Source organism: Limnobacter sp. G6BE5S (assembly GCF_058448965.1).
On the sequence record NZ_JBZFLM010000004.1, the window covers coordinates 228327 to 285745 of the forward strand.

Sequence of the window (57419 nt, forward strand, 5' to 3'; positions counted from 1 at the left end):
GTGATCAAGAAAGATCGCTTTTTTGTGGGTTTTCACGAGAAAGCTTCCTCGTATGTGGCCGACATGCAGCAATGCCATGTGTTGCCCAAGCATGTCTCCAACATGATTGTGCCGCTTGGCAATATGTTGGTTACGCTCAGCATTTACATGCGTGTGCCCCAAATTGAGTTGGCCGTGGGCGATGGCGTTACCGCAATGGTGTTGCGCCATCTCGAACCTTTTAGTGACTCCGATTTGGACACACTTCGTGCCTTCGGCCTTGAGTGGGGAATCGACTGGTGGTTGCAACCTGGTGGCCCGGCCACTGCGCATCGTCTGGAAGCAGACAAACCAGTGGACCTGACCTATCGAATTCCCAGTTTTGGAATTCGTATGCGCTTTCGGCCCACCGACTTCACGCAAGTGAACCACCTGATCAACGACGCCATGATTAGCCGTGCGGTGTCATTGCTCGATTTGAAGCCTGAAGACCGCGTGCTTGACCTGTTTTGCGGTTTGGGCAATTTTTCTTTGCCTTTGGCTACAAAAAGCAGTTACGTGAAAGGCTTTGAAGGTTCGCAAGACCTGGTTGACCGGGCTGGTGAAAACGCGCAGTTCAATGGCCTGGCAGACAAAACAGAGTTTCATGTACGCAATCTGTTCGAAGTGGAAACACCCGAGTGGGAAAGCTGGGGGCAGTACGACAAAGTGTTGGTCGATCCACCGCGTGATGGCGCTTTGGAAATTTGTAAGGCCATTGTGGGGGCGCGTGCTGAATTTCAGCCCAAACGTATTGTGTATGTGAGTTGTAATCCTGGCACCTTGGCGCGTGACGCTGCCGTGTTGTGCAATCTAGGTTCATACAAACTCATGAAAGCAGGGGTGGTCAACATGTTTCCACACACGGCGCATGTTGAATCAATTGCGGTGTTTGAGCGGTTGGCCTACAGCGATTATTTGTGATTACTTTACTGAGCGTATAAATAACAAACGGGGCCGTTGCGGCCCCGTTTTCGTTGGTGCGTTTGCCTCACCAACTCGGCGGTCAGTATAGATACCGACCCACTGAAACTTCATACTGCGCTTTTGAAATTCACTTTGCAACAACTTTCGATGCTGCAAAGTGTCAAAAAAACTGCTTAAAAATCAGTTACTTCGCAGTAACTTTTTCCAGGGTTCGCGTATTTACTCGCGGCTGCCACCTGCAAACACCATGAGCAGCTGCAGCAAATTAACAAACAAATTGTACAAACTCAGGTAAATGCTCAGCGCTGCGGAAATGTAGTTGGTTTCGCCACCGCGCATTACACGTTGCAGGTCATACAGAATAAACAGCGAGAACAGGCCCACACAAATGGTGGAAATGGTCAGCGACAGTGCTGGCATTTGCAGGAAAATGTTGGCCACAGAAGCCACAATCACCATGACCAAGCCAATCAACAGACCTTTGCCCATGTTGGTGAAATCACGTTTGGTGACCGCAGCGTAACTGGCCAGGCCGAAGAAAATACCGGCTGTACCCAGCGCAGCCATCATGATGATGGAACTACCGTTCGACAGGCTCAGGGCGACCGATAGAATGCCCGACAGCATGAGACCCATGAAAAAGGTGAAGCCCAGCATGAGCACCACACCAAACGAGTTGTTGCGGTTTCGCTGGATACCCCAGATAAAACCGAACATGGCGGCAAGCATGACCACGAATGAAAGAATAGGGCTGCCAGCAAACAAACGGAAGAAGCCGAATTGAATACCTGCAAAAGCGCCCAAGGCTGTCGGAATCATCGACAGGGCCAGCAAGAAGTAGGTGTTTCGCAGAACACGGTTGGTTTCTACGGTAGATACACCACCGGCCGTGCGGCCAAATTGTGCGGTTCTGAATTCAGACATGTGTACTCGCTCCTTTGTAAAACGCGAATTTGTATGGATTTAGAGTAATGGTAATGGCGAAAAGTTTCAATTCAATGGGTGGGTCAGTCCTGTGATTGGGTTTTTTACATAAACCAGCTATAATCGCGGGTTAATTTTCACGCTTTTCTAATTTTTTCGGAGTGGTTACACCATGGCAATCGAGCGCACCCTGTCCATCATCAAGCCTGATGCTGTTGCAAAAAACGTAATTGGTCAAATTTACAGCCGCTTTGAAGCTGCTGGCCTGAAGGTAGTTGCTGCACGCATGGCGCACCTGTCACGCGCTGAAGCTGAAGGCTTCTATGCTGTACACAAAGCACGCCCGTTCTTCAATGACCTGGTTGAGTTCATGATTTCCGGCCCAGTCATGATTCAAGCCCTGGAAGGCGAGAACGCCATTGCCACGAATCGTGAATTGATGGGTGCCACAAACCCCAAGGAAGCTGCCGCCGGTACCATTCGTGCTGATTTCGCTGAAAGCATTGATGCCAACGCCGTTCACGGCTCTGATGCTCCTGAAACTGCTGCGAACGAAATCGCCTATTTCTTCCCAGCGTCACAAGTATTTTCACGTTAATCTGAATCGGTTGCGTTGAATTCCGGGGGCGCACGTGCGTCCCCGTTTGTTTTGAAAGGACACACCATGAGTGAACAACTCGACAATTTGCTGGACTACTCGGTGCCCGAGTTGATTCAGTGGTGTGGCAATTTGGGTGAAAAACCATTTCGTGCCAAACAATTGGCCAAGTGGATTCACCAGTCTGGCATGGACAATTTTGAGTCCATGACTGATCTTGCGAAGTCATTTCGCCAGAATTTGAATAGCCGTGCCTGTATCAAGGCCCCCAACATCATTTCCGACAATGTCTCCAAAGACGGCACACGCAAGTGGCTCTTTGATGTTGGCAATGGCGATGCGGTTGAAACTGTATTTATTCCCGAAGAGCGCCGCGGAACGTTGTGCGTCAGTTCGCAGGCTGGTTGTGCGGTCAATTGCCGCTTTTGCTCCACAGGCAAACAAGGCTTTTCGCGCAATTTGAGCACGGCTGAAATCGTCGCCCAGTTGTGGAAAGCCAATGTGTTGCTTCGCGAGGCTGGCGATCGCGTTTACGCCCAAGAACGCCCGGTTACCAATGTGGTCATGATGGGCATGGGCGAACCTTTGTTGAACTACGATGCCTTGGTGCCCGCTTTGCAATTGATGCTGGATGACACAGCCTATGGCCTGTCGCGCCGCAGGGTTACAGTGTCAACTTCGGGTGTGGTGCCATTCATGGACAGGCTTTCTCAAGACTGTCCTGTGGCCTTGGCCGTTTCGCTTCATGCACCCAACGACGCGCTTCGCGATCAACTGGTGCCACTGAATAAAAAATATCCGTTGCGCGAGTTGCTGGACGCCTGCCTGCGTTACCTGAAATTTGCCCCCCGCGACTTCATTACCTTTGAGTATGTGATGCTCGATGGCGTCAATGACAAACCAGAGCATGCTCAACAACTGCTCGAAATTGCCAAAATTGTGCCTTGCAAATTCAATCTGATTCCATTTAATCCTTTTCCGGAATCGGGTTTGTTCAAGTCAACCACCCCTGCGATTAAAACGTTTGTTGATGTGTTGGCTGGTGCAGGTGTAGTGACCACAGTTCGCAAAACTCGCGGAGACGATATTGACGCAGCGTGTGGTCAATTGGCTGGCGAAGTTCGGGATCGGACAAAAGTCCGGGAAAGATCGGTTAGCACGGTTTCGCTTGAAGAACTGAGGGGTTCCTCCAAACGTAGGAGCTAGGCAAACACCCTGCACGCTTTGTCATACAATGAAAACAGGATTGTCTGTGTTGTGGCGGTGTAGGTTTGTATTGATTGATTTATGAAAATCATATTTTGTTGCCAAACTTGTGGCAATTTCTCAAAAAACTCCTCAACACATTGAATTTTCATACAAATCGCTTGAATCCATCTGCCAGCATCGATTATGCTGCAAAGGTGGTGGCGGTAAAGAACTACAATTAATAATCGGGGCCAGTTGTGCCTGCCGACGCTTGGAAAGACCAAATGAATGAAAATCGTGCGATGAGCAAAACTGAATCATCAGATGCCAGTGCAGGTCAAGATGTTAAATCGGAGCAGAACATGGGCTCCGTGGCCGAAAAGCACCCCAATTTGACTCTGCTGGAATCTGGTCAAAACCCAGGTGAAATTCTGCGCGCTGCCCGCGAGAAGGCCGGCTATACCTTGAGCGACATCAGCGCTCAAACCAAAATCAACGAGCGCCAACTTGAAGCCATTGAAAGCGGAGACGTGGGTCGTTTGCCGCCTGAAACCTTTGCCAAGGCTTTCATCAAGAGCTATTGCAAAGCCCTGAAGATGGATGCTGCCCCGGTTATCCTGTCTTTCGGGTTTTCCGAGGGCAGTGTTCAGATGAAGGCCACAAGGCCAGGGCAAGCCGAAGGCGGTCGCCCAGAGCCGTTTGAACCTAAAATGCCCAACAGCTCCAAGCGCTTGTCCACATTGAACTTTGACCGCAAAACTGGCAAGAAATCGCTGAGCTACGGCATTGTGCTTGCAGCAGTGGTTGTCATGGCTGTGTTTTACATTCCGGTGTTCATGTCGAGTCAAGAAGTTGCTGTGGGCGATGCCGAGGTCATTGAGCCCAACGAGGCACCTGTTGCGCTTGCACCAGCGCCTGACAGTGCGGTGCAGGCCGATGGTTCACTGCCATTGGCTCTGGAAGCACCGGCAGCCGCAGGTGGCACTGCGGTGTTCCCTGCGCTTCAACAGCCATCAGCCCCTGAAAGTCAAACTGCAGCGCCTGCGGTAGCTGCGCCCGCAGCTCCTGCACCCGCCGTCTCTGCGCCAGCGGCTGAAGCTGCCGCGTCTGCCGCTGTGGTGCCACCGGTGGCCAGCGGTTCGGAAGGTGTGTTGCGCTTTAATTTCCAGGAACAATCCTGGGTTACCGTGCGCGATGCAAACGACAAGGTGTTGATTTCCCAGCTTAACGATGGTGGCAGCAACCTGGAAGTGAAGGGCTTGGCTCCATTCAAGCTGATTGTTGGCAATGCCACGGCAGTGAATGTGTCAAGCAACGGAAAACCAGTTGATCTAACTTCGTCCATTCGCGGTGAAGTTGCGCGGATTACTGTTCAGTAAAATCATTTGGGGGTAGTGCCCCCATTTTGTCAGCAACCTGTTTTTATCTCGCCAGAAGTTCATCGTGATTCCAAATACCCCCTTGAAGCGACACAAAACCCATCAAGTGGATGTCCGCTGGAAAGAACACGTCGTGTCCATTGGCGGCGGCGCGCCCGTGTTGGTGCAGTCGATGACCAACACTGACACGGCAGATGCTTTGAACACTGCCTTGCAGATCAAGGCCCTTTATCTTGCCGGCAGCGAGATGGTTCGAATTACAGTGAACAACGATGCCTCTGCACAAGCCGTGCCTTACATTCGTGAGCAGTTGGACAAAATGCGGATCCCTGTACCTTTGGTGGGTGATTTCCATTACAACGGCCATTTGTTGTTGCAAAAGTATCCAGATTGCGCAAAGGCCTTGTCGAAGTACCGAATTAACCCTGGCAACGTGGGCTCATCCCGTTCGCGAGACGACAATTTTGCCGCCATGATTGCGATTGCGGCCGAGCACGACAAGCCAGTGCGCATTGGCGTGAACTGGGGCAGCCTGGACCAAAACCTGTTGGCCCGGATGATGGATGAAAACGGTAAAAAAACCGATCCACTGCCAGCGCAACAGCTGATGTACCAGGCCCTGATTGAGTCGGCTGTGAGTAGTGCCCACAAAGCCGTTGAGCTTGGTTTGCCAGCCAATAAAATTATATTGTCGTGCAAGGTAAGTCAGGTGCAAGACCTGATTGCTGTGTACCGTGAATTGGCTGGTCGAAGCGAGTTTCCCTTGCACCTTGGTTTGACCGAGGCGGGTATGGGCACCAAAGGAATTGTGGCGTCGACCTCGGCTTTGTCTGTGTTGTTGCAAGAGGGAATTGGCGACACCATTCGAGTGTCGCTAACCCCTGAGCCCAATGGCGACCGCTGCAAGGAAGTCCTGGTTGGTCAGGAAATTTTGCAGTCCCTTGGCTTGCGTGCCTTTACGCCACAAGTTATTGCCTGCCCGGGCTGCGGCCGCACCACCAGTACTGTATTTCAAGAGTTGGCCGATCAAATTCAAACCTATCTTCGTGACCAAATGCCCATTTGGAAAAATCAATACGTGGGTGTTGAAGAAATGAAAGTTGCTGTGATGGGTTGCGTGGTGAATGGCCCCGGTGAAAGCAAGCATGCCGACATTGGTATTTCCTTGCCTGGTACCGGCGAAGCACCATCAGCACCTGTGTTTTTGGACGGAAAGCGCACGGTGACACTGAAGGGTGAGAATATTGCCCAGGAATTTCAGGCAATTGTGCAGCGTTATGTTGAGCAAAGGTACGCTGGCGGCAACAAGTAGCCCAAGAATAGGCGACAATACCGGGTTGAGAAATTAAGTTGAATGCGTCAATGAGTCATCCTGAGTCGCCGGAACAATCCAAAGCCAAGAAGCAACCCCGTATTCAATCCGTTAAGGGCATGAACGATGTATTGCCTGTAGAGGGCATTCACTGGGAAAACCTTGAGGTCATGCTGCGCGAATGGTTGACTTCCTATGGCTACCGTTTGATTAAAACGCCTGTACTGGAACCTACGTCGCTGTTTCGCCGTGGCATTGGTGAAGTCACCGACATTGTTGAAAAAGAGATGTTCAGCTTTGTGGATCGCTTGAATGGCGATGAACTCACGCTGAGGCCAGAATTCACGGCCGGTATTGCACGCGCCACCATCCAGCACAATTTGACCTATGCAGCGCCCCAGCGTGTGTACTCCATGGGGCCAGTGTTCCGCCATGAGCGCCCCCAGCGCGGGCGTTATCGTCAATTTCACCAGCTTGATGTCGAAGCCTTGGGCTTCGCTGGTCCCGATATTGATGCAGAACTGATCGTCATGCTTTCACGCCTGTGGCGTGAAATGGGCCTTGAAGACGTGCGGCTTGAAATTAACTGCCTGGGCGAAGCGCCAGAACGTTTGGCTCATCGCCAGGCTTTGATTACTTATTTTGAAGCACACACTGAATTGCTCGATGAAGATGCCAAACGGCGCCTGCACAGCAATCCATTGCGCATTCTGGATACCAAAAATCCAGCCATGCAAGACATGGTTAACGGAGCGCCGCGCCTGTCCGAGTTTCTGGGCGCAGAATCGCTGGTGCACTATCAGGGTGTGAAACGTCTGCTCGACGACGCAGGTGTGCAGTACATCGAGAATCCGCGTTTGGTTCGTGGTCTGGATTACTACAACCTCACCGTGTTCGAGTGGATCACCGACGCATTGGGAACACAGGGTACTATCTGTGGCGGTGGCCGATACGATGGTTTGATCGAAGTTCTGGGTGGAAAACCCACGCCTGCCATTGGATTTGCAATTGGCCTGGAACGTTTGCTCGAGTTGTACCTCGAAGTGAATCAGCCCGATGACACTGCAGATCTGGATGTGTACGTTGTTCACCAGGGTGAGGGCACCTCCCGCCGCGCATTTACTCTGGCTGAAGAGCTTCGGGATGCTGGTTTTGCGGTGGTATTGCACGCAGGCGGTGGCGGATTTAAAAGCCAGATGAAGCGTGCCGATATCAGCGGCGCAGCTGTGGCGGTTATTCTGGGTGAGAACGAATTGAATGCAGGCACTGCGGCAGTCAAATTGCTGCGTGGTGAAAGCAAACAGGAAGAATTCAAACAAGAGGGATTGGCCGAAGCCATTTTCGGTCTGCTTTACGGAGAAGGAGAGGAGTCTTGAGTCGATACAGCCTTGAAGAACAAGAACAACTGGCCAGTTTGAAGGCATTCTGGTCCAAATACGGCAGTTTTATTCTGACCGTGTTGATTCTTGTGTTCGGTGCCTTTGCCTTGAACAACGGTTGGAAATGGTGGCAAACGCGCCAGTCCACAGAAGCGGTTGTGGTCTACGAACGTTTGGAGGCGGCCTCGCGAGAGGGCAATATCGACCTGGTGGGGCAAACTCAGAAAACCTTGATCGAGGATCATGCGGGTTCACCTTACGCACAACGCGGTGCCCTGATTGCAGCCAAGGCTTTTTTTGACGAAGGTAAGCTCGACGAGGCCAAAGAATCACTGAAGTGGGCTTCTGAAGAAGCCAAGCTGGATGAATATGCGGCCACTGCCCGACTGATGCTGGCTGGCATTTTGATCGAACAATCTGATTTCGACGGTGCCAAAGCCGCTTTAAGTGACAATTACCCTGGTTTTGAAGGCCTGTTTCATGATCGCTTGGGCGATCTGGCCCTGGCCCAGAAAGATGTGGCAACAGCTCGCAAGGAGTATGAGTTGGCGCTTGCTACCATTCAGGCAGACAGCCCATGGAAGCAAGTAATCGAGCGCAAAATTAGCGCCTTGCCCAAACTGGAGACCAAATAATGAGTATGCCAATGAAGCAAGCCATCAAAGTCTCATCCCTTGTAACGGTTCTGGCCTTGCTGGGCGGTTGTGCTGCAATCAGTTCGACCATGAGCAGCCTGAACCCATTTGGTAACAGCGCCGTAAAGCCTGCTGAATTGCAGCCCTTTACTTCACAACTGAAAGTTGCAAATGCCTGGTCTGTGGATGTTGGTGATTCTGAGCAGGGCAGTTTTACACCGGTGTTGCTCGACTCCACTGTGTATGCCGCGTCGGAAGAAGGTCAGTTGGTGGCCATTGACAAGGCCACGGGCAAAACAAAATGGAAAGTGAAAGTAGGCACGAAGCTGAAAGCGGGTGTTGCCGCGACGCTTGACACCATTGCTGTGATCGACGCGAACAATAACCTGGTTGCGTTTGATGCCAACGGCAAACAAAAATGGCAGGTCGGTGTGGGTGCCGATGTAAGCAGTGTGCCCGTGGGTGCTGCCGGCACTATCCTGGTTCGCGGCATTGATTTCTCTGTGATTGCTTATTCTGCGTCGAACGGTGCACAACGCTGGAAGTACACACGCCAATTGCCACCGCTGACCCTGCGCGTCAATACGCCTGTGGATGTGAACAATGCACGCGTGTATGCCGGTTTCCCGGGTGGTCGTTTGGTTGCACTTGACCTGAGCACGGGCACCGTGGTTTGGGAAGGTACTTTGGCCACGCCCAGCGGCACCACTGAAATTGAACGCATTACTGATGTGACCGGCACGCCAATCTACAACTTCCGCGAAGTGTGTGCGGCTGCGTTTCAAGGCAAGGTAGGTTGCCTGGATTCCGTGAGTGCACGCCCTATCTGGACAAGCGATTTTTCCGCACCCAGCGGTGCCTCCGTAGACGACCGTTACCTGATCGCCCCCAATGAACTGGGCGATTTATTCGCATTCTCCCGCAGTGGCGGCAAGCAGGTTTGGAAAATTGAAAATTTCCAGCGCCGCCAGCCCACCACGCCGACCGTCATTGGCCGTGCCGTGGCCGTGGGTGACTACGAAGGTTATATTCATTTCATTGATCGAGACACCGGCAAAACCATTGCGCGAACAAGAGTGGGTTCAACCGCCTTGACCAGCCAGCCGGTGGCTGCTGAAACCGATGCGCTGATTGCGCAATCGCGTGGCGGCAGTGTGGCCCTGATATCTGTCCAGTAAAGTAAAACATGAAACCTGTCATTGCCCTGGTTGGGCGCCCAAACGTGGGTAAGTCCACATTGTTCAATCGCTTGACTCGAACAAGAGACGCCCTTGTGGCCAACCAGCCGGGCCTAACCCGTGATCGCCACTATGGCCTGGGGCGTATTGGTCCGCGTGAATACCTTGTAGTCGACACAGGTGGTCTTGAGCCTGTCGCCAAAGAGGGCATTTACGCTGAAATGGCCAAGCAAAGCAGGCAGGCCATTGTTGAGTCTGATCTGGTGTTGTTTCTTGTGGATGGTCGCCAGGGTGTAACCCCTCATGACCACGTGATTGCTGCAGAGCTGCGCAAAGCCAAGCGAGAAGTGATTTTGGTGGTCAATAAAACCGAGGGCTACACGCACTCGATGGCTGCCGCCGATTTCTTCGAGCTGGGTCTGGGCGAGCCGGAAACCATTTCTGCCAGTCACGGGGATGGCGTTCGTCAATTGATGGACATTGCCTGCGAAAAATTGCCGGTGTTGCCAGAAGATGATGAGGGCGGGCGACGAATCAAAGTTGCAATTGCCGGTCGTCCCAATGTGGGCAAGTCGACGATGGTAAACACTTTGCTGGGTGAAGAGCGCGTGATTGCCTTCGATTTGCCTGGCACCACCCGAGACAGCATTTACATTGATTTCGAACGCAACGACAAGCCTTACACCCTGATTGACACTGCTGGTTTGCGCAAACGTGGCAAGGTGTTTGAATCGGTTGAAAAGTTTTCTGTGATCAAAACCCTGCAGGCGATCGAGGACGCGAACGTGGTCATTCTGATGCTGGATGCGCAGCAGGATATTTCTGATCAGGATGCGTCAATTGCAGGCTTTATTGTAGAAGCAGGGCGTTCACTGGTGCTGGCTGTCAATAAGTGGGACAGTCTGGACGACTATCGCAAAGAGCGTATCAAGGCAGAAGTGGGCCGCAAGTTGACCTTTTTGAACTATGCCAAGTTTCACTATGTATCGGCGACCAAGCCTTTCGGCATCGCCGCCATGATGAAGTCAGTGGACGAGGCGCACGCAGCAGCTTTCGCAAAACTGTCTACACCGAAGTTGACACGCCTGATTCAAGAGTGTGTTGAGCACCAGCAACCCCCGCGCAAGGGTATTTTCCGGCCGAAATTGCGTTATGCGCACCAGGGCGGCCAAAATCCACCCATTGTTATTGTGCATGGCACAGCGCTGGATGCCATTCCAGACAATTACAAACGTTACCTGGAAACCCGCATTCGTGAGCGTTTCAAACTCGATGGCACGCCGCTTCGGGTTGAATTCCGAAGCAACGTGAACCCGTTTGACAAGAAGGATTAAAACGGAATTTTGCGGGTCAGAATGTCTTTGTACATGACCCAGTCACCCATCAAGCTATACAACGGATATTTGAATGTGGCGGGGCGGTTCTTCTCGAAAAAGAAGTGCCCCACCCATGCAAATGCATATCCGGTCAACAAACCATACAGCAGCCACATTGGTTGGCCGGTGGTGATCAGTTTGAACAAACACACCAGTGCCAGTGTTGAGCCCACAAAATGCAGTCTGCGGCAGATCAGGTTGTTGTGCTCGGCCAGGTAAAACGGGTAAAAATCAGCAAAAGTTTGAAATCTGTTTCCGGTTTTTGGCATGCCCATGTCTCCATTTATTTATTTTTAATCGTTGTAGTTTACATCCCTTGCCGCTTCAGGCCTGTATTTGCCCAGAAATTTGGACTTGAAAGCTGTGGCATTTCGGGTAGGATGAATAAAACGACCATAAGAATATTCTAGGAGGTTTGTGATGCAAGTTAAAGAAGTCCTGCGCGTGAAGGGCAACACGCTTTTTACGGTCACTCCCGAAACCAATTTATCGGATTGTGTTGTCACCATGGCTGATCATGACGTGGGCTCTTTGGTGGTCATGGACAAAGGCGTGCTGGCTGGCATCGTAACCTTCCGTGAAGTAATTCGCGTGTTGGCCAAGCGGCAAAAAGAGCACCGCACAGGCCCCACACCGCCAGTGGCGGAAATCGTGGTTCGTGAAGTGATGAACACAGAACCCACAGTGGCCACGCTGGATATGGAAGTGGACAGTCTTCGAAAATTGATGCTTGAGAACCACCAGCGTTATTTGCCGGTGATGGATGGAAACACCCTGTGTGGCGTAATTTCTTTCCACGATGTGGCCAAGGCCGTACTCGAAGAGCAAGGGTTCGAGAACAAAATGCTGAAAGGCTATATTCGCGATTGGCCAATGGAAGAAAGCAGTAACTGAGTTGAAATCCAAGCAGTACAGGTGGTGTTAAATTGAAGAAGAGAGTTGCGATTATCGGTTCGGGTGTGTCGGGTTTGGCATGCGCAAGAGAATTGGTTCAGCAGGGCCACGAAGTTACTTTATTTGAAAAAAGTCGTGGTCCGGGCGGGCGCATGCCCACGCGCTGGTTGAACCGTGATGTCGAACCCCCCTTGGGTTTTGATCACGGAACCCAATATTTTCAGGCATCGACCCCAGCCTTTGTTCAGTTGGTTGAGCAGGCTCAAAAAGCGCAAGCGGTTGCGCCTTGGGCCGGTACGGTCGTCAATCTCGGTTATGGGTTTTCTTCTCCACACAACAGCACCACAACACGATGGGTTGGCACGCCGGGCATGGCTAGCCTGGGGCGTTTTATGGCTCACGGGTTGGATATTCGCCTGCAATGCAGAGTGGCTGGAATGGCCCGCATGGATGGTGCCTATCAACTGACTATTCACCTTGGTGATGGCACAGTGCGGGTTGAATCCGGTTTTGATGCTGTGGTGTGCGCGGTGCCTGCAGAACAGGTTGTTCCCCTGTTCGATGAAATTCACAAGCCTTTGGCAAGCCTGGCTTCCGGTGTTCAGTCCAATGTAACGTGGTCGGTTATGCTGACTCCTCGCGAAGCGGTCAAAGTCGATTTCGATGGGGCTTTTGTGGTTGACAGTCCTTTGGGCTGGATTTGTCGCGATTCATCCAAACCGGGCAGGGCGGTGGGTGATCGCTGGATGTTGCAGGCCACCGCAGACTGGTCCCGTTTGCACCAAGATTATGCAGCCGATGAGGTGGGCAAAATGCTGCTGGATGTGTTTTGCAATGTGACAGGTCAATTGATTGAAGAACCCTTGACCTTGACTGCACACCGTTGGCTGTATTCATTGCCCAGCAATCCGGTGGGCATGCCCTGTTATTTCAGCGAGGAATCCATGTTGGGTGCTTGCGGTGACTGGCTCAATGGTGCGCGTGTTGAAGACGCGTTTTTGAGTGGTCACACCCTTGGTCATCAGCTGTCGAATGCATTTGACAGCACTTTGATTCAGTAGCAACTTGGTTGCAATTGAGCAAGCTCAACGCCCGCGCCGTTCAGGTGCGGGATAATCCGATAAAATAACGTTTTGCCTATTCGAGTAAACGCGCATGTCTGGAAGCAGCTTGGGTCGCCTTTTTGTGGTCAGTAATTTTGGAGAAAGCCATGGGCCTGCCATTGGTTGCGTGGTTGACGGCTGCCCACCCGGTTTGCCACTGACCGAAGCAGATCTGCAGGCCGACCTGGATCGACGCAAGCCGGGGACTTCCCGCCATGTGACGCAACGCCAGGAAGCTGACCAAGTCGAAATTTTGTCCGGTGTGTTTGAAGGCCTTACCACGGGCGCACCAATTGGCTTGCTGATTCGCAATCAGGACCAACGCAGCAAAGACTACGGCAACATCATGGACACCTTTCGCCCAGGCCATGCTGATTACACCTACTGGCACAAATACGGCATTCGCGATTTTCGCGGAGGCGGTCGCTCTTCTGCCCGCATGACCGCGCCCATGGTGGCTGCGGGTGCCATCGCAAAAAAATGGTTGGCCGGTAAGCTGGGTATCGAGATTCGCGGTTGCATGACTCAAATTGGTGAGGTGGACATTCCATTTTCCACTTGGGACGATGTGCACACCAACCCGTTCTTCGCGCCAAACAATGGAAAAATTGCTGAGCTTGAGGCTTACATGGATGCCTTGAGAAAGTCGGGCGATTCGTGTGGTGCAGGGCTGCGTGTACAAGCCACCGGCGTACCCGTGGGTTTGGGTTCTCCTTTGTATGACAAGCTGGATGCCGACATTGCCCATGCCATGATGAGTATCAATGCCGTGAAGGGCGTTGAGATTGGTGCTGGTTTTGCCTGTATTTCACAAAAAGGCTCGGTGCATGGCGATGAAATGACCCCCGAGGGTTTTGGCTCCAACCATGCGGGCGGTGTTCTGGGCGGCATTTCCACCGGGCAAGATATTGAAGTTCGAATGGCAATCAAGCCAACATCGAGCATTCGACTGCCGAGAAAGTCGATAGACAAATCAGGCAATCCGATCGAAGTCGAAACTTACGGTCGTCATGACCCCTGCGTTGGAATTCGCGCAACTCCGATTGCTGAAGCCATGCTGGCATTGGTCATCATGGATCATTTGCTGATGCACCGTGCGCAGTGTGCGGATGTGCAGGTGGATACGCCACAGATTCCACCAGGTATTTCAAACTATTAAATCGTCAATCTCGAAACGGGCAGGCATTTGCAACTGGGCTGGTTAGCGCTTTTTTACGCAGCGTATTTCGCATTTGTTGGCCTGTATTCGCCTTTCCTGGGGCCGTACTTAAAGTCCATTGGCCACAGCCTGGATGTGATTGCCCTGTCCTTGGGCATGATGCAACTGATGCGAATCGTAGGGCCCTTTGCGTGGGGCTGGATCGCGGATCACACCGGTAACAGGGTTCGCTGGATTCGGCTGGGTACTTTTGCGGGCTTTTGCTTTGCAGCCCTGGCATTTTGGTATCAGCAAACGCCCTCGTATCTGATCGTGCTGATCCTTCTGTTGAATTTGAGCATTTCGGGGTTGGTTCCCATGTCCGACTCCTACGCCATGGAGCGTTGTGCCGGCTGTACGGGCCGGTACGGCCAGGTGCGTTTGTATGGTTCCTTGGGCTTTGTGGCAGCTGTATTGGTTTTTGGCGCAGTGGCCGATCGTTTCGGTTTTGCTTCTTATCCGGTGTGGGCCTGTGCCATGTTGTTGCTCGGGTTTGTTGCTGCGCTGAAGTTTGCGCCGGATTCCGCCCGCGTGCCCGCAACTGAAAGCTCAATTGCCTTCACAGGCAGCGGATTCAAACGCCTTTTATTGCCCGGTCCAATGCCGCTGTTCTGGCTGGCTGCGTTCTTCATGATTTTTGCCCACGGGGTTTTTTACGCCTTCTTTTCGCTTTATTTGCTTGAATTCAATTATTCAGAAATGAGCATTGGCGGCTTGTGGGCTTTTGGCGTGATGTGTGAGGTGGTGTTTTTTGCCCTTCAAACACGATTTTTTAAACGTTTCTCTCTCAACACCTGGCTTTGCGTCAGTTTTGCAGCTTGTGCATTCCGTTTTGCACTCACCGCGGCATTTCCCGAATACGGTTGGATCATGTTGTCTGCCCAAGGCTTGCACGCTTTAACATTTGCGGCGCACCACACCGCCACCATTTCCTGGTTGCGCGAGAATTTGCCGGTAAAACTTGTGGTTCGTGGCCAGGCGATGTATGCCACCATTGCCTATGGGCTTGGTGGATCAGCGGGTACGTTTCTGGGCCGTTTTGCCTGGGAACTGGGCGGGCCCTCCAGCGCTTTTGCGATGGCGTCGTTAAGCGGATTGATCGCTTTGCTTTTGGGGTGGCGTTTTACGATTGCCAGCAAGCTGGCACCTTCGGCACTTTTGTCGCGATAAACTGTCTCATGTCGGTAGTTGATGTCAACTTTGCAGCATTGTGTGCCGTTTTTAAGAAACGGTTTTACTGAAAATTACAGGTGAAAAATAATGGTATTTTCTGGACTCAAGCGACGCACAGCCCTGGCACTAAGCCTTGCGTTTTCAACCGGTGTGTTGACTGCGTGTTTAACTACTCAAACCACCTCAGGTGGGGCGGTTGGGGTTGATCGTTCCCAGTTTGTGCTTGTTTCTTCGGCAGAAGTCGATGCGGCTGCTGCCAAAGGCTACGCCGATGTGATCGCCAAAGCCCAGAAAGAAGGCAAATTGAATAAGGACGCCAAGCAGGTGGCCAGAATTCGGGCAATCGCCAATCGATTGATTCCCCAGACAGCGGCCTTTCGAACCGATGCGCCGCAGTGGAAATGGGAAGTCAATGTGATCGAATCAGACCAGCTCAATGCGTGGTGTATGGCCGGTGGAAAGATTGCGTTTTATTCGGCCCTGATCGAAAAACTCGCCCTGACTGATGATGAAATCGCAGCCATCATGGGGCATGAAATTGCCCATGCTTTGCGGGAACACAGTCGCGAGCGAATTTCGCAGCAGTTGGCCACATCGGTGGGGCTTGATTTGATCTCTGCAGGTTTGGGTTTGTCCCGCGGCGCATCAGACTTGGCGGGTATGGCAGCGAATGTGGCTATTTCTCTGCCGTATGGCCGTTCTCATGAGGTGGAGTCGGATCGAATTGGCGTGGAGTTGGCGGCGCGTGCGGGTTATAACCCCCGTGCTGCGATCAGTGTTTGGCAAAAGATGAGCCGGGCTGGTGGTGGTTCACCTCCCGAGTTGTTGTCTACGCATCCTTCGCCTGAGAATCGAATTCAGGATCTCGAAGTTTACTCAGCCCGAGTTCAACCCTTGTATGAGCAAGCCAAGAAGCGTTAAAGGCCTTGATTTGAGGTGCCGCCTTGTCGGCTGCGCTGTAAGCCCAAGGCTGGCTGTGGCATAATAAGGGGTTATTTTTTACGCAATTTGCTGGTCAATTCAGATCGACGAATCTGAATGATTCAGCCCGAAGCAGGTCCTTGAAAATGGCAAAAACTCTTTACGACAAACTCTGGGAAAGTCACGTGGTGCGTACCGAAGAAGACGGTACCTCACTGATTTACATTGACCGCCATTTGCTGCATGAAGTCACCAGTCCCCAGGCATTCGAAGGCCTGGAGTTGGCTGGCCGCGACTTGTGGCGCAACAGTGCCAACCTGGCGGTGGTGGATCACAACGTACCAACTACCGATCGCTCCAAGGGCATTGCCGACCCCACTTCGCGTTTGCAGGTTGAAACCCTGGACAAAAATGCAAAAGCCCATGGCCTGACCTACTTTGACATCAAAGACCTGCGCCAAGGCATTGTGCATGTGATTGGACCTGAGCAGGGCGCAACCTTGCCTGGCATGACCGTGGTTTGTGGCGATTCGCACACCAGTACCCATGGAGCCATTGGTGCGCTGGCGTTTGGCATTGGTACCTCAGAAGTTGAGCATGTCATGGCCACTCAGTGTTTGCTGATGAAGAAGGCCAAAAACATGCTGGTGCGTGTTGAGGGCACCTTGGGCAAAGGCGTGTCTGCCAAAGATGTCATCTTGGCCATCATTGGAAAAATTGGTACGGCTGGTGGTACCGGCTACGCGATTGAATTCGCCGGTTCGGCAATTCGTGGCTTGTCCGTCGAAGGTCGCATGACGATGTGCAATATGGCCATCGAGGGTGGGGCGCGTTCCGGCATGGTGGCTGTGGATGACAAAACCATTGAATACGTGAAAGGGCGTCCGTTCAGCCCGAAAGGCGAAATGTGGGACCCAGCAGTCGCTTACTGGAAAACCTTGAATACGGATGATGGCGCACATTTTGACCAGGTGGTTGAACTACGCGCCGAAGATATTCAGCCGCAAGTGAGTTGGGGTACTTCACCCGAGATGGTGACTGATGTGCACGGCGTGGTGCCAGATCCAGCTTCTGTAGCAGACCCTGTGAAACGTCAGGGCTACGAGCGCGCCTTGCAATACATGGGCCTGAAACCCTTGCAGAAAATCGAAGAAATTAATGTAGACACCGTGTTTATCGGTTCTTGCACGAATTCACGCATCGAGGATTTGCGCGACGCCGCAGCGGTGGTGAAGGGCAAGAAAAAAGCCGAGTCAGTCAAGTTGGCCATGGTGGTGCCAGGCTCTGGCCTGGTGAAGGCGCAGGCTGAGAAAGAAGGTCTGGACAAAATTTTCCTGGATGCCGGATTTGAATGGCGTGAGCCCGGTTGTTCCATGTGTTTGGCCATGAACGCCGACCGCCTGGGCAGTGGTGAGCGTTGTGCATCTACCAGCAACCGGAACTTTGAAGGACGTCAAGGTGCGGGCGGCCGTACACACCTTGTTAGCCCGGCCATGGCGGCCGCGGCGGCGATTGCAGGCCATTTCACTGATTCCAGAACTTTTTAAAACAAAGGAGTGTTTGATATGAAAATCGTTTCCGCACTTTTGCTCGCTTTGTCAGCTTTGTCATTGTCTGCCTGTAACACCATTGAAGGCATGGGCAAAGACATCAAAGCCGGTGGTGAAGCCATTGAGCGCACTGCCGATGAAAACAAGAAGTAATTTTTAACTTGCATTCTGAAGTGGCGCTGGCAATGTTGTTTTTCCAGCGCGGCTTGAACTCCGGTAAATCCGGAATATTCACGGATTAATTATGGACAAATTTGTAACCCACACTGGTATCGCCGTTGCGTTGAACCGCGCCAATGTGGACACCGACGCCATCATTCCCAAACAGTTTTTGAAAAGCATCAAGCGAACAGGTTTTGGGGAGCATTTGTTTGATGGCTGGCGTTATCTCGACGAAGGTGAGCCTGGCATGGATTGCACCACACGCCCCTTGAATCCTGATTTCGAGTTGAATAAACCCGAGTTTCAAGGTGGCACCGTGTTGGTGGCTGGCCCCAACTTTGGTTGTGGTTCATCGCGCGAACACGCGCCTTGGGCACTTCAGCAATATGGTTTCAAGGCTGTTATTTCCAGTAGTTTTGCCGATATTTTCTTCAACAATTGCTTTAAGAATGGTTTCTTACCCATTGTTTTAAAAGAACAAGAGGTGAAAGAGATTTTGACGGCAATTGACTCAAAGCCTGGCATTGAAATCACAGTCAGCCTTGAGCACCAAACCGTGAGTATTGCTGGCAAAAGCTATGGTTTTAACGTGGATGCATTCCGCAAGCATTGCCTGGTGAATGGTTTCGATGACATTGGCCTGACTTTGCAGCACCGTGACGAAATTGTTGCGTTCGAGAAAAACCGCCTGGCAAACCAGCCTTGGCTTGCAAACACCATCTAAATAAAAACAAGCAGAGAATCAGAATGACATTGAAAATCGCCGTAATGCCCGGTGACGGCATTGGCCAAGAGATTACAGCGCAGGCCGTTAAGGTGCTTGAAGCACTGAAAACTGACGGTTTGAACATCGAGTTCGAGCATGCCTTGATCGGAGGTGTGGCTTATCGCGAGAAAGGTGTGCCGCTACCAGAGGAAACTGTGGCTTTGGCCAAGGCGTCCGACGCTGTGTTGTTTGGTGCCGTTGGCGATTTTTCGCTGGATACACTGCCGCGCCACCTGCGCCCCGAGCAGGCCATTCTGGGAATTCGCAAGGCTTTGAACCTGTTTGCCAATTTCCGCCCGGCCATGGTGTACGACGAGCTGGCCGATGCGTCGACCTTGCGCCCGGAAGTGGTGGCTGGTCTGGATATTCTGATTGTTCGTGAATTGACTGGCGACATTTACTTTGGCACCCCGCGTGGCAACAGAATTGCCGAAGATGGTCCATTCAAGGGCGAACGTGAGGCATTCGACACCATGCGTTACGCCGAAACCGAGATTCGCAGAATTGCACATGTGGCCTTTCAGGCCGCGCAAAAGCGCGGTGGCAAGCTGTGTTCTGTCGACAAGGCCAATGTGCTGGAAACAACCCAGTTTTGGCGCGATATCGTGACCGAAGTGGGCAAGGAATACAACGATGTCGAACTGAGCCACATGTATGTGGACAATGCCGCCATGCAGTTGCTGAAAAACCCCAAGCAGTTTGACGTGATCGTGACCGGTAATCTGTTCGGTGATATTTTGTCAGATGAAGCGTCCATGTTGACCGGTTCTATTGGCATGTTGCCCTCGGCCTCGCTGAACGAATCGAACTTTGGTCTTTACGAGCCAATTCATGGCTCAGCACCCGACATTGCGGGCAAGGATTTGGCCAACCCCATGGCCACGGTGCTTTCAGCGGCCATGATGCTGCGTTACACCTTTGGTCTTGAGGACTATGCAATCCGTATTGAGAATGCGGTGAAAACCGTGCTGGCCACGGGGCCGCGTACCGGCGATATCTGGCGCGATGGGAAGGTGCGTACCGGCACTGTGGGCATGGGCGATGCGATTGTGGCTGCGCTGGCCAAACAGCGCTAAAGCGAAATCGCAATTCAAGAATTTAAAAGTACTGGAGTTTTTTATGTTGAAAGTTGGTTTGGTTGGATGGCGTGGCATGGTGGGTTCCGTGCTCATGCAACGCATGCAGGAAGAGAATGATTTCGCGCATTTCGAGCCGATTTTCTTCTCGACTTCCAATGCGGGTGGCAAGGCACCGGCTTTCGCCGGCAATGCGGGCCCCTTGCAAGATGCAAACAGTATCGACGCCCTGAAACAAATGGACGTGGTGTTGACTTGCCAGGGTGGTGATTACACCAACGAGGTGTTCCCCAAGCTGCGCGAAGCGGGTTGGAATGGTTACTGGATTGATGCGGCCTCCAGCCTGCGCATGAAAGACGACGCCATTATCATTCTTGACCCCGTGAACATGAACGTGATCAAAGACGGCCTGACCAAAGGCGTCAAGAATTACGTGGGTGGTAACTGCACCGTGTCACTGATGCTGATGGCTTTGGGCGGCCTGTTCCAGAATGACAAGATCGAGTGGGTCACTTCCATGACTTACCAGGCGGCTTCGGGTGCTGGCGCACAAAACATGCGTGAACTGATTTCGCAAATGGGCAGCATTCATGGTTCGGTCCAAGACCTCTTGGCTGACCCCGCGTCTGCCATTCTGGAAATTGATCGCAAGGTTGCTCAGCACATCAATTCCGATGCCTACCCTAGCGATAATTTTGGCGTGCCACTGGGTGGAAGCCTGATTCCATGGATCGACAAAGACCTGGGCAACGGCCAGTCCAAAGAAGAATGGAAGGGCGGTGCCGAGACCAATAAAATTTTGGGCAAACCTGCCATGGGCGCGCCCGGTTGCGTGCCTGTAGACGGTCTGTGCGTGCGTGTGGGCGCCATGCGTTGCCACTCGCAGGCGTTGACGATCAAGTTGAAGCAAGACATTCCGTTGAATGAGATCAATGACATGCTTGCCAAGGCCAATGATTGGGTTAAAGTGATTCCCAATGAACGCGATGCTTCCATGCGCGATTTGACTCCAGCCGCGGTAACAGGTCGCATGCACGTGCCTGTGGGGCGTTTGAGAAAAATGGCCATGGGTGGTAGTTATTTGAGCGCATTCACGGTGGGCGATCAGTTGTTGTGGGGTGCGGCCGAGCCATTGCGTCGTATGTTGCGCATTCTGATCGAACGCTAAGCAGCACCAATATTGATCACAATAAGCTGCCGAAGGTGGCTTGAACATTCATGGAGTAAACGGGTGAGGCATACCAAAAAGAAGATTCTGCCCTTTGTTTTTGCATCAGGTTTGTTGGCAAGTTCCTTCGCGCAAGCGGCACAGCTCGGTAAGCTCGAGGTTTTGTCGGGTGCAGGTGAGCCTTTCTTGGCGGAAATCCTGGTTGATTTGGTGTTGCCAGAGGAACGCGCTTCCTTGCAGGCCAAGCTTGCTTCTGCCGAGGCATTCAAGGCGGCTCGCCTGACGATGGATCCAAACCTGAAGAACCTTCAGTTTGCCGTGAAGGATGGTCCAAAGCCCGGTACGGCCACGGTGAAGATTACGTCTGCCCAGCCCTTGCCGGCAGGGTTTATCGACACCTTGGTTGAATTGACCTGGGCGGGCGGTCGCGTTGCCCGTGAATACACTTTGACCGTGCCTGTTGGCGTGGCTCAGGCTGCTGAACCCGCAACGAGTCTTCCTGAAATTCGCCCACCCATGACACCTCCGCCAGTGGCGGCGCTACCCAAGTCCCCCGCTGTTTCTGCACCAGCCCCGGCCCCGGCCGTGACGCCGCCGGCAGCGCCGGAAGGCACCTTGAATGTTCAGCGCGGTGACACCTTGTCCGAGCTTGCTTTGCAGCTTGTGGGCGACGGAGTGTCGCTGAATCAGGCCATGGCAGCAATTTACGAGGCCAACAAAGATTCATTTATCAATGGCAGTGTGCACCTGATTCGTGAAGGCGCCCAAATTCAGGTGCCCAACCGCGCAGCCCTGCGATCCCGCAATGCCAACGAGGCATTGCTGGTTTTGGCCCAAAACGATGACCGAAACGTTTACTCGGCCTACGCCCGTCAAATTGGCTTGTTAACTGTTGACAATCAGGTGGCGGCGGCCGCCTCAACAAGTAGCCAAGGCAGTATTACTCCACAAGACCAGGCACCCAAGGCCAGCGCAGCCGCTCCTGCGGATCGTTTGCAGATTGCTCCCGGTGCAGCTCAAGGTGCAGGCAGCGCCGATACCAACGCTGAAGAGTTGTTGGCGAAAAACAAAGCGCTTGCTGAGGCCAACGAGCGAATTGCCCTGCTCGAGAAAAACGTAAGCGACTTGCAACGTTTGCTCGACATGCAGAAAGATTTGGGCGCTGAACCCACCGTGCCAGCTGAAACAGCGAATGAGGCCGGGCAGCTTGATGCCGCTGAACCCGCTGCTGTCGATGTGCCTTCGGAAACACTGGGAGATGGTGGCACCGAGGCAACTGACGACGCGCCTGTTGCTGATCAGGTCCCGGAGCCCACGGAAGGCGTGCAGGCGCCTGTAGCGCAGCCCCCGGTAGAAGACACGCCTTTTGACTGGCTGCCCTGGATTTTGGCAGGTGCAGGTGGTTTGGCGGTACTGCTTGTTTTGCTGCTGATTGCCCGTGCCCGCAAGAACAAAGCCGAGAATCAGGAAGAGGAGCTGGATACTGAGGATGAATCCTCTTTCAGCGAAGTGAATGAGTTTGACGAAGCGATTGCGGCCGCCAGCGCAGGAATTGCGGCTGAACGTGAAAACAGTTTGAATCAGGCTGAGAATTCTGACTTTGATCTCGATGAAGTGCTCAATGATCGACTCAAGCAAGCTGACACAGAGGAAACAACACAACTGCGTGCTGCTTCCAGCGAGGTGACTGCTGAGTCTGCTGCTGCAGATATTCCTGAGTTGAACGAAGCGTCAGATGAGGCGCAGCAACACAAAGAATCGCTGGACAGCGAAGTCACGCTGGATTTCCCGGAAGAAGATGTGGTTCAAGCCAAATCGGGTTCGATTCTGGACGATCTGGATGAAATCGAGAAGGGCACTTTGGCTGCGCAGGAAGAACTCGACGAATTGCGCAAGCAACCCACGCCGCAGGAAGAGGGTGTGCGTGAAATTGATGCAGCCTTTGACGATTTGGTGGGCGATCCGGAAGACCCTGATAACACGGATTCCGCAACCGCAGCTGCGCTTGACGATGTGCCTGAAGAGGCATCTGATAAATCGCTGGTTGATCTGGATGTGGATGTTCCAGACCCCAAAGTGGACGATGCCACCTGGCAGGAAGTGGCCACCAAGTTGGACTTGGCGGGCGCTTATGTTGAAATTGGTGACGCAGACGGTGCCAAAGAGTTGTTGAACGAAATCGTGAAAAAGGGCGATGCTGATCAGGTTCGCAAGGCCAAGGCGCTTTTGGCCACGTTGAACTAAATGAACAGAGTGGCCTTGGGCCTGAGCTATGACGGTCATGAGTTTGAAGGTTGGCAAACCCAACCGCATGGCCGCACCGTTCAAGACTACTTGACCAAAGCCATACAGGCCATTGCCCAAGAACCAGTTGCATTAACCTGTGCAGGCCGAACCGACACGGGTGTGCATGCCCGTCAGCAGGTGGTGCATTTTGATACCGTGGCCGACCGACCACTGACCGCTTGGGTAAAAGGCGTCAATAACAGCTTGCCGCCATCCATTTCGGTTCAAGGCGCCAAGCAGATTGATTCCAGTTTTCATGCACGTTTCAGTGCAGTGTCCCGCACCTATCGCTATTATTTTTACAGCGCTCCTGTTCGCGATCCGTTCAAGCGCTTCATGACCTGGGTGCATTACCCCCTTGATTTGCAAGCCATGCGAAATGCCAGTGCCTGTTTGTTGGGTACCCATGATTTCAGCGCTTTCAGGGCTTCCCAATGCCAGGCAGCCAGCCCGGTGCGCACTTTGCACGCCCTAAACCTGATTGAAGCCAGTGATCACAGTTATTTTGAAATTCACGGCAATGCATTTTTGCACCACATGGTTAGAAATTTGATGGGCAGCCTGATGGAAGTGGGTTTGCACCGGCAAGCAGAGGGTTGGCTGCAAGAGGTTCTTGAATCCAAAAATAGAAGCCTTGCTGCTAAAACTTACCCCGCGCAAGGTTTAAGCTTGTGGAATATTGAATACCCTGCGCAATACGGAATACAGGAATTGTTTGCATGAGAACCCGAATCAAATTGTGCGGCTTTCAAACCGAAGACACGGTGCGTGCGGCCACTCGGGCTGGGGCTGATGCGGTGGGGTTTGTGTTTTATCCGCCCTCTCCACGCCATGTCGAGGTGCAGCAGGCAGGCCAGCTTGCCCGTTGTTTGGGTGCCTGGCAAACGCCAGTTGCCTTGTTTGTGAATCCGCAGGCTGATTTCGTGAATTCTGTGATTGCTGAAATTCCCAACGTGCTGTTGCAGTTTCACGGTGATGAAAGCCCGGAATTTTGCGGCAGCTTTCAGCGACCCTATCTCAAAGCGATTCGAATGAAAGCGGGAGTGGATTTGAGGCTGGAGAGCAGCCGGTTTCATTCTGCGCAGGCGCTCCTTGTCGATTCGTGGAGCGAGGCGTATGGTGGAACAGGGCATACTTTTGACTGGTCTTTGCTGCCCAAAGCGGATGAACTGAAGCAGGCTTTGGTATTATCCGGAGGGTTGGATGCAAGCAACGTTGAACAAGCCATTCATGGCCTGAGGCCTTACGGCGTCGATGTGTCCAGCGGGATTGAGTCAACGCGTGGCGTAAAGAGTATCGAGAAAATTGAAATGTTCTGCAAAGCGGTCCAGAAGGCCGATGCAGGGCTGTTGTAAGTGAACCCAGATAGAGCAGCATCATGAACAAACCCTATGAATTTCCAGACGCTACAGGCCATTTCGGCCCCTACGGCGGCACCTTCGTATCTGAAACCCTGGTTCACGCCCTTGAAGAACTCAAAAGCGTTTACGCACATTATCAAAACGATCCAGAGTTTTTGGCAGAATTTGAAAGTGAGTTGAAGTATTTTGTAGGTCGCCCCAGCCCCATTTACCACGCCAAGCGCTGGTCTGATCTGGTTGGCGGTGCGCAAATTTATTTCAAGCGCGAAGACCTGAACCACACGGGTGCGCACAAGGTAAACAACTGCATTGGGCAGGCCATGTTGGCCAAGCGCATGGGCAAGCCCCGCGTAATCGCCGAGACTGGCGCGGGTCAGCACGGTGTGGCCACTGCCACCGTGGCAGCGCGTTACGGCATGAAGTGTGTGGTGTACATGGGGCAAGAAGATGTAGCCCGACAGGCACAGAACGTGTTTCGCATGAAGTTGCTGGGTGCTGAAGTCATTCCGGTTACTTCAGGCTCCCAAACCCTGAAAGACGCATTGAACGAAGCCATGCGCGACTGGGTTACCAACGTGGAAGACACGTTTTACATCATTGGCACAGTGGCCGGTCCGCATCCTTATCCCATGTTGGTTCGTGATTTTCAAAGCGTGATTGGTAGCGAATGCATTCAGCAAATGCCAGCCATGGTGGGCAAGCAGCCTGATTACGTACTGGCTTGTGTGGGTGGCGGGTCAAACGCCATGGGTATTTTTCACCCTTACTTGAACGTGGATGGTGTGAAACTGGTGGGTGTTGAGGCTGCTGGCGAGGGCATTGAAACCGGCAAGCATGCCGCATCACTGAGTGCTGGCACACCTGGTGTGTTGCATGGTAATCGCACCTATTTGCTGCAAAGTGACGACGGCCAAATTATTGAAACTCATTCCGTGTCTGCTGGTCTGGATTATCCCGGCGTGGGTCCTGAACATGCATGGTTGAAAGATTCTGGCCGAGCAGAATACGTGGGAATTACCGATGCAGAAGCCTTGGAGGCTTTCCACCAGTGCTGCCGCATTGAAGGTATTATTCCCGCGCTGGAAAGCAGCCACGCACTTGCCCATGCTGCCAAACTGGCCAAAACCCTGCCGAAAGACCAGGTGATTCTGGTGAATTTGTCAGGCCGCGGCGACAAAGATATGCACACCGTGGCGCGCCTGAGTGGTGCCGAGTTTTACTGCCACCCCGATTGCAAAACAGGCGCAGAAATGGCCTGCAACAAGAAATAATTTTTACAACACACCATGTCAAGAATCAAAGCAGTTTTCGCGAAGTTAAAAGAAGAAGGGCGCAAGGGTTTAATTCCCTTTGTCACCGGTGGTGATCCTGATCCGGGTCAAACCGTGGCCATGTTGCATGCCTTGGCCAACGCAGGTTCTGACGTTATTGAGTTGGGTGTACCTTTTTCTGACCCCATGGCCGATGGCCCTGTGATTCAGCGTTCCAGCGAGCGTGCCTTGGAAAAAGGCGTTACTTCACGCAAAATTCTTGATTACGTGGCCGAGTTTCGCCAAACCAACCAACACACACCCATTGTGTTGATGGGTTATGCGAACCCCATCGAACGCATGGGTGTTGAAAAGTATGTGGCTGAAGCCAAAAAGGCTGGGGTAGACGGTGTGCTTGTGGTGGATTATCCACCAGAAGAATCGATCGAGTTCTCCAAGTTTCTTCGGGCAGCTGAACTGGATCCGATTTTTTTGCTGGCACCCACTTCGTCGGATGAACGCATTGAAAAAGTGGCCAAAGTGGCAAGTGGTTATGTGTATTACGTCTCACTGAAGGGTGTGACGGGTGCGCAGAATCTGAATGCGGCTGAAGTCAGCTCCAAATTGCCTATCATCCGCAAATTCACCAACGTGCCTGTGGGCGTTGGCTTTGGCATTCGCGATGCTGAATCAGCATGCCGCGTGGCCGAGTCTGCCGATGCAGTGGTGATTGGTTCAGCCTTGATACAAACTCTGGAAGCAGGCAGCCCACAAGAGGCCGCCGCTTTGGCGGGCAAGTTTATTGCCCCGATTCGTGCCGCGCTTGATTCAAAGTTCGGCTCAAAATAAAAATACCTCAGCAAGGGAAAGTGTATGAGTTGGTTTGACAAAATTATTCCACCACGCATTTCGTCGAAAACTCCCGGCGACGCTGCCAAAAAAAGCGTGCCGGAAGGCATTTGGGCGAAGTGCAAAAGCTGTGATGCGGTGCTGTACCAAAACGACTTGGTGAGCAACGCCATGGTGTGTCCCTCGTGCACCTACCACATGCGCATTGGTTCGCGTGAGCGTTTGAATTTGTTGTTCGACAACGATGAGCGTGTGGAAATTGGTCAGGAAGTGCTGCCCATGGACACCTTGAAATTCAAGGACAGCAAAAGCTACACAGCGCGTTTGAATGAAGCCAAGGAATCTACCAGTGAAACCGATGCCCTGGTGGTGCAGAAAGGCACCATGAACGGCATGGAGGTGGTGATTGCCTGCTTTGAATTTGATTTCATGGGCGGCTCGATGGGTTCGGTGGTCGGTGAGCGCTTCTGCCGTGGCGTACAGGCTGCGCTAGATGCCAATGTGCCGTTCATCAGCATTGCTGCTTCTGGTGGTGCCCGCATGCAAGAAGGTTTGGGTTCGCTCATGCAAATGGCGAAAACCTCAGCCATGTTGGCCAAACTTAGCCAAGCCAAACTCCCTTACATTTCCGTGTTGACCGACCCAACCATGGGTGGCGTGTCGGCAAGCTTCGCCTTTCTCGGCGATGTGGTGGTTGCAGAACCCAAAGCGTTGATCGGTTTTGCCGGGCCCCGCGTGATTGAACAAACTGTGCGCCAAACACTACCGGAAGGTTTTCAGCGCGCTGAATTCCTGATGGAAAAGGGTGCAGTAGACTGCATCGTGGATCGCCGTGAAATGAAAAAAACCTTGGCCAGCCTTTTGGCGCTGTTGTTGAAAAAACAGATTGATCAGGCCGCCTGAACACTTATGACTCAAGCAGTACCCGAACAGAAACCCGCAAAACCAGCAGCCAACGCCACGCTTACCGAGTGGCTCGCCTATCTGGAATTGATACACAGCAAGCCGATCGACATGGGTCTGGACCGCCTGAAGGTGGTTCAGCAGCACATGGGTTTTGTGTTGAACGGGGTCGTGTTCACCGTGGCGGGGACCAATGGCAAAGGGTCCACTTGTGCCATGTTGGAAAGTATTCTGATTCAGGCGGGTTACAAGGTGGGCATGTACACTTCGCCCCACTTGATTCGCTTTACCGAGCGGGCACGAATCGATGGGCAAGAGGTGGCTGAGCCCGAGTTGATTTCAGCCTTTGAGCAGGTGGAGCTGGCTCGCACAGCAACCGGCATTTCCCTGACTTACTTTGAATTCACCACGCTCGCGGTTGCTCTGGTGTTTTCTCGCCTTGAGCTGGATGCTGTAATTCTGGAAGTGGGCTTGGGCGGGCGCCTTGATGCGGTCAATATTTTTGATGCGGATTGCGCGATATGTACCAGCGTTGACATTGATCACCAAGCCTTTCTGGGGCCAGACCGCGAAAGCATTGGTCGCGAGAAGGCGGGAATTTTCCGTGCCGGCAAACCCGCGATTGTGGGCGACCCCAAACCGCCCCAAAGCGTGATTGATCACGCCAACGCAATCGGTGCTGATTTGTGGTTGTTTGCCCGCGATTACAACTACGGCGGGGACAAGCAGCAGTGGGCCTATGGTGGTCGCGGCATGCGCCGTGCCGCTTTGGCTTATCCAGCATTGCGTGGCACCAATCAATTGTTGAATGCCTCGGCTGCGCTGGCTGCGCTTGAGTCGGTTCGCGATCGCTTGCCGGTTCCTGCGCAATCCATTCGTCAGGGGTTTCTTTTGGTGGAATGGCCGGGGCGTTTTCAAGTGTTGCCGGGTCAACCCAGTGTTGTTTTAGACGTTGGACACAATCCGCATGCAGCTGCGCATTTGCGTGAAAGCCTGGACAACATGGGTTTTTTCCCCTACACCCATTGTATTTTCGGGATGCTGGCCGATAAAGACGCAGTGGAGGTGGTCAAAGCGTTGAAAGACAGGGTCGACCATTGGCATTTGGTGCCGCTGCAAGGCGATCGTGGTCGCAGCACTGCGCAGTTGAAGCAGCAGCTTGAACTGGCTGGTGTGGATTCAGTAGCTTTTGACTGGGTAGCCAATTCCCAGGCATTGGCCAAAGGCGGTATTGCGAAGCAGCCACCTGAAAAAAGTGTGCAGAGCTACGAGAGTGTGAGTCAAGCGTATGCGGTGGTCACTTCTGCAGTGCCACCCAATGATAGAATTCTGGTTTTTGGATCCTTCCTGGTTGTGGCGCAAGCCATGCAAGCCAAAGAAGCGCTTCGAAAACGTCCCGGTTAATTTTTTTCAGGAGTGCAGGTGAGTTCAAATTCGCGTTCTACTGCCAGGAACAAAGTCAACAACGATCCAGTTGATGAGTTAAAACGCAGATCCAGAAGGCGATTGGTAGGCTCCATAGCACTTTTTCTGGCGGCCATTATCATCGTTCCTGCGTTGGTGGAAAATGAACCTTCCCAAACCAGCAGCGACGTTGAGCTGGTGGTACCTGATCGTCCCTCAGCTGAAATTCCTGCGCAAGCTGCACAGGTACCCGAGTCACCCAAAATAGAAGCACCTCAGTCTACTCAGGAGCAAGCCGTGGCCATTGCGCCCGTTGCACCTGCTGTAGAGCCACCCCCCGTCATGTCCGAGCCCAAGGCAGCCCCAAAGCCAACACCGAAGGTGGAACCTAAGGTAGAGCCTAAGGTGGAACCTAAGCCAGAGGCCAAAGTGGAACCTAAGGTGGAACCTAAGGTTGAGGACCCCATCGCGGCTTTTGCCAAAGCCGAGGTGTTTTGGGTGCAAGTGACTGCGGTCAGCGACAAGCTTCGTGCGGATGCATTGAGCAAAGAATTGAGTGGCAAGGGTTTTCCTGCCAAGGTGGAGTCCACCAGCACTGCCGACGGCACCGTGTACCGGGTCAGGGTTGGCCCAATCGCTGGTCAAACCAAGGCGGATGAAACCAAGGCCAAGCTGGCTGCTGCTGGTTACTCCTCCGGGAGAGTGGTGCAGTGACGATATTTGATTACATCGTCATTGCCGTGGTGGTGCTGTCGGTCATTCTGGGTGTGTTCAGGGGCATGGTCAAAGAAGTGCTTTCCCTGGCCAACTGGGTGTTGGCTTTCTGGGTTGCAAACCGCTATGGCGCGGATTTGGCGGTGTACATGGACTGGGCGGAATCGCTGAGCCCTCCCATGAAAGCCCTTATTGGCTGCGCTGCTGCGTTTTTTGCAACCATGTTGGTGGGTGCCATTCTGATTTCACTGTTGGGCAAAATTGTTGCTGCAGCAGGTTTGGGTTTTGCGGACCGTGGCCTGGGTGCTACGTTCGGCTTCGCGCGTGGTTTATTTATTGTGTTGGTGCTGGTTACTGGGGCTGGGTTTACCTCGCTTCCGGAACAGCCATTTTGGCGAAACGCCATGTTGTCCCCCTTGGCGGTAGATGCGATGAGAGAAATCAAGCCGCATTTGCCTGAAAGTGTGGGCAAATGGGTGCGCTACTAGGAGCTTTCAATGTGCGGGATTGTCGGTATTGCCGGTTTTTCTCCTGTTAATCAAATTCTTTACGACAGCTTGCTGTTGTTGCAACACCGCGGTCAAGATGCCGCAGGTATTGCCACGGCGCACAGCAATTCGTTCTCGATGTCCAAAGGTAACGGCTTGGTGCGCGATGTATTCCGCACCCGCAATATGCGGTCATTGCCTGGCAATATGGGCATTGGTCATGTGCGTTACCCCACTGCGGGTTCTGCAGCCAGCTCCGATGAAGCACAGCCTTTCTACGTGAATGCGCCTTATGGTTTGGTGTTGGCCCACAACGGCAACTTGACCAACAGCGAGCGTTTGAAAGCCGAGCTGTTCAAGAACGATCGTCGCCACATCAATACAAATTCCGATTCCGAAGTGCTGTTGAATGTATTGGCCCACGAGCTTCAATCGAATGCATCGGGTTACTCGCTTGATCCAGTCACTATTTTCCGCGCTGTTGCTGGCGTTCATGCCCGTGCGCGTGGTGCCTATGCCTGTGTGGCTCAAATTGCAGGCTACGGTTTGCTGGCCTTCCGTGACCCGTTTGGTATTCGCCCGCTGGCTTTGGGCAAGGCTGAAACAGAGCAGGGCACCGAGTACATGTTTGCATCGGAATCCGTGGCGCTGGTCGGTATGGGTTTTGAGTTTGTGCGCGACATTGATCCGGGCGAGGCCGTATTCGTAGATCTCGACGGCAGGCTTCATGCGCAGCAGTGCGCCGAGAAATCGTCACTGAACCCCTGTATTTTTGAGTATGTGTATTTGGCGCGCCCCGATTCAGTGATGGACGGCATTAGCGTGTACGAAGCCCGCGTGAAAATGGGTGAATACCTGGCCGATCAAATTCGCAAAGGCATGCCTGCCGGTGAAATTGATGTAGTCATGCCCATTCCTGATTCAAGCCGCCCCGCAGCTTTGGAGTTGGCGAATCAATTGGGTGTGCCTTACCGGGAAGGGTTCATCAAGAACCGTTATATCGGTCGTACCTTTATCATGCCCGGCCAGGCGGTTCGCAAGAAAAGCGTGCGCCAAAAGTTGAACGCAATTTCCGTTGAGTTCAAAGGCAAAACCGTGCTTTTGGTGGATGATTCGATTGTGCGCGGCACCACAAGCCGCGAGATTGTACAAATGGCCCGTGAAGCGGGTGCCAAGAAGGTGATTTTTGCTTCGGCCGCGCCCCCTGTGCGTTTCCCCAACGTTTACGGTATCGACATGCCCACGCGTGATGAACTGATTGCGTCGGGTCGGACCGATGAGGAAATTTGTGCGGAGATTGGTGCCGATGCCTTGTTTTATCAAGACATCGCCGACATGAAACGCGCTGTGCGTGATTTGAATCCCAAAATTCAAACCTTTGACGCAAGTTGTTTTGATGGCTCGTACATCACCGGCGACGTCACCACAGAGTATCTGGATCGGCTTGAGTACATGCGCAAGCACCCGGAGGTGCTGGAGTCGGCAGGCTTGCAAATGAACCTGGGTTATTCCGCGAATCAATAAGTGCAGCGGGAATTTCAGGTAAAATGTTCAACTGATTGATTTAAAAGCGCGAAATGGTTCGCGCTTTTTATTTGTGCAGGGCGATCTGACTATGTCACTGATAGTACATAAATACGGTGGCACCTCCATGGGGTCCACAGAACGTATCAAGAATGTAGCCAAGCGTGTCGCCAAATGGCACCGCGCAGGTTTTCAAATGGTGGTTGTGCCGTCGGCTATGTCTGGCGAAACCAACCGCTTGATTGGCCTGGCCAAGGAAATTCAGGCTGAGCCTGATCCCCGTGAACTCGACATGCTGTGTTGCACTGGTGAGCAGGCGTCTGTGGCTTTGTTGGCCATGGCTTTGAAAGCAGAGGGTCTGGATGCAATCAGTTTCTCTGGTTGGCAAGTGCCCATCAAAACCGACAGCAGCCACACCAAGGCACGCATTGAGTCGATTGACGACACACGCGTGAAAGCTGCATTGAATGCCGGGAAGGTTGTGATCATCACGGGCTTTCAGGGTATTGATGATGCCGGTAACCAAACCACCTTGGGCCGTGGTGGCTCAGACACGTCGGCTGTGGCCATTGCTGCAGCCATGGGTGCGGCAGAGTGCCTGATTTACACCGATGTCGATGGTGTGTACACCACCGACCCCCGTGTGGTGCCTGAGGCGCGCCGCATGCGTGTGGTGTCTTTTGAAGAAATGCTGGAAATGGCCTCTTTGGGCTCCAAGGTTCTGCAAATTCGTTCAGTGGAATTTGCCGGCAAGTACCGTGTGCCTACCCGAGTGCTTTCCAGCCTGACCGATCCAATGATGTCGCTGGACGAAGAAAAGGTTTCCGGCACGCTGATTACTTTTGAGGATGATGAACATATGGAACAGGCCGTTGTTTCCGGTATCGCTTTCAACCGTGATGAAGCAAAAGTGACTATTCGTGGCGTGCCCGACAAGCCCGGTGTGGCTTACCAAATTCTGGGTCAGGTTGCCGAGGCCAATATCGATGTGGACATGATCATTCAGAACCAGGGTTCGGATGGCACCACCGATTTCACCTTCACCGTACACCGCAATGAATTCAACAAAACCATGGACTTGTTGAAGAACAAGATTCAAGGCAGCGTGGGTGCACGTGAAGTGGCCGGCGACACGAATGTGTGCAAGGTGTCGATTGTGGGCATTGGCATGCGCTCGCATGTTGGCGTGGCCAGCTTGATGTTCAAAACCTTGTCAGAAGAGGGCATTAACATCCAGATGATTTCTACTTCGGAAATCAAGGTGTCGGTGTTGATCGATGACAAGTACATGGAGTTGGCGGTTCGTGCACTTCACAAGGCTTTTGGCCTTGAAAAAGAAGCGGCTTGAACTGAAGTTTGAGTTGTTTGAATACGGCGTAATTTGCTTGAAAGCGATTTGCGCCTGCATTCAACATTTTGGCCGAAACCGTGTATAATTCGGCCTTCTGGAGACGTGGCCGAGTGGTCGAAGGCACTCCCCTGCTAAGGGAGCATACCCCAAAAGGGTATCGGAGGTTCAAATCCTCTCGTCTCCGCCAGAATGAAAAAGGGATCCCGCTTGGGATCCCTTTTTTTATTCCATGGCCACAAATTGAACAGCAGGGGCACTGCTGATCTGAATTGAATTCACAGGCGGGTGCACATCGCCGTCGAGTTGCCATGCTGTTGGCGCGTCAAACTGAAATTCAATGCTGGAAATGGTGCTGCGCTCGACGCCGACGCTGGCTGGCATGGTCCCGAACCAGATTCTCAACAGGTTCAACACAAGCGCAAGTTTGTTGGGTACGCCTGCGATCAGGCACATGTCTTGTTGGGCCTGTGGCCCGCCGCTGGTGGATACACGAAATCGAAGTGGCAAACACTGAATGCTCAGCGCAAGGCAGGCCTGCCAGGCAAATTGCTGTGGCGCTGCGCCGTTGCGGATTTGCTGCCCTTTAACTGTTGAAAAAAGCCTGTCTACAAATTCGCTTTGGCGAATAATTCCCCAGGCAATTTTGGCCAAGAGTTTGGCGGCAGCAACAGGGCCACTGCCCAGGCTGTAATAGGCGTGCATGAAGTTCACCGTGACGCCGAAACCAAATACAAATCCGTACTGTTCGCCCGAGGTTTTAACGGGGTAGCGCGGTGTGCTGTGTAAAAGGGCGTTTGCCTGGTGTTCAACCAACCAGCGCAGTGCTTTTAGCGGCGCTGTTTTTGGATACACGTCCCAGGCGATCATGTTCATGGTGCCTGCATGCAAGGGAAAAATTGGCGGAATCGTCTGTTCACCCCACACTTTGGCCGCTGCACCCAAAACCGCAGACACGGTGCCATCCCCACCAAAAGGCACAATTACAGTGGGTGGACTGCCTTGGTAGGCAAGTAGGGCCTGTTCTAGTTCTTGTGCATTTTGAGTCAATGCCACATGTCCGGCATTGCCCAGAATGCGGTGAATGTCCGCAAGGCTGCCGCTGGAATTGCGTGTTTTGAGATAGCCAGCTTTCGGGTTTGCGATGACAAGAATCACGATGATCCTTTTGTTACGGGATGATCTGTATTTAATTTAACCTATTCTTCAGGCGGCAAACCAGAAAATAGAGGCGTGTTTTACCGGCTTGTAGGACATTGCTCACAACTTCTTCGGCAAAAGCTGACCTACTTTTCCACTTAAGGCGTTTACTGTAAAGCGTCAACCAATTAAACCCCCAAGGAGTTGATCATGTTGCACTACGCAGTTGTGTTTTTTGTAATTGCATTAATCGCTGCTTTGTTTGGATTTGGTGGTATTGCGGCCGGTGCGGTGGAAATTGCAAAAGTATTGTTTTTCATTTTCATTGTGCTTGCGGCAATTACTTTTGTCGTGAACTTGATTAAATCCAGGCCGTAGTTATTTGAAACGCTTGGGTTGAATCAAAGCCGGGCCACCTGAGAAGTGGCCTTTGTGCGTCTTTAAAGGTCTGTTTGAATAATTCTGTTCACTCGTCAATTCGATCCGTGCGAAGCCAGATTCGGCATGGTCGTCCCTATTGGCTTTTCATCTTTGGTTGCGCCATGGTGCTGGCCTTGTTGGGCATCACCTACACCCATTCCAGAATGAATGCCGAGGTGATGGCGATGGCCGAAATCAATCAAAAAAGAATTGATCGCCTTGATCAGTTGTGGGTTTTGCTGGTGGATGCCGAGGCCAGTGCCTTGTCGTTCCTGCTGATGCGCAACGACGTTTATCTTGAGCCCTACCGCAGCACCGCAGCCCGACTGGAGCCGTTGATGGCTTCCATGAATTTTGATATTCCACCAGGTTCAGATGATCATGCAGACTTGCAGGCTTTGAAGCGCCTGGTTGAGGCGAAGTTTCAGTATCTGGGTGAAATGTTGAGCCAAGGCAAGGCACCAGTGGCTTTGTCGGAGGAGCACGGGGAACTTGGCAAACAACTGATGGACCAAATTCGTGTTCGACTCGCGATACTGAAAGCGCGGCGGGAAAAGGCTCATCAGGACCTTGAGAACATGTATTTGGCAAGAGCCGACAAAATTCAGTATGTGGGCTATGCCTTGGGTATTGCGTCCCTGTTGTTGATTGTTGGTTTGTTTGTGGTGCAGCAAAGGCAGGTGGCCCTGCGGGCCCGCATTCAGGAGCTGTTGAAAACCGAAAACAGTCGCCTTGAAGCGAAGGTGTCGGCGCGCACACTGGAGTTGACTAACCTGGCCAGCAACCTGACCACTGCACAAGAGGAGGAGCGCCAGCACATTGCCCGTGAGTTGCACGATGAAATGGGGTCTGCACTGACTGCGGCAAAAATGGACGCTGGCTGGCTACGCCGTTCGCTAGGCGGGCAATTGGCAGACGATGTGCAAGAGCGCTTATTGCGTTTGATCGAGAATATAGGCAGCACCATTACGCTGACGCGCCGCTTGGTGGACGATTTACAACCCCCCTTGCTGAAAGGTTTGGGGTTGGTCGAGGCACTGCGCTCACTTGGGCAGCAATTTGAAATTGATTTGCCGATTGAAATGAGTTTCCCGGATCGTGAATTGAATCTGAATGCTGAACAGTCTTTGGCATTGTTTCGCGTGGCACAAGAGTCGCTGAACAACATTCGAAAATACGCGAAGGCCAGCCGGGTGTGGCTGAGTTTGAGTGAGGAGGCGGATGAGGTGTGCCTGAGTATTCGAGACAACGGTGTTGGATTTGATACCCAAGACATTGAATTGCATGGTCACGGCATTGCCGGAATGAAACACCGTGCCCAAATGTTCAATGGAAAGTTGCTGTTAAGCTCGAGCCCGGGTCAAGGAACCCGGATCAAAGTACATATACCCATGATCCAAAGCATGTATTCAGGCAAAGATTAATCCATGCTGGTGGGCATAAGTCGCAAGTTCGGCATTGCTGCCAACACTCAGTTTCTCAAGCAGCCTGGACCGATAGGTGCTGACTGTTTTCACACTAAGATGAAGTGCCTCGGCAATCTGTGACACGCTTTCGCCTTTCGCCAGTCGAATGAACACCTGCATTTCGCGCTCCGACAATTGTTCATGAGCGGTTTTTTCTGCTTCTCCCATCACTTCACGGGCAAGCAGTTCAGCCGTGTTGGCAGAAATGTAGCGGCGACCCTGTGCAACGGTGTGTATTGCATTGATCAGGTCGTTGCGATCGCAGTCCTTGCACAAATAGCCGCTTGCGCCACTGCGAATCATTGGCAGGGCGTACCGGTCTTCCGAAAAGCTGCTAATAATTAATACCTGTGTTTCATCGTGGCGTTGTTTCACGGTTCGAAGCAGGTCGATGCCGTTTTGATCAGGCAGCGACAAGTCGAGCATGAGTACGTCGCAGGGGTGTTGTCCAAGCAATGTTTTTGCTTCTTCGGCGCATGCGGCTTCGAACTGAATGGACATTCCCAATTCTTCATTCAGCATTTCGCGAAAGCCAGCGCGCACAATGGCATGATCATCAACAATGGCCAATCGAATCATCTGTGTATTCCTTTTGGGGTTGTAAATCATTGAGGCCAGACTATTCCTACAATTGAATCGTCCTTGTCGGACAGATCTCAGTTTTGCCCCTCAGTAGTATTGAACGCATGAAGCCTGATCAATACATACCTTTGATCTTGATTTCTTGAAAGTAGTCAGTTCAAACACTTTGAAGGAGTACAACTATGAAAACATTGATCACACAAACTTTGATTGCTTCTGGTATTGCTTTGTCTGCGTTGAGCCCAGTCTATGCCGCAGAGCAGGGTAAAGAGCCCTTGAAAGCGGTAGGGCAGTATGTGGACGATGCCACCATTACCACCAAGGTGAAAGCAAAACACGCTGAGGACAAAACAGTAAGCGCTTTGCGTGTTCATGTGGAAACCAAGCAAGGCGTGGTGGTGTTGTCAGGCGAAGCCAAAACCGAGGCCGAGATTGATCGTGCCGAAGCGTTGGCCAAGCAGGTGGAGGGCGTGAAAGCTGTCTCCAATTTGATTGAGTTGAAGCCCAAGTCTTAACGGGCTGTCATGATGCCTCGCCGGCCTTCTCGCTGGCGGGGCGTTTCAGGTGTCTGCCATGAAACAAAACTGTATGGATCAGCTCCCCTTGCGTGTGCTGGTGGTTGAAGACTCGATCGAGTTGCAGACCATGTTGCAGGCGATGCTGTGTGAAATTCCCAGTGTGCAGGTTATTGCAAGTGTGGAGTCCGAGGAAGCGGCACTTGCGACAATACGGAATGAATGCGCTGATTTGGCAATCGTTGATTTGGAATTGGAATCAGGTACCGGGCTGGGTGTGTTGAAGAACCTCCAGCAAAGTCTGGAGATGAATCCGCACCCGGTTAATATTGTGGTGTTTTCCAACTACTCCAATTTGGTCATACGGCACCGGTGCTTAAGCCTTGGTGCCAAGGCTTTTTTCGACAAATCGTTTCAAATTGATGAGTTGCTGGAGTTTGTGCAGGCTCAAGCCTCTGGCAAAGCCAAAGGCTTGTCGGCTTAGTTCCTGAAATCAATCAAATGGCTTGCGCAGGGCCGAAAAACTCAAAATGCTGACGGTCGGCAGGCACGCCCAGTTTCCCGAGCATGCTTTTCACTGCACCCATGAAACCAACTGGTCCCAAAAAGTAAACCTGTGCATTGTTGGGCAGGTTGTTTTCAATGGTTTGGGCTTTGATCAAGCCATGCTGATTTTCATAAACATACTCGGTAGTGATATTGCTGTGTTGAGCCTTCAGTTGCTCAGTCAAATTCTTGAATGAGTGCTGCGCTACGTTCTTGCAGGCATGAATGAATCGAATCTCGCGCTGGCCGGCAACAGCTTTGAGCATGGCAATGGCGGGTGTCAGCCCCACGCCTGCGGTAATCAACACCAGTGGGTCTTTGCTGTCGTCGAGTACAAACTCGCCACAGGGCGGGCTGAGTTGCACGGTGTCGCCCACAGCAAATTCATTGTGAAGGTGGTTGGACACCATGCCACCTTCTTCGCGTTTTACCGAGATTCGGTAGTGCTCCCCATTGGGTGAGTCAGACAGGGAATAGTTGCGCATGATGCTTGTGTCATTGATATTCAAGTGCAGGGTAATGTATTGCCCTGGCTTGAAGGTCATGATCTCTTTGCCGTCCACAGGTTTCAGGTAAAAAGATGTGACCAGTTCGCTTTCTTGCTCTTTCGCGGCAATTCTGAAAGCGCGTTGCCCCTCCCACCCTCCAGCGGACATGGCTTGTTTGGCATACAGGTTGGCTTCTGCATTAATTAAAATATCGGCCAGTTGGCCGTATGCAGCTGCCCAGGCGTCGATAATTTCGGGGGTGGCTGCTGCACCCAGTACTTCTTTCATGGCCTGCAGCAGGCATTCGCCCACGATAGGATAGTGCTCGGCCTTAACGCCCAGTGCCACGTGTTTGTTCACGATCAGGGTAACCGCACCCATCAGCACGGCTGGGTTATCAATGTGCTTTGCATAAGCCAGTACCGCATTGGCCAGTGCACGCGGTTGGGTGCCTTTTTGCTGGTGAGCCGGATTGAAAAAAGTGGCTGTAACCGGGTATTTGCTGAACATCAGTTTGTAAAAGTGCGTGGTCAAGGCCTCGCCGCCCTGTTCAAGTGCGGGAATGGTTGCCTTGATCCATTGTTTTTGTTCGGTGCTCACTGACATGTTGATGTTCCTTTTTCGCGTGATTGTAAATTGACACATGCTTCTCGGTGACAAGTACTATCAAGATCCATGCCAGACGTTAAAATTTTTTTAAGCTATTGATTAATATAATTAATTGATAATTATGGATTTGTTAAATATTTCAAAAGATTGTGCTAAAAACAATGTGATATTATTGTTAATAACACAATAATTGTTAAAGTGACAATATATGGAAATGTCCAGTTTTGTGATGGCGGTGATCGAGGACTTGGGCGCTGACCTGGATCCGCAGACCCGGTATGCACGTTATGTGAATTCATTGGCAGCGGCATTGCCGGGCAACGCGTGTGCCTTGCTAAAAAAGGAAGGCTCGGCCTTAAAGCCATTGGTCGTTCGGGGTTTGACGCCGGATAGCCTGGGGCGCCGCTTTGAATTGAATGAGCATCCCCGCTTAAATGCGATTGTCACTTACCGGGGGGTCACTCATTTTCCAAACAAGTCCACGCTGCCTGATCCCTACGATGGTCTGCTGGAAGGGGTGCATGCGGGGGATTTGACTGTGCACGACTGCATGGGTTGTGCCCTGCATGTCAATGGCAAGTTGTGGGGTGCGATTACCCTTGATTCTTTGAAGGCAGGGGTGTTCGACGTCAAGGTTGAGCGGGCCATGGCCATGTTCGCCCGCTTGGGCGAGGCTGTGGTGCATTTGGCTGAATTGAACGAGCGAACCTTGACCAACTTGAAGCTGAGTCAGGGCAATGGCAATGCTTTGCAGGCATTGGAGGGCGTTCAATTGTCTCGCCGGGAAATGATTGGCGACAGCAAACCCATTCGCGATCTAAAGCATGAAATTTTGACCGTTGCCAGTAGTCAGCTGGCAGTACTGATTCATGGCGAAACCGGTGTAGGCAAAGAATTGGTTGCGCAGGCTCTGCATGCCATGTCGAGTCGCGCCAATTTACCCTTGGTGGTGATTAATTGCGCGGCTTTGCCTGACCAGTTGATTGAAAGCGAGTTGTTTGGTCATGTTAAGGGTGCGTTTTCCGGGGCTGAGCGCGATCGGCAGGGCAAGTTTGAATTGGCCAACGAGGGCACCTTGTTTCTGGATGAGGTGGGCGAGTTAAGTGCCTCTGCGCAAGCCAAGCTGCTTCGGGTGCTCCAAAGCGGGCAAGTGCAGCGTGTGGGCAGCGACAGGGAGCATCGGGTTGATGTTCGCATTGTTGCGGCAAGCAATCGCGATTTGTCTGCCGAAGTGAAAGCAGGGCGCTTCAGGGCTGATCTGTATCACCGTTTGTGTGCTTACCCTTTGCACATTCCGCCTTTGCGTGAGCGGGGCGACGACGTGGTGTTGCTGGCCGGTTATTTTCTGGAACAAAACCGCAGTCGGTTGGGGTTGCGAAATCTTCGTTTGGGTCGTGGTTGCGAGGCGGCCTTAAAGCGTTACAACTGGCCGGGTAATGTGCGAGAACTTGAGCACACATTGGGGCGCGCAGCGTTGAAGGCACGCCGGGATGAAGCCGGCCCCATGGTGACCGTGGAGCTTGAGCACCTGGACCTATTGACCGAAGCAGGGCAGGAACATGTTCGGCTTCATCGTCACCCGGACATTGAAATGAGTACCCCGATGGGTGGCATGGATTATCGCGATGCCGTGGATGAGTTTTCAAGAAACCTGATTCAGCAGGTGCTGAAGCAAACCGATGACAATCGAGCCGCAGCCGCCAGACAACTGGGGCTCGATTCCGGTAATTTTCACCGCATGTTAAAGCGGCTTGGTATTTAAACTGCAGCGCGCGTGGCTTCGGTCTCGCCGCTTGTGTTGCTTTGCAGGTACTGCAGTGCTTCATTCACCTGGTCGATCAACACCAGCACCAGGTGATCCGCTGCGGTTTCATCCAGTGCCATCTGGATGGCTTTGAATTCACCGCGCACCTCCACCACCGATCGTTTTTTATCGCTGCTGGATTGGGCAATGCCTTGCTGCAGCAGGGCGAGGGTTTCACCGTCTGGGCGACCACGCTGGCAGGCGTCCTCATACAAAATAATGTGATCGAAAAAGCCGCCCACCAATCGACCCTGTTCGATAATGTCCTGGTCGCGGCGATCGCCTGCAGCACTAATCACCACCGTGCGTTTGATCGCAGGTATGTTTTTCAGTGTGTTCACCAAAGTAGAGACCGCATCGGGATTGTGGCCGTAATCGGCAATCACTGAGCCACCTTTGTGCTTGAAAAAGTTAAAGCGACCAGGGACTGTGTCGGGCGTTGACTGAAAACTGCCCAGTGCTGCACGGATGGTGTTTAAGGGCACATTCAGGGCCAATGCTGCAGCAACAGCGCACATCACGTTTTGCACCTGGAAGGTGAACAAACCATTGTTGGTCAATGGCACATCCATCAGGTCGATGGTTTTCTCGGTGTCGTCATAGCTGATATTGATGACCCGACCATCGTGAATAATCACGGGGCGGCCTTTGGCTTTGTGTGCAGCAACAATCGGATTGTCGGGGTTGCTGGTGAAAAACAGCACGCGGCCTGGTGTCAGCTTGGCCATGTTGGCGGCATGTCGGTCATCGGCATTCAGCACAGCAAGCCCTTCCGGGGCTACGTTTTGCACTAACACGCTTTTCAGCAAGGCCAGGTCTTCCACGCTGTCAATAAAGTTCAGGCCAAGGTGATCACCTTCGCCAATGTTGGTCACAATGCCCACGTCGCACATGTCAAAGCCCAGGCCTTCACGCAACATGCCACCACGTGCGCATTCAAGCACCGCAGCATCTGCTTCGGGGTGAACCAAAACTTTGTGGGCACTTTTCGGGCCACTGCAATCGCCTGTGTCAATCAGGTGGCCATTCACGACAACACCCTCGGTGCCCGTAAAGCCGACACGCAGGTTGTGATAGCGCAAAATTTGTTCAATCAGGCGAACGGTGGTGGTTTTTCCATTGGTGCCGGTCACCGCCACCACTGGAATTCGACCGTTTTCGTCTTTCTTGAACATCAAATCGATGACTGCTGCGCCGACATCGCGGCCCTTGCCAATCGAGGGTTCCAGGTGCATGCGCAAGCCAGGCGCGGCATTCAATTCCACAATGCCACCACCTTGGGCTTCAAGTGATTCATCTACGCGTTCGCACACGACATCAACGCCGCACACTTCAATGCCGATTTGTTGTGCGGCTTGAATGACCATTTCTGCCATGGCGGGGTGTACGTTGTCGGTGACATCGGTTGCGCTGCCGCCGGTACTCAGGTTTGCATTGTTGCGCAGTACGACTCGAACACCTTGCCCGGGTACTGCTTCAGCAGTGAAACCCTGTTTCTTGATCCGGGCTATTGCGATTTCATCGAGCCGAAGTTTGCTCAGCGCACTGCCGTGGCCCTCGCCGCGCAGTGGGTTACAGTTTTCGATTTCAATGAGTTGCGCAATTGAATTGACGCCGTCGCCCACTACGGATGGAGGCTCGCGACGTGCTGCGGCCACCAGTTTGTCTCCCACCACGAGAAAGCGATAGTCATGGCCAGGAATGAATTCCTCCACAATGGGTACACCACTGCCGTGTTTTTTGGCGGCATCAAATGCAACGCGCAAATGTTCTTCATCGACAATATTGACGGTTACGCCTTTGCCTTGGTTGCCGTCGCTGGGCTTGATCACCACCCCTTTTTTGGTGGTTTGGGTCAGTTCGCGAAACGCCTCTAGCGCTTCCTCGAAAGTCTTGACCAGCTTGCCTTTGGGGGTTGGAATACCCGCGGCAGACAAAATGGTTTTGGTCAGGTCCTTGTCTTGCGCAATTTCTTCAGAAATGGCGCAGGTGGTGTCTGTTTCCGCAGCCTGGATTCTGCGTGCTTTTGAGCCCCAGCCCAATTGCACAAGGCTGCCCTGTGTCAGGCGGCGAATGGGAATGCCCCGGCGCAAGGCTGCATTGACAATTGAGCCGGTACTTGGTCCAAGTTTGCAGTCCTCAAAAGCCTCTTTCAACCGTTCAATGGCTGATTTCGCGTCGAAGTCTTGCCCGGCCAGTGCAGCCAGGATAAGTTGGTGAGCTTCTTCAAAGGCAGCACGCGCCAATTCTTCTTCTTCGTACTGCACCACCACCCGAAAGTACCCTGTGGTGATGTTGTCGGCCACATGGGCGAAGGTGACCTGCGAGCCCGCCTCAACCTGAAAGCGCAGGGCGGCACGGCTTAAAATGTGAGCCAGTGCAATATTGCTTTGTTCGAACCCGGTGGCCCGCAGTGAACCAATGCCGGGCAGGGCGCTGCGTACCCGCATTTCAATGTTGGCGAACCGATCGTACAAGCGTTCATTTTCTTCACAAAACACCAAGGCTTCCATGCTGGTGTTTTTGCTCCACAAATTGGGGCCGCGCAAGGCGCGAATGCGTTCAATTTTCATAATTTTTCAACCTGTTGTGTGCATCGGCATGGGGTCAATAGCGCTGCCGAAGATCGGCGCGCAGCAGGTGGTGGGGCACATCCATCGCCCAGCCTGCAGCAGCCAGAGCCAGTGCCTTGGTCAAATTCACAGGGGGCTGTTTCAGGGGTATGGGACTTCTTTGTTCGGCTTCCGCCCGGGTACCCATGAAATGGATGTTCTCGCTTTGATAAATCACTGCCATACCGCCATTTTTGACATGTTCGGTAACAATTGGATTGTCAGCGCTGTTGCTGATCCAGATTACCTTTCCATCGCACAGGTCTTTCAAGGGTAACAGGCTGACTTCGTCGGCATTCACCACGGCGTGACCACTAGCCAGCACCAGGTCCACCAACGTGCGCATCACATTGAAGTGCTGCTCTTTGGTGAGAATGTCCCATTCGTTCAGCCCATCCATTGAACCCATGCTGGTAATGACCGCCAGGCTTGATCGGTCAAAAGGCAGGCCTTCCGATAAAATTGTGCTGGCTTTGACCTGCATGACCAGTGTGTCAAGGTTCTTGTTGATCAGGCAATTTCGACCCGATTGCCAGTTGGCTGAAGGAGCTTTGTTAATGGTGCGACCGTTCATGACCAAACCCTGGTCGCAGGCCAAGCCTACTTTGTGGCCCTGGTCTTCAAGAATTTCGGTGAGTTCGGGGCCGAAACCATCGATTTCCTTGCCGCCCGAGTAAGAAATGGTGGGAATTCGACCATTCGCATCACCGGGGAACAGCGACTCAATAATGGGTTTGCCCACGTTGCGTGCCTGCCCCCTGGCGGGTTTGATGTGCATTAGCAGCCCAGGGCCAGCATTGACTTCGACCACAGCCAGCGATTGCCCTTTGGGGGACTGGTCAATGTGCTCACACACCAGGTCAATACCCGCCACGTCCAGCCCAACAACACGCGCAGCCATGCAACACAGTCGCGCAATTTCAGGGTGAATCAAATCGGTCACATCTTCAGAGGCGTTGCTGTTTCGCTCGATGATGACCTGTTTGTCGAGGGGAATGATCGAATCGGCTTGATAGCCTTGTCGCTGAACTTCCAGCGTCACCACAGGGTTTGAGGCAATGCGGATTGTTTTAAGTGGCGTGATTTCTGTTTCACCGCGCCGTGGATCGGCATTAATTTGCAGATCGATCAAGTTTTGCAGCGTAGATTGGCCATCGCCTTTCACGCTGACCAGCTCCCCACGCGAAACTGCCGCGATTTGGTAGTTGACCACCAGCACACGGTGCTCCACACCCCGTATGAATTTCTCTACAATCACGCCGCTGTAGCTTTCTTCATAAGCCAGTGCCCAGGCTTTTTGAATGTCTTCCTGTTTGTCCAGCTCAAGTGAAACCCCGCGGCCCTGGTTGCCATCCACTGGTTTAACCACCACGGGCAAGCCGATTTCCTGCGCAATTTCCCACGCACGTTCGGCTGTCTTTGCAAATGCGCCCTCGGGAACCGGCACGCCACATTGGGCCAGCAATTCCTTGCACAGGTCCTTGTCAGCGGCAATGCCCTCGGCAATTGCCGATGTTTTCGATGTTTCAGCTGTCCAGATTCGCTGTTGTTTGTTTCCATGGCCCAATTGAACCAGGTTGCCATCGTTCAGGCGAACGATAGGAATGCGCCGTTCATAGGCGGCGTCTAGAATATGTTGGGTACTTGGTCCCAGGCCATGCATGTCACAGTGAAGTTTGATCACCTTCAGTTCGGCCTGCAAGTCGTACTCGGTGCCCTCAATGGCAGCGTGTAACAGCCGCACACCGGCCTCCAGGCAAGCCATGCCGACAACAGGATCGGGGGTGCGAAACACCATTTTGTAAACACCGTCCTTGCTGGTCATTCGGGCTTTGCCGAAACCGACCTCAAGCCCGGCCTGGGTGTGTAGTTCAATGACGATGTGTTCGAGCATGTGCGCAGCATAGGTGCCCTCGCGCACGCGCAGCAGAAAACCGCCTGGTTCACCAATTCCGCAGCGGTGGTCAACCAAACCGGGTAGCAAAGCCGTTAATCGCTCGTAAAAGCCTGGCAGCAAGTTGGATGGAAACTGTTCCAGTTCCTGTATATCCACCAACGCCTCGATACAACTTCGATAGGTCCAGATATTTGGGCCATCAAGCCACATGGTTCGGAGTACTTCAAGGCGTTTTTGCGTCATAAGCTGAGTGCCGGCAGGTTTGTTTTCTAGGATTGGATTTTCGATCAATGTTAACTCCGTGTCGCTGGAAATAGTGGTGTAACATCAGCGAATTCGCGAACTGAGGGGGTAATCTCATTGAAAATCGTTGGATTTTCACCGTCTGAAAACGAAGTACAACGACTTTCAGAGGTATGGACCGCAAACACGCCAACCCAAGCAGTGTTTGTCGCTGACATGAATACTCGGCGTGAGTTTTCTCGCAGCCTAGTAGCCTTTAACGCCCATGAATTAATTGTGGTAGACAGAGACTTGCAGGCGCCTGTTTTCAAAGCACCTTTCGCGAGCATTGAAAAAATTTCCATGTCTGATCATTCCGGTCTTTCAACGGTCTTGATTCAGGTTGACTCCGGGCAGGTATTTTATTTCTACGCAAGCTTCAGTTTGCATCGCGCACTTGAAGAATTCGTTGAGCTGCTTGAAACCGCTGTGCGCGAATTTGAGCAGGGCATGGCGCACACTGCCCAAATTCAGCATCCAGTGCCACGTTTGCTCGCCGAAGATGAGTTGGACGAGGCCGGTTTTGACGAGCCAGTGTCCTCTCGTGCCTTGTTGCGTTTGTGGCAGTTTGCGCACCCCTATCGCTGGCGTCTGTTTGCCGGGCTGGTTTTGACTTTGCTTTCCACTGCGGCAACACTTGTGGCGCCCTATCTTTCCATGCCGCTCATGGACGAGGTGCTGATTCCATTCCAGAACGGCCAACCCATGAATACCGAGTTGGCCACATTTTATCTGAGCGCTTTGTTAATTTCCTCCGTGGTGGCTGCGGTGCTGAGCTGGGCCAGAACCTATTTGTTGGCTTTGGTGTCTGAGCGAATCGGTTCCGATTTAAGAACCACCACATTCAACCACTTGATGAGTTTGTCGCTTGATTATTTCAGCGCAAAACGCACCGGCGATTTAATTGCGCGTGTCAGTGCGGAAACCGATCGAATCAATTTGTTCCTTTCGCTGCATGCCCTCGATTTCATCACCGATGTCATCATGATTGTGATGACCGCCGTCATCTTGATGAACATTGATTTTGAGCTGGCTTTGCTGACTTTGCTGCCTTTGCCGGTGATTGCCTGGATGATCCACCTGGTGCGTGAAAAATTGCGCACTGGGTTTGAGAAAGTGGATCGAGTGTGGGGAGAAGTCACCAACATTCTTACCGATACCATTCCCGGTATTCGCGTTGTGAAGGCTTTCGCTCAGGAACGCAGGGAGTCGGATCGCTTCCTGAAAGCCAATACCCGTAACCTGGAGGTGAACGACCGAATCAACAAAACCTGGTCACTGTTTGCACCCACGGTTAGCTTGTTGACCGAGTTGGGTATTTTGGTGATTTGGGCCTCGGGCATTTGGATGATCATGAACAACGACATCACCGTGGGTGTGCTCACGGCGTTTCTGGCTTACATAGGTCGTTTTTATACGCGGCTCGATTCCATGAGCCGAATTGTGTCAGTGACCCAAAAAGCGGCAGCTGGCTCCAAGCGAATTTTTGACATTCTCGATTACAAGTCCTCTGTGCCGGAAGCTGAAAACCCGGTGAAAATCGATCAGCTCAAAGGTGAGCTGGAATTGCGCAATGTGTCCTTCCGCTATGGCAGCAGGCAAGTGCTCGACGGTGTCAGCCTGAAGGTCAAGCAGGGTGAGATGGTTGGCTTGGTGGGTCACAGTGGTTCGGGTAAATCCACTTTGGTGAATTTGCTGTGTCGTTTTTACGATGTAAGCGATGGCGCTGTATTGGCCGACGGTATTGATATTCGCCAGATCGAGATGGGAAGTTATCGCCGCAACATTGGTTTGGTATTGCAAGAGCCGTATTTGTTTTTCGGCACCATTGCAGAAAACATTGCGTATGGACGCCCCGATGCCACCCGTGAAGAAATTATCGCAGCGGCTCGATTGGCACACGCGCACGAATTTATTTTGCGACTGCAGCATGGGTACGATTCTTTGGTCGGTGAGCGTGGTCAAAGTTTGTCGGGCGGTGAGCGCCAGCGTATTTCGATTGCACGCGCACTGTTGATTGATCCGAAAATCCTCATTCTCGACGAAGCCACCAGCTCGGTTGATTCTCAAACAGAAAAGGAGATCCAGAAAGCCTTGGACAATCTGGTGCAGGGCAGGACAACCATTGCGATTGCACACAGACTTTCAACGTTGCGCAAAGCTGACCGCATTGTGGTAATGGACCGTGGCAAGGTGGTAGAAGAGGGGCCGCACGATGAACTGCTGGCAGCGAAGTCGCATTTTTGGCATTTGCACCAGGCCCAGGAAAAACTGAAGCAGGAGCAAGCCCAATATGAATGAATGGCGATTGCGTGAATCAACTCAAGGCAAGTTGGCCTTGTACAAAGGCAATGCACTGGTGGCAGACCAAGTCATGCCGGTGTTGGCATTTCCTTTTTCCGCGCCTGACGAAAGTATTTCAATTGTGGATGAGTACAGCAAGGAACTGGCCTGGCTGGACCGGCTTGATCAACTGGACGCCGACTCACAAGCAGTGGCGAAAGAGTACCTTGCTGTGCGAGAGTTCAGGCCCTCGGTGCTGCGAATTACTTCGGTGTCCACGTACTCCACGCCAAGCATCTGGACCTTGGAAACCGACAAAGGGCCCTGCAAGTTTGAGTTGCCCACGGATGAAAGCATTCGACGACTGGGTGGTAGTCGCCTGGTGCTGACCCATGCAAACGGCATGCAGTTCATTGTCGAAGACTTGTTTGCGCTGGACGCCAGAAGCCGGCAAATCCTTGCCCGGTTTATGGCTTGATACAACGGCACAGCCATCCAATTGCTTAAGCGGTTTCCAGCATGCTTTCTTCATTGAAGAAGCGGGTGGCTGCGTCTTGCTTGGTTTTCCCGGCACGGGAAGGCATGTTGCACAAACCGCACTCGTAGTTGTTCACCAGGTCATAGGTGTGCACCACAAAATGACCCTGACAGGTTTTGCAGGCCGTGGTGGTCAACATGCCTGCATCAAAAAACTTCACCAGGCGCCATGCACGGGTCAGCGACAACACTTCCGGTAGGCCCAAGGCGTTGATTTGCTCGCGATAAAGCTTGTAGGCCTTTACCAGGCATTCCCCGTCTTCAAGGTCGGTGTGTTTGATGCATGTCGAGTAAAAATTCATGAACAGCGAGCAGTGAATATTCGGCTGCCAAGTCATGAACCAGTCGGTTGAAAAGGGCAGCATGCCCTTGGGTGGCGACTTCTGCTTGATTTCCTTGTACAGGCGAATCAGGCGTTCACGCGACAATTGGGTTTCGCTTTCCAGAACTTGCAAGCGGGCATCCAGTTTGATCAGATCAGATGCAAGTTTGATTTGGACAGCCTCAGCCATCAAGGACTTAATCTTTGACATGTCTGTTCTCCAAAGCACCCTTGGGTGCATGAACCACGGTTTTTTTAAGTGCGCTTAAGCTGCAATTTGGGCGCTGCGGCCAGCCATCAGGATGGCGGCGTGCATGCCCGAAATGGCGCGTTCTTTTCCGTGGTCGGAGAGGAGTTTCCACACGGCAGGGTCTTCGAACCGAATGCTGCACATGGGCACATTGTTTGCTGCAATGCGCAAGACTTGTGCGGTGGTCAGTTGGTCCAGCAAGTCTGCTGTGTTTTCATCGATACCCAGGCGAATGATGGCCTCGGCTTTGTCTTCGTTGATGAGTTGTTTGGCCAGAAGCAGGTAAGATAAATTGGCTTCGCGAATTTGTTCCAGTAGTTCATTTGCTTTCATTTTGAACATCCTCCTATTCAAATCGAGCAATCTTTTTCAGAAGGTTTCGACGCTTCCCACAGACATCGATCCCAGTGAATGTATTGTTGAACAATCACGAAAAAAACTAAGCCATCCATTTGCTGTAAGCGAGATCAGTAAGCGGCTTTGGATGCTGTAAGAAAAAACCAGACAACACGACAGGTGAGACAACAATGAGTAATGCGTTTATGAACTGGCTTTGCCGCCGATTGATCGACTCCAAATGCAAGCAAATGGGCTTGATCAAGAGCAGCATCAACACCGTAGACGGGCGCACCGTATTCTTCAAGGGCGGGCAAGGGCCCGACATGGTGCTGGTACACGGCTTTGGCGCCAACAAGGAAAACTGGCTGGCACTTGCCCCGCGATTGATGCGCCATTACACCGTATGGATTCCCGACCTGATTGGTTTTGGTGAATCAGACCGGCCCAGCAATGCACGGTTCAATATTGCAGAGCAGGCTGACCGGGTTGTGCGTTGGCTTGATGCCGTGGGGGTCAAGAATTTCCATGTGATTGGCAATTCCATGGGCGGCTATTTGGCGGGCACCCTGGCTGCCAACTTTGAAAACAGGGTGCTGAGCGCCTGTTTGCTCAACCCGGCTGGCGTGAAGGGTGCTGAACACACTGCCATTGGGCGCGCATTCGCAGATGAGGGAAAAATCATTCTTGCTCCCAGCAATTTTGAAGAATATGAAAAGGTGGTTGGCCTTTGTTTCAATGGCAAGGCGCCACCCATGCCCGGCTTTATGCGCAAATACTTCGGGCGTATGTCGATCAAAAACAAATCGCTGCTTGACCGCGTGTTCATGGAATTTGTGAACCCCGATGCCAATGTAAGTTTGAATGAGATGGTAGAAAAAACCACCGTGCCCCTGATGGTGGTTTGGGGCGATTCGGATCAACTGGTGCACCCCGGCGGGCTGGCTGTGTTGAAACAGATCAAGCCTGAAATTGTTGATCTGTTGCTAGAAAATACGGGGCATTGCCCCATGGTAGACAGGGCCTCGCTGGTTTACAAAGCGCATCTGGAATTCATGCCAGCATCTTGAAAGGTTGGGCTTGCTCAATTTCCAGCGCAAGCTCAATTAATCGGAATTCATGACCCATGGCCGCTGCAAAATGGACTCCCACCGGAATTCCTTCAGCGGTGTGGTGCATGGGCAAACTGATGGCTGGTGCACCTGCCACGTTTTGTGCCGCTGTGAAGGAAGCAAAGTTAATCAACCTTTCCCTGGCCTCATCAAAAGGCAAGTCCAGCGCCAAATAACCCAAGGGCGGCGCAGGCTGGCCAAGTGTGGGGCTAAGTAGTACATCAAGGTCTGCAAATGCGGTGGCGTATTGCGCTTCAAATTGGTAAAGCCTGCGTAGCGCGAAAGGAAAGGTCAGTAAATTCCGGGTGAAATGCCTGGCCAGTCCGTGGGTGAGTGGTTCCAGCTTGCTGGTGTCCATGTGCCGGTCAACTGCCAGCTTGCCCAGGTGTGAAATCGATGCGGCAAGCATGCCCCAGTAAAGTAAAAAATCATCTGCAAACTGAGCATTGATCGGAATTTGAATTTCCTGCACTTCATGGCCCAGTTCTTCGCACAAGGCGGCCGCTTTGTGAACAGCTTCTACACAGGCAGTGTCGGTTTCCTTTCCTGAAATTTTCTGGGTAAACATGCCAATTTTCAGGCGTTTGCGCCCTGGGGCCGTAATGTGTCCCAACGGTGGCAGGGTGGGGTTTTTGTAGTGTTCTTCGGCCAAGGCGAAAAACGCCGCAGTGTCCCTTACGCTGCGCGACACAATCCCGTCGCTAACAATATTGATGGGCAGGTTTTTCGCCATTTCATTCATGGCAAGGCGTCCACGGCTGGGTTTCAAGCCCACGAGCCCGCAACAGGCTGCAGGAATGCGGATAGAGCCACCGCCATCGTTTGCATGCGCAATTGGAACCACACCTGCAGCCACCAAGGCGGCTGAACCACCCGATGATCCGCCTGTGCTGTGCCCGGTATTCCAGGGGTTGTGCGCGGGCTCGGCTTTGCTGTATTCGGTGGTGGCGGTCAGCCCGAATTCGGGCAACTTGGTTTTACCCAACAGCACCACACCCGTGTCGATGATTTGCTGTGCCACTGCGCTGGTGTGTTTCTTGGTAGTCGCCGGCATGGCCGCTGAACCGTGCTGGGTGGGCAAGCCTTGCAAATCCAGGTTGTCTTTCAAAAAAGCGGGTATGCCCTGAAATGCCCTGAAGTTTCCAAGCTCATCGTAATATTTTGCCTGAGCCAGCGCAGCTTCTTCCTGAAGGCACACCGTGGCGTGTAGCGCCGGGTTGACCTGCTCCAGCCGGTGGTAAGCGGCTTGCACCAGTGCAGTTGCACTGGTTTCTCCGCGTTGAAGTTGCGCGGCCAGGGCCACTGCATCGTGATGGCCCAATGCGTCGGCATGGTTAAACGCATGCACTTGTGAAGGCTTAGTTGTCATTGTTAGTGGTCATTGTTGTTGGTTTTTGGTTGGCTGTCTCTGGCTTCAGTCTAAAATGAAAAATCTGCACAGTTCACCGGCTTTGCCCTACATGGTCCAAAAAAATAAATCACTGCTGTGCCCCTGCGGCAAGGGTTCCTACGCAAGCTGCTGTGAACCTTTTCACATCAACGTGGCATTGCCCCCTACTGCAGAGGCCCTGATGCGTTCACGGTACAGCGCCTATGCCATGGGTTTAAGCGACTACGTGTTGTCGACCTGGCATGCCAGTACCCGACCAAACCAGCTTGATTTACAACAGGAGCTTGCGCAAGGCCAATGGCTGGGCCTGAATGTAAAGGGCCACTGGCCACAAGGCAAACATGCGGAAGTGGAGTTTGTTGCCCGTTACAAGCCCCACAGCGGGCCAGCCAGTCGCTTGCATGAGCGCAGCCGTTTTGTGCAGGAAAACGGGCAATGGTTTTATGTCGATGGTGATCTTTTTTCGAGCTGAAATTTTTTTAATAAAAGACCTTGAAATTGTCTGGGTGGCTCATAAATCAGTGGTGTGGGAAATGTCTCTGTGAGAGTTTCCGCACATTTTGAACAACTGATTTTTTGCTTCTCAGGAGAATGAATCATGGCAACAATCGACCTTACCCCTTTGTACCGCAGCACCATCGGTTTTGACCGCATGGCCAGTATTCTGGATGCTGCAATGCGTGCCGATACTTCAACCGGCTATCCTCCCTACAACATTGAAGCACTGGAAGAAAACCGCTATCAAATCAGCGTGGCTGTGGCTGGTTTCGAGGAAAAAGAGCTTGAATTGGAAGTGGAGCGCGGCGTGCTGACAGTGCGTGGCCGCAAAGCTGACGAAGAGGGCAAACAGTACCTGCACAAAGGCATTGCATTCCGCAGTTTCGAGCGCAAATTCAACCTGGCAGACTACGTGCAAGTGGATGGCGCAAATTTGAAAAATGGTTTGTTGGTCGTCGAGTTGCGCAAGGTGATCCCAGAACAAATGAAAGTGCGCAGAATTCCGATTGGTGACACCGACCTTCGAACCATTGATACCAGCGAAGGCAAACAGGCCGCAGCGTAAGCTGTGTAGTTCATCCCGAAAAAGCAGCCGTTGGCTGCTTTTTTTGTGTTTAAACTAAAGGCATTATGTTCAATTTTGTCGAGCACGCATGCCCAGGGTTTACCTTCTTTCCGATCGCGCAATTCAGATTGACTGGGCCACAGGGTCAACTCCTGGCGAGAATCAGGTCTCTGTTGCCCGACTCACCGCATTTCGTCAGGAATTGATTGAATCAATGCACTCTCTGGCTTGGCCCGCATTTCAATGTGTTCAGGCCGATCAATCAATCACCGTGTTGTTTACCAATTCAATTCTTTCCAATTCGCAAGGCAAATCCATACTGGAGCAACTTGATCGGCTCGTTTCTGAACTGACGAAAAGTACGAAGAACTTGGTCAAGTCGGGAAGCCAGCATCGAATTCTTGTGAACTATGGCGGTGTCGCCGGGCAAGACCTTCAATGGTTGGCCGCCAAAACAAAACTAAGTCCTGAAGCCCTTATCGAGCTGCACAGCAGCGCCACATACACTGTTCAGTTTTTGGGTTTTTTACCCGGCTTTGCTTACCTCACAGGTTTGCCCAAGCAGCTTCAGTTTGCGCGCCGGGAAACGCCGCGCCCGCGCGTGCCAGCAGGCACATTGGCAATTGGCGCACATTATTGCGCTGTGTATCCTTGGGAAAGTCCCGGTGGGTGGCATTTGTTGGGGCATGTGGAGCAGGTGCTTTTTGATCCTGAGATCACAGGGCAGGAAGGGCAGTCACTTTTCAAGGCCGGTGACACCGTGCAATTCATTCGGGCTGATCATGCTTAAAATCGTCAGGGCGCAGGGGCAGGGCATTGTCAGCGATTCGGGCCGTTGGGGCTACCAACATGAGGGTGTGCCTATTGGGGGCGTGCTCGATGGGTTTTCCTTCCGCCTGGGCAACCTTGCGCTGGGCAATCCAGACAATGCTGCTTGCCTGGAGCTGATGGGGCAATTCGATTTTGTGTGTGCCAAACCATGCCGGGTGCTGTTTGCAAACCGTGGTGCACAAGCCTGTTTAAATGGAAAGTCCTTGCTGTGCGGTCAAATGGTGGATCTGCAGGAAGGCGACTTGCTGCGAACAAGGCCGCCGCACTTGGGCTTTTGGAACCTTTTGTGCGTGCAGGGCGGCGTCGATGTGCCGGAACTCATGGGCTCTCGCAGCACCTGCCTTGCAGCAGGTTTTGGGGGCTTTCAGGGCAGGGCCTTGCAGGTTGGGGATGAACTGCATTTTGCCCGGCAGTTCGCCACCAGCATACGGCCCGGAATTCGTTTGGCCATGCCATTGGCCCGCGCTGAACATTCAACCCGATTAGTGCTTCATCTACTGCCAGGCCCGGAATTTTTTGAGCTCACTGAAAATTCTCAAGACCTGCTTGCCCACCAGTTTTTCACTCTGGGCATGCTAAGCAGTCGAATGGGGTATCGTTTGGAGGGGGCTGAATCGCCTTTGTCCCTGAAGTACGCGGTGTCCTTGCGCTCACATGCGGTTCACCCTGGTGTCGTGCAGTTGACGCCCAGCGGGCAGGCGGTGGTGCTGTTGTGCGAAGCGCAAGTCACCGGTGGTTACCCCCGCCTTGGCAGCGTGCTGTCTTGCGATCTTTGGAAATTGTCGCAACTGGGATCGGGGGAAAGCGTAAATTGGGTAGTGGTTGATGAAGAGCAAGCGTTGCGCCTGCAGTCCAGGCATGAACAGGAGTGCAGGCGTTACAGGCACGAAATTGAATGTAACGAGGCAAACACAAATGTGGATTAATGCAGATTTGGGTGAAGGTGGTGCCCACGATGAAGCCATGTTCAATGTTATTGATTGGGCCAATATTGCCTGTGGCGGCCATGCGGGTGACGAGCAAAGTATTCGCCGGGCGTGTGCCTTGGCGCTTGAGCATGATGTGGAGGTGGGCGCGCACCCCAGTTACCCGGATCGCGCAGGTTTTGGGCGCCAGAAGCCTGAAATTTCACCCGCCGTGCTACTGAACGAGTTGAAGCAACAAATGGAGTTGTTTGAAAACACTGCCGCGAAACTGGGGTGTACCCCTGCGCATTTCAAGCCTCATGGTCAGCTTTATAACGACGCCGCGGTTCAACCCGCCGAGGCAGAAATACTGATCAAGCTGGCCCATGCATTTCCGCACCTTAAAATGCTGGCCCTGGCAGAAAGCCCCCTAGTTGCTTGGGCGCGCTCTGCGGGCATTCAGGTGATCGAGGAGGCTTTTCCCGACCGGGCTTACTTGGGCAACGGTACACTGGCCCCGAGAAGTCACCCGGGTGCTTTGCTCCATGACCCGGTTCAGGTCAAGGCCCAGGCTGCCTTGATGATAAGGGGTGGTCCATTGCCATGTCTGGATGGTTCGAGCCGTGTTGTCGTGGCTCAAACTTTGTGTGTGCACGGCGACAGCCCACAGGCGGTGGAAAATGCACAGGCGGTTCGCGCTGCGTTAACAGAGCACGATCAAGACATGTTCAATGGTGCTGACTGATTAAAGACTTGAATTGATTTCAGGCGTTGGCAGGGTGATGTGATCCGGCACACCAACCACCGGCACGTAACGTACATCCAGCGGTGCAAGTCCGTGCTGGGCGCGTGCCTGGTTGCATCGGGGATTTAACTCGCCTTGTGCATTGAACACATCGTATTCCCGACAAGGGGAAGGGCGATTCTCGTAAATGGTGCAGTTGACCGACTCACCAATATTGCCCGCCAGTGCAATGCAACGTGGCTTGCTCTGTGAGCTTCCCTTCATGCAGCTGCGGTACAGGTTCATTTGCTCGGTCATTTCCACTGGCACCACACCGCCTTCGGCCGCCGTGGTCTCTCCCCAGTAAAAGCTGATTCTGAAGGTTGAGCAGCATACGCCGCAGCTTTGGCACAGGGCTTCAACGCCTGCGCCATCGACGATAATAGTGGTGGGGTTTGACTGCAATTTAACCTCGGAAAAAGACAGCCATCGGGGAGTTGCGCGAATATATTCCTGCCCCATGCGCAAAGCAAGCACTATTTTCAGGGCGCGTCGTTTGGAAGAAACAAGCTTTTTGTAAGGTGCTAAGGCTACAATAGGGAAAACCATTATAAAAACCATTTAGCCCAGCAAATGGAGAGACTGTGAATCGACCGAATGCCGCTTCTGTGGCTGATTCGGGGGTAAATGCTCCTGAATCCGCCCAATCCAGTACCAGCCCCTCTGGGCAAATGCTGGACTACATCAAGCAAAGACTCGTCAAATACGCGCCGTTTAGTGAAATTCCGCCGCGCGACCTGGACTGCCTGCTTGATGGTTGTGCTGAAACCTACTTTGCGCCCAATGAAGTAATTGTGCGGCCCGACGACGGCCCCCCCCAGTTTCTTTACTATGTTGAAAAAGGCTCAGCCGTAGGCCGAAAGGGTTTGGCCGACCTGTCCTCTACCGGGTTTCAATATGAAGCCGGGGAAATGTTTCCCGTGAACGCCTTTTTGGCCAAACGAGCTGTAACTGCCACCTACAGTGCCCGCGAAGACACCTTTTGCCTGATGTTCACTTTCGATGGTGTCCAGGCGCTGGCACGCAAAAGCCCGGTGTTTTCCGATTACCTCACCCGGCGCACCATGCAGTTTCTGGACCTTTCAAGAAAGGCAATTCAGGTCGCTTATTCTTCGCAAACGCTGGCAGAGCAAACCCTTGAGAAACCCTTAAGGGATGTGTGCCGCCATGAGCCGTTTTCATGTTCGCCCAATACCCCGCTGAAGCAGGTGCTGGAAGTGATGCATGAGCATCGAATCGGCTCCATGATCGTTGTGAGCGAGACCATGGTGGTTGAAGGCATTTTGACCCGGCAAGACGTGCTCTCGCGTGTCGCCATGGCGCAAAAACCGCTTAACTCGCAAATTTCCGAGGTCATGAATACGCCTGTGCACACCTTGGATGAGAGCAATTCTGCGCAAGACGCCGCCTTGTTAATGTCCAGATTCGGCATACGCCATGTGCCAGTAACCCGCAATGGCAAATTAAGTGGAATTGTGTCTGAGCGCGATATTTTTGCCATGCAGCGCTTGTCGCTGAAGCAAATCAGCAGCAACATTCGATCGGCCCAAGACGCTGAAATGCTGCGCACCTGCGCCAACGACATACGCAGTTTTGCCAAAAACCTGCTGGGCCAGGGCATTGCGGCGAAACAGCTGACCGAATTGATCAGCCACCTGAACGATGTGCTCACCGAGCGCATTCTTGAAGTGGTGGGTAACCGCATGGGCATTGATGCCAACAGCTACTGTTGGCTCAGTTTCGGCTCTGAAGGCCGTTCGGAACAAACCATTGCCACAGACCAGGACAACGGCTTGTTGTTCGTCAGCGATCAGCCCGAAGTGGACAGGCCACGCTGGCTGGCTTTTGGCAAAGAAGTAAACCAAACACTTGACCAGTGCGGTTACCCATTGTGCAAGGGCAACATCATGGCCAGCAACCCTGATTGCTGCATGACAGCGGGTGAGTGGTTAAACAAATTTGCACGATGGATCGACGTGGCTACCCCCGAGAACCTGCTGCGCGTGAACATCTTTTTTGATCTTCGTGCTTTGGCGGGTAACAAAGAGTTGGCAAAGCCGTTGCGGGATTACATCGTGACCCGCGCCAAGGAGTCCACCATATTCTTGCGGCTACTGGCTGAAAACATCATGCGTTTTCGCCCGCCATTGAATTGGCACGGCAGTATTGACACAACCGAGATTGAAGACATTC

Annotated in this window: 55 protein-coding genes and 1 tRNA gene (2 of these 56 cut by a window edge); 45 read left to right on the plus strand and 11 right to left on the minus strand. The window is 52.6% G+C overall.

Translation table 11 applies throughout. From position 1 onward, the window contains the following. Positions 1–942 carry the 3' portion of a 23S rRNA (uracil(1939)-C(5))-methyltransferase RlmD gene (rlmD, locus tag ACVL1J_RS09050; protein WP_491665306.1) on the plus strand. 432 nt of this gene lie to the left of the window's left edge, so only the last 942 of its 1374 coding nucleotides appear in the window; its start codon lies off the left edge, out of view; the stop codon is at positions 940–942. A gap of 222 nt (positions 943–1164) precedes the next feature. On the opposite strand, the gene ACVL1J_RS09055 is transcribed toward rlmD, so the two are convergent. Then, on the minus strand, positions 1165–1869 hold the full coding sequence (locus ACVL1J_RS09055; protein WP_159570683.1) for a Bax inhibitor-1/YccA family protein: 705 nt from the start codon (positions 1867–1869) through the stop codon (positions 1165–1167). Positions 1870–2041: 172 nt separating this feature from the next. On the opposite strand from ACVL1J_RS09055, the gene ndk reads away from it, so the two are divergent. From ndk to der, 8 genes are all read left to right on the plus strand, one after another. After that, complete coding sequence (gene ndk, locus ACVL1J_RS09060) at positions 2042–2467, plus strand: nucleoside-diphosphate kinase (protein ID WP_341236593.1); 426 nt, start codon at positions 2042–2044, stop codon at positions 2465–2467. 66 nt (positions 2468–2533) lie between these two features. Continuing rightward, a complete protein-coding gene (gene rlmN / locus ACVL1J_RS09065; RefSeq protein WP_159570676.1) occupies positions 2534–3673 on the plus strand; it encodes a dual-specificity RNA methyltransferase RlmN in 1140 nt (379 codons plus the stop codon). A gap of 266 nt (positions 3674–3939) precedes the next feature. Continuing rightward, complete coding sequence (locus ACVL1J_RS09070) at positions 3940–5034, plus strand: helix-turn-helix domain-containing protein (protein ID WP_341236594.1); 1095 nt, start codon at positions 3940–3942, stop codon at positions 5032–5034. 64 nt (positions 5035–5098) lie between these two features. Beyond that, positions 5099–6346 (plus strand): flavodoxin-dependent (E)-4-hydroxy-3-methylbut-2-enyl-diphosphate synthase, encoded by a 1248-nt coding sequence (gene ispG / locus ACVL1J_RS09075; protein WP_341236595.1) that lies wholly within the window; start codon positions 5099–5101, stop codon positions 6344–6346. 50 nt (positions 6347–6396) lie between these two features. After that, the gene (hisS, locus tag ACVL1J_RS09080; protein WP_341236596.1) at positions 6397–7722 is read left to right on the plus strand and encodes a histidine--tRNA ligase; all 1326 of its coding nucleotides are present in this window, start codon (positions 6397–6399) and stop codon (positions 7720–7722) included. After that, positions 7719–8360: a YfgM family protein gene (locus tag ACVL1J_RS09085; protein WP_159570663.1), complete on the plus strand. Its 642-nt coding sequence runs from the start codon at positions 7719–7721 to the stop codon at positions 8358–8360. The genes hisS and ACVL1J_RS09085 overlap by 4 nt, the downstream gene beginning before the upstream one ends. Then, positions 8360–9538, plus strand: a complete 1179-nt coding sequence (gene bamB, locus ACVL1J_RS09090; protein WP_341236597.1) for an outer membrane protein assembly factor BamB — start codon at positions 8360–8362, stop codon at positions 9536–9538. The genes ACVL1J_RS09085 and bamB overlap by 1 nt, the downstream gene beginning before the upstream one ends. A gap of 8 nt (positions 9539–9546) precedes the next feature. Continuing rightward, complete coding sequence (der, locus tag ACVL1J_RS09095; protein ID WP_159570657.1) at positions 9547–10872, plus strand: ribosome biogenesis GTPase Der; 1326 nt, start codon at positions 9547–9549, stop codon at positions 10870–10872. Here the strand turns inward: der and ACVL1J_RS09100 are convergent. Continuing rightward, a complete protein-coding gene (locus ACVL1J_RS09100) occupies positions 10869–11189 on the minus strand; it encodes an Mpo1-like protein (RefSeq protein WP_159570654.1) in 321 nt (106 codons plus the stop codon). The two genes, der and ACVL1J_RS09100, sit on opposite strands and share 4 nt — an antisense overlap. A gap of 145 nt (positions 11190–11334) precedes the next feature. Between ACVL1J_RS09100 and ACVL1J_RS09105 the strand changes: the two genes are divergently transcribed. From ACVL1J_RS09105 to ACVL1J_RS09210, 22 genes are all read left to right on the plus strand, one after another. Next, positions 11335–11808 carry a CBS domain-containing protein gene (locus tag ACVL1J_RS09105; protein WP_159570650.1) on the plus strand — a complete coding sequence of 158 codons (474 nt, stop codon included), beginning with the start codon at positions 11335–11337 and terminating at the stop codon, positions 11806–11808. Between the two features lie 32 nt (positions 11809–11840). Then, positions 11841–12869 carry an NAD(P)/FAD-dependent oxidoreductase gene (locus tag ACVL1J_RS09110; RefSeq protein WP_341236598.1) on the plus strand — a complete coding sequence of 343 codons (1029 nt, stop codon included), beginning with the start codon at positions 11841–11843 and terminating at the stop codon, positions 12867–12869. A 94-nt stretch (positions 12870–12963) separates the two neighbouring features. Further along, a complete protein-coding gene (gene aroC, locus ACVL1J_RS09115; RefSeq protein WP_341236599.1) occupies positions 12964–14070 on the plus strand; it encodes a chorismate synthase in 1107 nt (368 codons plus the stop codon). Positions 14071–14097: 27 nt separating this feature from the next. Further along, a complete protein-coding gene (locus tag ACVL1J_RS09120) occupies positions 14098–15279 on the plus strand; it encodes an MFS transporter (RefSeq protein WP_159570641.1) in 1182 nt (393 codons plus the stop codon). A gap of 90 nt (positions 15280–15369) precedes the next feature. Further along, entirely contained in the window at positions 15370–16203 is an 834-nt protein-coding gene (locus tag ACVL1J_RS09125) for a M48 family metallopeptidase (RefSeq protein ID WP_159570638.1), read from the plus strand. A gap of 146 nt (positions 16204–16349) precedes the next feature. After that, positions 16350–17750, plus strand: a complete 1401-nt coding sequence (leuC, locus tag ACVL1J_RS09130) for a 3-isopropylmalate dehydratase large subunit (protein WP_341236600.1) — start codon at positions 16350–16352, stop codon at positions 17748–17750. An 18-nt stretch (positions 17751–17768) separates the two neighbouring features. Then, complete coding sequence (locus ACVL1J_RS09135; protein ID WP_159570632.1) at positions 17769–17906, plus strand: entericidin A/B family lipoprotein; 138 nt, start codon at positions 17769–17771, stop codon at positions 17904–17906. A gap of 91 nt (positions 17907–17997) precedes the next feature. After that, entirely contained in the window at positions 17998–18639 is a 642-nt protein-coding gene (gene leuD, locus ACVL1J_RS09140; protein ID WP_341236601.1) for a 3-isopropylmalate dehydratase small subunit, read from the plus strand. 23 nt (positions 18640–18662) lie between these two features. Continuing rightward, positions 18663–19757: a 3-isopropylmalate dehydrogenase gene (gene leuB, locus ACVL1J_RS09145; RefSeq protein WP_159570626.1), complete on the plus strand. Its 1095-nt coding sequence runs from the start codon at positions 18663–18665 to the stop codon at positions 19755–19757. A gap of 46 nt (positions 19758–19803) precedes the next feature. Further along, a complete protein-coding gene (gene asd, locus ACVL1J_RS09150) occupies positions 19804–20925 on the plus strand; it encodes an aspartate-semialdehyde dehydrogenase (protein WP_341236643.1) in 1122 nt (373 codons plus the stop codon). A gap of 114 nt (positions 20926–21039) precedes the next feature. Continuing rightward, the gene (locus ACVL1J_RS09155) at positions 21040–23169 is read left to right on the plus strand and encodes a motility hub landmark protein FimV (protein WP_341236602.1); all 2130 of its coding nucleotides are present in this window, start codon (positions 21040–21042) and stop codon (positions 23167–23169) included. After that, positions 23170–23934, plus strand: a complete 765-nt coding sequence (gene truA, locus ACVL1J_RS09160) for a tRNA pseudouridine(38-40) synthase TruA (protein WP_159570620.1) — start codon at positions 23170–23172, stop codon at positions 23932–23934. Next, complete coding sequence (locus tag ACVL1J_RS09165; RefSeq protein WP_474562430.1) at positions 23931–24566, plus strand: phosphoribosylanthranilate isomerase; 636 nt, start codon at positions 23931–23933, stop codon at positions 24564–24566. The genes truA and ACVL1J_RS09165 overlap by 4 nt, the downstream gene beginning before the upstream one ends. A 23-nt stretch (positions 24567–24589) precedes the next feature. Beyond that, entirely contained in the window at positions 24590–25843 is a 1254-nt protein-coding gene (gene trpB, locus ACVL1J_RS09170; protein ID WP_341236604.1) for a tryptophan synthase subunit beta, read from the plus strand. Positions 25844–25858: 15 nt separating this feature from the next. Beyond that, on the plus strand, positions 25859–26671 hold the full coding sequence (trpA, locus tag ACVL1J_RS09175) for a tryptophan synthase subunit alpha (RefSeq protein ID WP_159570611.1): 813 nt from the start codon (positions 25859–25861) through the stop codon (positions 26669–26671). Positions 26672–26695: 24 nt separating this feature from the next. Then, on the plus strand, positions 26696–27574 hold the full coding sequence (gene accD / locus ACVL1J_RS09180; RefSeq protein ID WP_159570608.1) for an acetyl-CoA carboxylase, carboxyltransferase subunit beta: 879 nt from the start codon (positions 26696–26698) through the stop codon (positions 27572–27574). Between the two features lie 6 nt (positions 27575–27580). After that, positions 27581–28978 (plus strand): bifunctional tetrahydrofolate synthase/dihydrofolate synthase, encoded by a 1398-nt coding sequence (gene folC / locus ACVL1J_RS09185; protein WP_491665307.1) that lies wholly within the window; start codon positions 27581–27583, stop codon positions 28976–28978. An 18-nt stretch (positions 28979–28996) separates the two neighbouring features. Next, positions 28997–29692, plus strand: coding sequence for an SPOR domain-containing protein (locus ACVL1J_RS09190; RefSeq protein WP_159570602.1), 696 nt, complete (start codon positions 28997–28999; stop codon positions 29690–29692). Continuing rightward, positions 29689–30180, plus strand: a complete 492-nt coding sequence (locus ACVL1J_RS09195) for a CvpA family protein (protein ID WP_159570600.1) — start codon at positions 29689–29691, stop codon at positions 30178–30180. The genes ACVL1J_RS09190 and ACVL1J_RS09195 overlap by 4 nt, the downstream gene beginning before the upstream one ends. Before the next feature lie 9 nt (positions 30181–30189). Beyond that, on the plus strand, positions 30190–31704 hold the full coding sequence (purF, locus tag ACVL1J_RS09200; RefSeq protein ID WP_491665308.1) for an amidophosphoribosyltransferase: 1515 nt from the start codon (positions 30190–30192) through the stop codon (positions 31702–31704). A 91-nt stretch (positions 31705–31795) separates the two neighbouring features. Next, positions 31796–33052: an aspartate kinase gene (locus ACVL1J_RS09205; RefSeq protein ID WP_159570594.1), complete on the plus strand. Its 1257-nt coding sequence runs from the start codon at positions 31796–31798 to the stop codon at positions 33050–33052. A gap of 99 nt (positions 33053–33151) precedes the next feature. Next, positions 33152–33242: transfer RNA gene (locus ACVL1J_RS09210), tRNA-Ser, on the plus strand. A gap of 35 nt (positions 33243–33277) precedes the next feature. On the opposite strand, the gene ACVL1J_RS09215 is transcribed toward ACVL1J_RS09210, so the two are convergent. After that, positions 33278–34210, minus strand: coding sequence for a diacylglycerol/lipid kinase family protein (locus ACVL1J_RS09215; protein WP_491665309.1), 933 nt, complete (start codon positions 34208–34210; stop codon positions 33278–33280). Positions 34211–34402: 192 nt separating this feature from the next. Between ACVL1J_RS09215 and ACVL1J_RS09220 the strand changes: the two genes are divergently transcribed. Then, on the plus strand, positions 34403–34570 hold the full coding sequence (locus ACVL1J_RS09220; RefSeq protein ID WP_138518522.1) for a DUF1328 domain-containing protein: 168 nt from the start codon (positions 34403–34405) through the stop codon (positions 34568–34570). Positions 34571–34677: 107 nt separating this feature from the next. Further along, positions 34678–36036: a sensor histidine kinase gene (locus tag ACVL1J_RS09225; RefSeq protein WP_491665310.1), complete on the plus strand. Its 1359-nt coding sequence runs from the start codon at positions 34678–34680 to the stop codon at positions 36034–36036. On the opposite strand, the gene ACVL1J_RS09230 is transcribed toward ACVL1J_RS09225, so the two are convergent. Then, positions 36022–36657 (minus strand): response regulator, encoded by a 636-nt coding sequence (locus ACVL1J_RS09230; RefSeq protein WP_159570585.1) that lies wholly within the window; start codon positions 36655–36657, stop codon positions 36022–36024. The genes ACVL1J_RS09225 and ACVL1J_RS09230 overlap by 15 nt on opposite strands. A gap of 185 nt (positions 36658–36842) precedes the next feature. On the opposite strand from ACVL1J_RS09230, the gene ACVL1J_RS09235 reads away from it, so the two are divergent. After that, positions 36843–37175, plus strand: a complete 333-nt coding sequence (locus ACVL1J_RS09235; RefSeq protein WP_159570582.1) for a BON domain-containing protein — start codon at positions 36843–36845, stop codon at positions 37173–37175. Positions 37176–37233: 58 nt separating this feature from the next. Then, the gene (locus ACVL1J_RS09240; protein WP_159570579.1) at positions 37234–37659 is read left to right on the plus strand and encodes a response regulator; all 426 of its coding nucleotides are present in this window, start codon (positions 37234–37236) and stop codon (positions 37657–37659) included. Positions 37660–37672: 13 nt separating this feature from the next. Here ACVL1J_RS09240 and hmpA read toward each other — a convergent pair whose 3' ends face one another. Then, on the minus strand, positions 37673–38815 hold the full coding sequence (gene hmpA / locus ACVL1J_RS09245) for an NO-inducible flavohemoprotein (RefSeq protein ID WP_236550870.1): 1143 nt from the start codon (positions 38813–38815) through the stop codon (positions 37673–37675). A 211-nt stretch (positions 38816–39026) separates the two neighbouring features. Between hmpA and norR the strand changes: the two genes are divergently transcribed. Then, on the plus strand, positions 39027–40580 hold the full coding sequence (gene norR / locus ACVL1J_RS09250; protein WP_341236608.1) for a nitric oxide reductase transcriptional regulator NorR: 1554 nt from the start codon (positions 39027–39029) through the stop codon (positions 40578–40580). Here the strand turns inward: norR and cphA are convergent. Together cphA and ACVL1J_RS09260 are read right to left on the minus strand one after the other, a co-directional pair. Continuing rightward, positions 40577–43195: a cyanophycin synthetase gene (cphA, locus tag ACVL1J_RS09255; protein ID WP_341236609.1), complete on the minus strand. Its 2619-nt coding sequence runs from the start codon at positions 43193–43195 to the stop codon at positions 40577–40579. The genes norR and cphA overlap by 4 nt on opposite strands. A 34-nt stretch (positions 43196–43229) precedes the next feature. Beyond that, positions 43230–45374: a cyanophycin synthetase family protein gene (locus ACVL1J_RS09260; RefSeq protein WP_341236610.1), complete on the minus strand. Its 2145-nt coding sequence runs from the start codon at positions 45372–45374 to the stop codon at positions 43230–43232. A 216-nt stretch (positions 45375–45590) separates the two neighbouring features. On the opposite strand from ACVL1J_RS09260, the gene ACVL1J_RS09265 reads away from it, so the two are divergent. After that, positions 45591–47714, plus strand: coding sequence for a cyanophycin metabolism-associated ABC transporter (locus ACVL1J_RS09265; protein WP_341236644.1), 2124 nt, complete (start codon positions 45591–45593; stop codon positions 47712–47714). After that, on the plus strand, positions 47707–48174 hold the full coding sequence (locus tag ACVL1J_RS09270; RefSeq protein ID WP_341236611.1) for a cyanophycin metabolism-associated DUF1854 family protein: 468 nt from the start codon (positions 47707–47709) through the stop codon (positions 48172–48174). Before ACVL1J_RS09265 ends, ACVL1J_RS09270 begins: the two co-directional genes overlap by 8 nt. Positions 48175–48199: 25 nt before the next feature. Here the strand turns inward: ACVL1J_RS09270 and flhC are convergent, their stop codons facing one another. Next, positions 48200–48766, minus strand: a complete 567-nt coding sequence (flhC, locus tag ACVL1J_RS09275) for a flagellar transcriptional regulator FlhC (RefSeq protein WP_341236612.1) — start codon at positions 48764–48766, stop codon at positions 48200–48202. A gap of 54 nt (positions 48767–48820) precedes the next feature. Further along, a complete protein-coding gene (gene flhD, locus ACVL1J_RS09280) occupies positions 48821–49138 on the minus strand; it encodes a flagellar transcriptional regulator FlhD (RefSeq protein WP_201301475.1) in 318 nt (105 codons plus the stop codon). 194 nt (positions 49139–49332) lie between these two features. On the opposite strand from flhD, the gene ACVL1J_RS09285 reads away from it, so the two are divergent. Beyond that, positions 49333–50211 carry an alpha/beta fold hydrolase gene (locus tag ACVL1J_RS09285; RefSeq protein WP_341236613.1) on the plus strand — a complete coding sequence of 293 codons (879 nt, stop codon included), beginning with the start codon at positions 49333–49335 and terminating at the stop codon, positions 50209–50211. Here ACVL1J_RS09285 and ACVL1J_RS09290 read toward each other — a convergent pair. Further along, positions 50195–51622, minus strand: coding sequence for an amidase (locus ACVL1J_RS09290; RefSeq protein ID WP_341236614.1), 1428 nt, complete (start codon positions 51620–51622; stop codon positions 50195–50197). The two genes, ACVL1J_RS09285 and ACVL1J_RS09290, sit on opposite strands and share 17 nt — an antisense overlap. Before the next feature lie 55 nt (positions 51623–51677). Here ACVL1J_RS09290 and ACVL1J_RS09295 point away from each other — a divergent pair, with 55 nt between their 5' ends. The 5 genes from ACVL1J_RS09295 to ACVL1J_RS09315 all read left to right on the plus strand — a co-directional run bounded on the left by ACVL1J_RS09295 (position 51678) and on the right by ACVL1J_RS09315 (position 55187). Beyond that, complete coding sequence (locus ACVL1J_RS09295; RefSeq protein ID WP_341236615.1) at positions 51678–52115, plus strand: YchJ family protein; 438 nt, start codon at positions 51678–51680, stop codon at positions 52113–52115. Positions 52116–52241: 126 nt separating this feature from the next. Then, positions 52242–52706, plus strand: coding sequence for an Hsp20 family protein (locus ACVL1J_RS09300; RefSeq protein ID WP_341236616.1), 465 nt, complete (start codon positions 52242–52244; stop codon positions 52704–52706). Between the two features lie 88 nt (positions 52707–52794). Then, positions 52795–53496, plus strand: coding sequence for a 5-oxoprolinase subunit B family protein (locus ACVL1J_RS09305; protein ID WP_341236617.1), 702 nt, complete (start codon positions 52795–52797; stop codon positions 53494–53496). Next, entirely contained in the window at positions 53489–54463 is a 975-nt protein-coding gene (locus tag ACVL1J_RS09310; RefSeq protein WP_341236618.1) for a 5-oxoprolinase subunit C family protein, read from the plus strand. The genes ACVL1J_RS09305 and ACVL1J_RS09310 overlap by 8 nt, the downstream gene beginning before the upstream one ends. Further along, positions 54453–55187 (plus strand): LamB/YcsF family protein, encoded by a 735-nt coding sequence (locus ACVL1J_RS09315; protein ID WP_491665311.1) that lies wholly within the window; start codon positions 54453–54455, stop codon positions 55185–55187. Before ACVL1J_RS09310 ends, ACVL1J_RS09315 begins: the two co-directional genes overlap by 11 nt. On the opposite strand, the gene ACVL1J_RS09320 is transcribed toward ACVL1J_RS09315, so the two are convergent. After that, a complete protein-coding gene (locus tag ACVL1J_RS09320) occupies positions 55188–55775 on the minus strand; it encodes a YkgJ family cysteine cluster protein (protein ID WP_341236620.1) in 588 nt (195 codons plus the stop codon). 35 nt (positions 55776–55810) lie between these two features. Here ACVL1J_RS09320 and ACVL1J_RS09325 point away from each other — a divergent pair, with 35 nt between their 5' ends. Beyond that, a protein-coding gene (locus ACVL1J_RS09325; protein ID WP_341236621.1) for a DUF294 nucleotidyltransferase-like domain-containing protein crosses the window boundary here: on the plus strand, positions 55811–57419 show its 5' portion. 353 nt of this gene lie beyond the right edge of the window; the window shows 1609 of its 1962 coding nt (coding positions 1–1609); it begins with the start codon at positions 55811–55813; its stop codon lies beyond the right edge, outside the window.

Excerpts from the sequence above, each read along its gene's own strand:
- ACVL1J_RS09055 (WP_159570683.1), bottom strand. The coding sequence starts at position 1,869 with ATGTCTGAATTCAGAACCGCACAATTTGGCCGCACGGCCGGTGGTGTA.
- ndk (WP_341236593.1), top strand. The coding sequence starts at position 2,042 with ATGGCAATCGAGCGCACCCTGTCCATCATCAAGCCTGATGCTGTTGCA.
- rlmN (WP_159570676.1), top strand. The coding sequence starts at position 2,534 with ATGAGTGAACAACTCGACAATTTGCTGGACTACTCGGTGCCCGAGTTG.
- ACVL1J_RS09070 (WP_341236594.1), top strand. The coding sequence starts at position 3,940 with ATGAATGAAAATCGTGCGATGAGCAAAACTGAATCATCAGATGCCAGT.
- hisS (WP_341236596.1), top strand. The coding sequence starts at position 6,397 with ATGAGTCATCCTGAGTCGCCGGAACAATCCAAAGCCAAGAAGCAACCC.
- bamB (WP_341236597.1), top strand. The coding sequence starts at position 8,360 with ATGAGTATGCCAATGAAGCAAGCCATCAAAGTCTCATCCCTTGTAACG.
- der (WP_159570657.1), top strand. The coding sequence starts at position 9,547 with ATGAAACCTGTCATTGCCCTGGTTGGGCGCCCAAACGTGGGTAAGTCC.
- ACVL1J_RS09100 (WP_159570654.1), bottom strand. The coding sequence starts at position 11,189 with ATGGGCATGCCAAAAACCGGAAACAGATTTCAAACTTTTGCTGATTTT.
- ACVL1J_RS09105 (WP_159570650.1), top strand. The coding sequence starts at position 11,335 with ATGCAAGTTAAAGAAGTCCTGCGCGTGAAGGGCAACACGCTTTTTACG.
- aroC (WP_341236599.1), top strand. The coding sequence starts at position 12,964 with ATGTCTGGAAGCAGCTTGGGTCGCCTTTTTGTGGTCAGTAATTTTGGA.
- ACVL1J_RS09125 (WP_159570638.1), top strand. The coding sequence starts at position 15,370 with ATGGTATTTTCTGGACTCAAGCGACGCACAGCCCTGGCACTAAGCCTT.
- leuC (WP_341236600.1), top strand. The coding sequence starts at position 16,350 with ATGGCAAAAACTCTTTACGACAAACTCTGGGAAAGTCACGTGGTGCGT.
- ACVL1J_RS09135 (WP_159570632.1), top strand. The coding sequence starts at position 17,769 with ATGAAAATCGTTTCCGCACTTTTGCTCGCTTTGTCAGCTTTGTCATTG.
- leuD (WP_341236601.1), top strand. The coding sequence starts at position 17,998 with ATGGACAAATTTGTAACCCACACTGGTATCGCCGTTGCGTTGAACCGC.
- leuB (WP_159570626.1), top strand. The coding sequence starts at position 18,663 with ATGACATTGAAAATCGCCGTAATGCCCGGTGACGGCATTGGCCAAGAG.
- truA (WP_159570620.1), top strand. The coding sequence starts at position 23,170 with ATGAACAGAGTGGCCTTGGGCCTGAGCTATGACGGTCATGAGTTTGAA.
- ACVL1J_RS09165 (WP_474562430.1), top strand. The coding sequence starts at position 23,931 with ATGAGAACCCGAATCAAATTGTGCGGCTTTCAAACCGAAGACACGGTG.
- trpB (WP_341236604.1), top strand. The coding sequence starts at position 24,590 with ATGAACAAACCCTATGAATTTCCAGACGCTACAGGCCATTTCGGCCCC.
- trpA (WP_159570611.1), top strand. The coding sequence starts at position 25,859 with ATGTCAAGAATCAAAGCAGTTTTCGCGAAGTTAAAAGAAGAAGGGCGC.
- accD (WP_159570608.1), top strand. The coding sequence starts at position 26,696 with ATGAGTTGGTTTGACAAAATTATTCCACCACGCATTTCGTCGAAAACT.
- folC (WP_491665307.1), top strand. The coding sequence starts at position 27,581 with ATGACTCAAGCAGTACCCGAACAGAAACCCGCAAAACCAGCAGCCAAC.
- purF (WP_491665308.1), top strand. The coding sequence starts at position 30,190 with ATGTGCGGGATTGTCGGTATTGCCGGTTTTTCTCCTGTTAATCAAATT.
- ACVL1J_RS09205 (WP_159570594.1), top strand. The coding sequence starts at position 31,796 with ATGTCACTGATAGTACATAAATACGGTGGCACCTCCATGGGGTCCACA.
- ACVL1J_RS09220 (WP_138518522.1), top strand. The coding sequence starts at position 34,403 with ATGTTGCACTACGCAGTTGTGTTTTTTGTAATTGCATTAATCGCTGCT.
- ACVL1J_RS09230 (WP_159570585.1), bottom strand. The coding sequence starts at position 36,657 with ATGATTCGATTGGCCATTGTTGATGATCATGCCATTGTGCGCGCTGGC.
- ACVL1J_RS09235 (WP_159570582.1), top strand. The coding sequence starts at position 36,843 with ATGAAAACATTGATCACACAAACTTTGATTGCTTCTGGTATTGCTTTG.
- ACVL1J_RS09240 (WP_159570579.1), top strand. The coding sequence starts at position 37,234 with ATGAAACAAAACTGTATGGATCAGCTCCCCTTGCGTGTGCTGGTGGTT.
- hmpA (WP_236550870.1), bottom strand. The coding sequence starts at position 38,815 with ATGTCAGTGAGCACCGAACAAAAACAATGGATCAAGGCAACCATTCCC.
- norR (WP_341236608.1), top strand. The coding sequence starts at position 39,027 with ATGGAAATGTCCAGTTTTGTGATGGCGGTGATCGAGGACTTGGGCGCT.
- cphA (WP_341236609.1), bottom strand. The coding sequence starts at position 43,195 with ATGAAAATTGAACGCATTCGCGCCTTGCGCGGCCCCAATTTGTGGAGC.
- ACVL1J_RS09260 (WP_341236610.1), bottom strand. The coding sequence starts at position 45,374 with ATGACGCAAAAACGCCTTGAAGTACTCCGAACCATGTGGCTTGATGGC.
- ACVL1J_RS09265 (WP_341236644.1), top strand. The coding sequence starts at position 45,591 with ATGAATACTCGGCGTGAGTTTTCTCGCAGCCTAGTAGCCTTTAACGCC.
- ACVL1J_RS09270 (WP_341236611.1), top strand. The coding sequence starts at position 47,707 with ATGAATGAATGGCGATTGCGTGAATCAACTCAAGGCAAGTTGGCCTTG.
- flhC (WP_341236612.1), bottom strand. The coding sequence starts at position 48,766 with ATGTCAAAGATTAAGTCCTTGATGGCTGAGGCTGTCCAAATCAAACTT.
- flhD (WP_201301475.1), bottom strand. The coding sequence starts at position 49,138 with ATGAAAGCAAATGAACTACTGGAACAAATTCGCGAAGCCAATTTATCT.
- ACVL1J_RS09285 (WP_341236613.1), top strand. The coding sequence starts at position 49,333 with ATGAGTAATGCGTTTATGAACTGGCTTTGCCGCCGATTGATCGACTCC.
- ACVL1J_RS09290 (WP_341236614.1), bottom strand. The coding sequence starts at position 51,622 with ATGACAACTAAGCCTTCACAAGTGCATGCGTTTAACCATGCCGACGCA.
- ACVL1J_RS09295 (WP_341236615.1), top strand. The coding sequence starts at position 51,678 with ATGAAAAATCTGCACAGTTCACCGGCTTTGCCCTACATGGTCCAAAAA.
- ACVL1J_RS09300 (WP_341236616.1), top strand. The coding sequence starts at position 52,242 with ATGGCAACAATCGACCTTACCCCTTTGTACCGCAGCACCATCGGTTTT.
- ACVL1J_RS09305 (WP_341236617.1), top strand. The coding sequence starts at position 52,795 with ATGCCCAGGGTTTACCTTCTTTCCGATCGCGCAATTCAGATTGACTGG.
- ACVL1J_RS09310 (WP_341236618.1), top strand. The coding sequence starts at position 53,489 with ATGCTTAAAATCGTCAGGGCGCAGGGGCAGGGCATTGTCAGCGATTCG.
- ACVL1J_RS09315 (WP_491665311.1), top strand. The coding sequence starts at position 54,453 with ATGTGGATTAATGCAGATTTGGGTGAAGGTGGTGCCCACGATGAAGCC.
- ACVL1J_RS09320 (WP_341236620.1), bottom strand. The coding sequence starts at position 55,775 with ATGGTTTTCCCTATTGTAGCCTTAGCACCTTACAAAAAGCTTGTTTCT.